The following is a 55,949-nucleotide window of genomic DNA, read 5'->3' on the forward strand; positions in this document are numbered from 1 at the left end:
GCCCCGTTGTGGCGGGGGTCCGCATTGGCCATGGGAATGCGGCCGCCGGCCGGATTGTCCTTCGTCGCGCTGCCGTAGGGATTCTGCCGCATGGCGATCGTCGAGGGGCCGATGCGGTAAGGCCTGTCGCCATAGAGCGCGCGCACCGAACGTGTGACGAAGCGCAACGCCTCGAAGGTCTGCATGACGGAAAGATCATCGGCCGCATGCACGATCGGATTGGTACAATGGCTGATATAGTCCAGCAATTCGCCCGGCACGCGCTTGCGGTTGAGCTCGGTAAAATAGCTCATCATGCCGCCGCCGAGCCGCACGCCCGGAAAGGCCGCCCGCGCCGCGGTATAGACCGCCTCCAGCGGCGGGCATTCCGGCCAGGTGCTGCCGGGCGGCGTCGATTGCCGGTCCACCGCGGGGCAGACGAACAGCGTGTCGAGTATCAGCCCAGACTTACCGATAAGTGCCGCAATGTCCGCCATCTCCTCATCGAGCGGCTGCTGGCACGGCACGGCGAGTTCCAGCGTCACCTTGAGGCCGGACCGCGCGGCGATCTCCGCATAACCGGTCAACGCGTCGATGCCATGGCCGGCGGCAGGATCGAAATGGGCGATCAGGTGCCGTACACCCACCATCTTCAGGACATCAAGCGCAGCCCGTTCCCCGGCAAGGCATTCCGGCCTGAGCCCGACGCCGATCTCGGGGAAGCGGAGCGGCGTCGGCGCCAGCCGCAGCGAGACGGCATCCGCGGCGCCGGCCACGGGCGCGGCGTCAGCGTCCGCCTCGATCGCGACGGAAATCCGCTGGCTGAACGGTTCGTTCTTCGGCACGCGATAGGGCCAGGGCAGTGCCAGCGGCCGCACATAGGTCTTGTAGGAGCCGTCGGTCCAGTTGCGCTGGTCCTCCATCTCGAAGACATCGCCGGAAAACTCCGTCGTCGCCGCAATGCCGGGCGCGACGCGATGGGTGATGGCGGCGATGTCCTTGAAGGGCTGCCAGGGCTCGATCCGGTCGGGCCACAAGGCCCGCTCGATGCTGCCGTCGCCATGGCGGATTTCGACCGGCTCGCCCGCAACGCCGACGACCGGATGCAGCACGACGAAGCCGGCACGGGCAGTCTCGAAATCAGCATCGCTGACGCAATCGGCGGAAAAGGTCACGCCCTCGGCGCTGCCGGCAATCGAGATGGCGCAGTCGAGATTGGCGCCGGACGGGGCCCTGAAGCGGGCATCGTAGCGAACGGAGAAGCCAGCCGCCGTCTCCTCCACCACGAGGTTGGCGATGGCGGCACCGCAGGTGCCCCAATCCTTGTCGCGCACGAGGAAGGCAATGGCGCGCAACACTTCATGGCCGCGAAACCGCAGGGTGCGCAGGTTGCCGTCCTGAAGCTCCACGCGCAGATCACCCGCCATGAGCGTCCGGCTTTCCGGCTCCTTCTCGCTTGTGCCGTAAAGCCGGAGCAGGTCCTCGCTCATCCGAGCAGGTCCCCGAGATCGACCGTCTCGCCGCGTTCGGCACTGAGATAGGCCGCCTCCACCAGCGCGAAGGTCTTGAGGTTGTCGCGGCCGGACGTGTCCGGCTCGCGGCCCGCAGCCAGCCGCTCGACCCAGTGTTTCTGGATCAGCGCCACGCTTTCCTGGATGTTGTGCCAGGGCCGCGAGGCCCAGGGCAGCAGGGTCGGCGCGACGCGGTTTTCGCGCGTGCCATCGGGCCCGTGGACCGCGAGCCTGTAGTCCTTGCCGAGCCGCAGCGTGCCCCTGCTGGCGTCGATCTCGACGAAAGTCTCCGGAAACGGCTCTTCCGGCAGCTTCGTCGCATAGCTGACATCGACGATCGAGGTGACACCGCTGTCATGGTCGAGCAGCATCGTCGCCACGTCCTCGCCGGCGATGTCGGGGTTGATGCGGCGTGTGCGGGCCGTCATGCGGCTGGCATCGCCGAAGAGGAAGCGGGCGATGTCGAGCGAATGGATGCCGAGATCTTCGATGATGAAGCGCTTGCCCCTGGCGAGATAGGGCTGGCCGGAGAAGACGTCGAAGCCTGAGCGGAAGGAGACGCGGCCCCAGAAAGGTTCGCCGATCGCGCCGCTGTCGAGCACCGCCTTGACGGCGAGGACCGGCGTCTGCCAGCGGAAGTTCTCATGGATCATCAAGGGTATGCCGGCCGCCTCGGCGGCGGCGACCATGGCCTTGGCATCCTCCAGCGTCGGCGCGAAGGGTTTCTGGCAGATCGCCGGAACCTTGTGCCGCGCGGCAAGTTCCACCAGCGCGCGATGGCTGCCAACGGTGGTGGCGATGTCGACGAAATCGAAGTCGCCATCGGCGAACATCGCCTCCGCGGACTGGTAGCGCCTGTCGACGGCGAATTCGTCGCCGACGATGCTGAGCCGCTCCGGATCACGGTCGCAGATCGCCACCATCTCCACCTCCGGCAGGTCCCGCCAGCCATGCATCTGGTTGACGGCGAAGAAGCCGCAGCCGATCAGCGCGCCCTTGAGCTTTCTCATGCTCAGCCCGCCTTCGCCATCTGCATCAGGGTGACGCGCTGCTGCAGCCGGCGCTGCGCCTGGTCGACCACGACGGCCACGATGATCACGAGCCCCTTGATCACCATCTGCCAGAAGGAACTGACCCCCATCATAACCAACCCGTCGGAAAGAATGCCGATCACGAAGGCGCCGATGATCGTCCCACCGATCGTGCCGCGCCCGCCCGACATGGATGTACCACCGAGAACGGCCGCCGCAATGGCGTTCAGCTCGAGATTGGTGCCGGTCGCCGGGTGCGAGGCCATCAGTTCCGAGGAGATGATGAGGCCGACGATCGCCGCGCAGAAGCCGGAGAACATGTAGACGAACATCTTCACGCGGTTGACGCGGATGCCGGACATGCGCGAGGCGCGCTCATTGCCGCCCACCGCGAAGATGTGCCGGCCAAGGGGAACGAAGCGGGCGAAATAGGCAGCGCCCAATGCGACGACGATCAGGATCCACACGGAAACAGGCAGGCCGAGGATAGAGCCGGAGCCGAGATAGGAGAAGCCCTGGTTGCCGAGGTCTTCGCGACCGGTGAGATTGGGCAGGGTCTGGCCATCGGAATAGAGCAGCGCCATGCCGCGCGCCACATAGAGCGTGCCGAGCGTGGCGATGAAGGGCGCGACGTTGAGGCGGGTGATGAGCAGGCCGTTGACCGCGCCGATCAGGATACCGACCGCCATCACGATGATCGCCACCTCGACCACGTTAAAATAGACCGTGTAGCCGAGCGGCAGCGCCACGCCGTACATGATGAGCCCACCGGCGATCATGCCGCAGAGGCCGACGATCGAGCCGACCGAAAGGTCGATGCCGCCGGTGATGATGACGAAGGTCATGCCGATGGCGAGGAAGGCGTTCTGCGTGGCGTGCTTCGACATCAGGATCATGTTCGCGGTCGACAGGAAATTCGGCGCGAAGATCGAAAAGAAGATGATCACCGCGAAGAGCGCGATGAAGGTCCTGAGCTTCATGATCGTGAGCAGGGCCGCGCCTGTCGAGAGATGGTTGCCGGCGGCGGCAGTGTGCGTTGCTGTCGTCATCACGCATGCATCCTTCTGGTTTTATGTCCCTCCGCGGAGGCCGAGACGATCATGTCCTCGGTGGCGTCCCTGCGGTCCACCACCGTCACGAGGCGGCCGTTGCTCATGACGGCAATGCGGTCGGAGAGCGCCATGACCTCCTCGAGGTCGGAGGTGGAGAAGAGGATCGCGAGCCCCTCGCCCGCCAGCCGCCGCATGGTGCGGAAGACATCCGCCTTGGCCCCGACATCGATGCCGCGGCTCGGCTCGTCCATCAAAAGCACCTTCGGCCCGGTCATCAGCGCCTTGCCGATGACGACCTTCTGCTGGTTTCCGCCGGACATGGAGGTAACGTCGAATTCCGGGTTCTTCGCCTTGATCGAAAGGCTGCGGATCGCCTCCAGGATTGCCGTTTTCTCCAGCTTCAGGTCGATATGGAATCCACCCTTCAGGAACTGGCCGAGGCTTGCCATGGACAGGTTGTCGGCGATCGACATGGACTGCACGAGGCCCTCGCGCTGGCGATCCTCCGGGATCAGCGCCAGGCCCTCGCGGATGCGCCGGGTCGTGTCGCGCCCCTTCAGCTCCTCGCCTTCGATGAAGATCTTTCCCGTATAGTGCTCATGCCGGCCCATGATGCATTCGAAGAGTTCCGAACGCCCTGCGCCCATCAGGCCGTAGATGCCGAGGATCTCGCCCTTGCGCACGCCGATCGAGACATGGTCGACTGCATAGCCGCCCTGCGCGCGCGGCAGGCAGATCTCTTCCGTGCGAAACACTTCCGCGCCGGGCTCGTGATCGACCTGTTTCGCGAAATCCTTGGCGTCCGAGCCGATCATCGAGCGCACGATCCAGCGTGTATCGATGTCCTTGACCATGGCATGGCCGGTGATCTGGCCGTCCTTCAGGACGGTGATATAGTCGCCGATGCGCATCAGCTCCTCCAGCCGGTGCGAGATATAGACGATGGCGACGCCGCGTGCCTTCAGGTCGGCGATGACGCGGAAGAGCACATCGACCTCCGCCGCGCTGAGCGCCGAGGTCGGTTCGTCCATGATGAGGATGCGCGTGTCGAGCGAGACGGCGCGCGCGATCTCGACGAGCTGCTGCTGGCCGATCGGCAGGTCTTCCGCCAGCGTATCGGCGGAAATGCCGGCTTCGAGACGGTTCAGGAATTCGTTGGCCTTCTCCACCTGTGCCTTGTGGTCGATGCCGCGAAGGCCTCTTGTGATCTCACGCGTCGCGAAGATGTTCTCGGCGACGGAGAGGTTGCCGAACAGGTTCAGTTCCTGGAAGACGATGCCGATGCCGTGGCGCACCGCGTCGGCGGGGCTGTTCAAATGGATGCGCTCGCCGTCCATCCAGATTTCGCCGAGCGTCGGCCGCTCCACGCCGGCGATGATGCGCATCATCGTCGACTTGCCCGCGCCGTTCTCGCCGACGAGCACGTTGACCGCGCCGCGCCGCAGCTTCAGGTCCGCCTTCTTCAGCGCCACGATGCCGGAATAGGCCTTGGTGATATCCTTGAGCTCCAGAATGACGTCGCCGTCGTCGATGCCACTCATCTCAGCCCCCGACGGTGATCGTGACGGGCACGAATTGCGGCAACTGGCCCTTGGCCGGCAGCGGATAGGCGCCGGTCGCCTTGATCGTCCTGCCCGTCAGATTTTCCCGCGGCAGCTTTTCCAAAAGCAGGCCGTTGACATGGGTGTTGAACGACTTGCCGTACTGCGCCCATTCGATCTGGTTCTTGAACTCGTTGAAATTCACGAACTTCAGGCTGTCGCGGATCGCCGTGCCGCGAATGGCCGGGCCGATCGAGACACGCACATCCGCTTGCCTGTCGCCATTAACATCCACGTCGACATAGGCCGCGCGCGACTTCGTCTCCTCGGCGACGATCACGCCGTCGATCCTGGCCGCAAAGGTCCAGGGCGCGTTGCCCTGCTTTTCCTTGTGGCCGTATTTTTCAGCCGCGGCATTCAGATCGCTCGCCGAAAGAGCGGAAACCTCGTGGAACGGGCCGGCGCGCTCCTCGATATAGGGCACGACCCTGGTGTCCCAGATATCGGCGACCAGCTTGTCCGGATTGAAGGCGCCGGCCGCCGCCTGCTTCCGCTCGTCCTCGGTCTTGACGAACTTGCAGCCGCCGAGCGCCAGCGCGCCGGCAAGCAGGACCGGAAAGGCAGCCTGAAACCTCAGCATTCGCATTCTCCGTCATGAACAGAAATGCGAGGCGGGACCGCACCCCGCCTCGCACCCTCGCGGGGAGGATTATTCCGAGAGCGCGAAGGTTTCGAGCTTGTCGGCGTTGTCCGCGGTGATGAGCACGCAGTCCATGAGCTGCTTTTCCTCGGCCGGCGCCTTGCCGGTCGTGATGTATTCATGCGCCTGGGTCACGGCGAGCTGGGCCTGGGCGTAGGCCGGCTGCATGACGGTGGCCTTGATGCCACCCGCCTTGATCGAGTCGCGCACGTCGTTCGAGCCGTCGAAGCCGACGACGATGACGTCCTTGCGGCCGGCAGCCTGGAGCGCCGCGATCGCGCCCATGGCCATGGTGTCGTTGCCGGCGATCACGCCCTGGATATCGGGGTTCGCCTGAAGGATCGTCTCCATCTTGGAATAGCCTTCGGTCTGGCTCCAGTTGGCCGACTGCTGGGCGACCATCTTCATGTCGGGATATTCGTCGATGACGTCGTGATAACCCTTGGAGCGGATGCCGGCATTGAGATCGGCTTCGCGGCCGAGCAGCTCGACATAGTTGCCCTTCTCGCCCATCAGCCTGACGAACTCTTCCGCGCCGAGCTGCGCGCCCTGGTAATTGTTCGAGACGATCTGCGAGACGGCGACGCCCGTGGCGTTGATCTCACGGTCGATAAGGAAGGAGGGAACGCCCGCGTCCTTCGCCTTCTGCACGGCGGCGATCGAGGCTTCCGAGCCGGCATTGTCGAGGATGATCGCCTTGGCGCCGCGGCCGATGGCGGTGTCGATGAGCTGCGACTGCTTGTTGGCGTCGTCGTCATGCACGAGGACCAGCGTCTCGTAACCGAGCTCCTTGGCCTTCGCCTCCGCGCCGACAGCTTCCGCCTTGAAGAACGGGTTGTCGTGGCTCGGCGTGATGATGGCGATGAGATCGGCGGCGAAGGACGGCATGGCGACGCCGGCGGCCATGACGGCGGCGAAACCGACGGTGATCAGTCTGCGGGTAATGTTCATGTTTTTCCTCCCGGTTAGGCACCGGTGTCTCCAGCGGCCATTCCTCCATTGAAAAGGGCCGCCCCGGTGCAAGTTGGTTCATCGGCGGGCGAACCCGCCGGGCATCAGGTGATGCGCCGGATGCTGGCCGCGATTTCCGCAGGCTCGAAGACGCGCTTCCAGTCGTCCTTCATCAGCACGGGCTTGCCGAACTCGATCGCCTTGTTGCAGGCGTCGGAGAAGACGCCGGGCGTTTCTTCGAAGATGACCGCGCCGAGCACGTTCATGTGGCCGAGCAGGAAGTCGCGGGCAGCCTCCTTGGCGACGCCGCGCCGGACGCACTCGTCCATCGCCTCGCGCATCACGACGAGCAGCGAGGCGCAGACCGTTTCTGAAAGGCCGGGCTCCAGCAGCGCCATCTGCTCGACGGTGACACGGTGCGAACGCATGACCGGTGCCCAGATGACCTTGGCGATCTCCTCGCCGAGCACATAGGTCTCTTCCGGTCCCTGCATCAGCGCGGACACGATGTGCTGCTTGGCGGCGATGCCGCCGAAGAAGTCGCGCTTGGCGGCCGGGTCCGTCTCGTCGTTGAAGATCGGCGGATGGCAGGGATGCGTGACGAAATAGGTGAGGTCCGCGCGCTCCGGCAGGTGGCCGGCGAAGGGCGCGGCCGCATCGAGCACGACGACCATCGTGCCCGGCTTCAGCTTGTCGACGATGCCGGCCGCGACCTTGCCGATCGCCGTATCGGGAACCGCGAGGATGACGACGTCGGCGCCTTCGAGGCCCTCATCGGCGGAAACGCAGGAAAGGCCGAGATCGTCGGCAAGCCGCGCCCGGCCGGCGTCGCTCACCTCGATGTGGCGGACATCGAAGCGCGAGCCCTTGAGATTCTTGGCAAGCCGATAGCCCATTTTGCCACCGGCACCGAACAGCGCGATCGATGTCATCGAAGACCTCCCTGAATGCGGCAGCCGGATTCCATGTCGCCCGGCCGAAATTTCCTCCGCCGGGCACCCGGCGCAGGCCTATATTTCCGAACTGGTATAACATGTCAATGACTATCTCTTAGAATATGTGATATCACGACGAACATAACACGGCATCACTTCGACGCGTACGTCGAACCGGCCAAGGCATACCATTGAAAATACAGAGACTTCACTGCCGGAACGACAAACGAAAAAAGCCGAACGCACGCGCCGTTCGGCTCAATGTCACAGCAGGAATGTTGATATCGCACCCCCTTAAAGGAAAGGACGCGCGATGAAACCCGTCAAAGCCGGCTGGCGATCGTCCTTGCGACCAGGGCCAGCGAGACGGCGCCGGCATCCGGATGGCCGATGCTGCGCTCGGCAAGCGGACGCGCCCGGCCGAGCCGCGGCGAGAGCGGCGCGGTGGCCTGGGCCGCCTCTTCGCAGGTGACGCTCGCCTTCCGCCAGGCGTCCTTCAGGGACAAGCCGTCCGCCCTCGCCGTTTCGAGCGCCGCGACGAAGGGTACGAAGGCATCGACGAGGGTCTTGTCGCCCGGTTTCGCCCCGCCAAGACGCATCACGTCATCGAGCGCCAGGCGCGCGCCCCGCACGATATCGGCCTCCAGCAAGGCCTTCTCGTCGGAGAAGGCGGAACTCCACGACCGCAGCAGCAGGCCCCAGATCGCACCGGAGGTTCCGCCGGCCCGATCCGCCCAGGCATCACCGGCGGCGGCCAGCGCCGTTTTCGCACCGGCACCGCGCGCCACGGCCTGATGCATGGCGTCCCGCGCGGCGGCCGCGCCGCGCCGCATGCCCTGGCCATGGTCTCCATCGCCGGCAAAGGCATCGATCCGGCCGAGTTCGGCCTCCACCTCCTCCAGCGCCGAAACCATGGCTTCGAGAATGCCGGCAAGGCAGCGGGCACTCTCGCGCGAGGCGCCGGAAGCCGGGCCGACAGCCGGCGTCTCGTCCCCGGCATCCTCGACGAACGCGGCGGGCTGCGTTTGAAAACCCTCGCCGCGTCGGAAGACCGGCGTATCGCAGGGCGCAAGCCAAAAGCGCTCCAGTTCCTCGTCGAGCCACATCACCGTCAGCGAGCAGCCCTGCATGTCGAGGCTGGTGATATATTCGCCGGCCTCGGGCGCGACAAGATCGACCCCGGCCGCCGCAAGCCGCCCCTCGACCGCGCCCCAGAGCACGAACAGTTCCTCATACTTGGTGGCGCCGAGGCCGTTGAGCAGCACGGCGGCGCGGCGCGCGCCGGCCGGACGCTCGGCGAGCACCGTATCCACCAGCAGCGTTGCAAGGTCGCCCGCCGGAACGATCTGCGTATCGCGGATGCCGGGCTCGCCATGGATGCCGAGGCCGAGCGCCATCATGCCCTTGGGCACAGAGAAGAGCGGCGCCGTCGCGCCTGGCAGCGTGCAGCCGCCGAAGGCGACGCCGAACGAGAAGGTGCGCGCATTGGCGAGCCGCGTCACGCGCTCGACCTCGTCGAGGGAAAGCCCCGCCTCGGCCGCCGCGCCCGCCACCTTGAAGACGAGGAAATCGCCGGCGATGCCGCGCCGTTGCAGGTGCCTATCCGCCGGCGCACTCGCCACGTCGTCCGTCACGGTGACGATGCGCACGTCGATGCCTTCCGCCCTCAGCCGCTCTGCCGCAACGCCGAAATTGAGCACATCGCCGGCATAATTGCCGAAGCCGAGCAGGATGCCGCCGCCAAAGTCCGCCTTGCGGCAAACCCGGGCGACCGCTGCCGTCGAGGGCGAGGCGAAGATCTCACCCGCCACGGCCGCGTCCGCCATGCCCGGCCCGACATAGCCGGCGAAGGCGGGATAATGTCCGGATCCACCGCCGACGATGACCGAAACCTTTCCGCGCGGCACCGCGGTGGCGCGCACCACACCACCCTTCACCAGCCGCACGTAACGTCCGTAGACCCGAGAGAAACCCGCCAGCGCCGCCGAGGCAAAGGTTTCGGGATCATCGACAATCTTCGTCATACCGGTCCTCCCCGCAGGCAATCACGCCGCGAAGATGCAATATTGGTCGAAGGGAGAAAAGAGCAAAGGGGTCAGGCGGAACGCTCGGCATCCGCCACGATGACGTTGATGCCCTTCGAGCGCATGCGCGAGAGATGCGAGATGGGGATATCCTCGTCGACGATCACGGCGTCGAATTCCTGCAGCCCGGCAAAGTGGTGCAGCGCACGCCGCTCGAACTTGGTGTGATCGGCCAGGAGCACACGCTTGGTGGAACTCTCGAACATGGCCCGTTTTGTCTCCACCGTCTCCGGCGACTGGTGATAGACCACGTCATCAACGATGGCCGAAAGCGACATGAAGACGGTATCAGCCCTCAGGCGCCGGATCTCGTTGGTGGTGATGTGCCCCATGAAGGCATTGCACCAATTGTAGAACTGGCCGCCGAGACAGATGAGGTTGACGTCGTTGACGTCCTTCAACTCGTTGATGAGCACGAGCGAATTGGTGATGACCGTCAGCGGAACCTTGGCCGGCAGGAAGGCGGTCATCTCGTGCACGGTGGTGGCGTCGTCGAGAAAGATGGCCTGTCCCGGCTCGACGAAGCGCATGGCGGCGCGGGCGATCGCCTTCTTCTCCTTGGCCTGTTTCGTTGCCCGGTAGACGTCGGAGGATTCGATGAGGCTGGTCGGCGCGGCGGAAACGATGCCGCGAGTCTTGCGGAACAGGCCGCGGCTGACGAGTTCGTCGACATCGCGGTGCGCCGTCATCAGGCTGATGCCGAAGCGCTCGGTCAGGTCCTCGATGCGGATGGAGCCTTCGGCGATGACCGTCTCGGCGATCATCTGCCGGCGCACCAGCTGGCGCGCATGCCGGCTGTCGCTCGGCAGCTCTTCCGAAAGCAAATCCTTGACGTCGACTTTCTTGTTCACCGGAGACCCTGCCAATATTTCGAGGATAGCGTTTCGTATCTCGTATCGGGCGGCAAGGGAAATGCCAAGCTGACCCCGGGCCTCGCCGGGATGCGAAAGGAGAGCGCCCGCAGGGGCGCTCCCCGCGCCGATTACTCGCTCAGAACGAAGGGAGCGGTGTACTTGTCGACATTGTCCTTGGTGATCAGCAGGCAATCGAAGAGCTGCTTCTCGCTCGCCGCACCCGTGCTGCCGTTCTTGATCACGTTGTCCGCCTGCTTGACGGCCTCTTCGGAGAAGACGGCGACCGGCTGGAGAACCGTGTACTGCAACTCGCCCGCCTTGATGGCGGCGACCGCATCCGGCGAACCGTCGAAGCCGCCGACCTTGACCTGCTCCAGCTTGCCGGCCTCTTTCAGAGCCGCGATGGCACCGAGCGCCATTTCGTCATTGCCGCTGATGACGCCGATGATATCCGGATTCGCCTGCAGCATGGACTGCATCTTGGCGTGACCCTTGGTGCGGTCCCAGTCGGCGACTTCCTTGGCGGCCTTTTCGAGGTCCGGATACTGCGTCAGCACGGTCTCGTAGCCGTTCGAGCGCGTCGCGGCATTGTTGTCGGCCGGATTGCCGAAGAGCTCGGCATATTTACCCTTGTCGCCGACCGCCTCGACCCATTGCTGCGCACCGAGGGCCGCGCCCTGGGCGTTGTTCGAGACGAGCTGCGCCTTGGCAAGGCCTTCCTGGTTGATCTCGGCATTGACGAGGATGACCGGAATGCCCGCGGCGACGGCCTTCTTGACCGCGCCGACCGAACCGTCGGCATTGGCCGGATCGAGGATGATGGCGACCGACTTGTTGGTGATCGCGGTGTCGATCAGGTTGCTTTCGGTGTTGGTGTCCCCCTTGTGGGCGCCGACATTCGCGGTATAGCCGAGCTTTTCCGCCGTCGCCTTGGCGACTTCGCCTTCCGTGAACCAATAGGGGTTGGACGGATCGTTGACGATGATCGTCATCAGGCCTTCGGCGAAGGCGGAGCTGAAGAGCAACGGCACGACGGCGGTTGCTGCGAAGAGTACACGCATACCTTTTTTGAACATGGTCTCACTCCCTTTGTTGAGTCCGGTTGCGCCGATTTTCGGCAATACTTTCCGCTGCCGGGCGTTCGATGGTCCGCCTCTCCCGGCCGCAGTCAGTTCCTGTCAGTCGCCGCTTACCTTAGCGGCGACCGTATTTGATGCTGTTCAACAGAACGGCGGTGACGATCACGGCGCCGGTGAAGACCGTCTGCCAGTAGGCCGAGACGCCGATGATCACGAGGCCGTCCGACAGGAAGCCGATGACGAAGGCGCCGAGCATGGTGCCGATGACCGTGCCGCGCCCGCCCGTCAGCGCCGCCCCGCCGATAACCACGGCGGCGATCGCCGTCAGTTCGTAGGTCGTGCCCGCCGTCGGCCCGGCCGAGGTGAGCTGCGAGGAAAGCACCAGGCCCGCGACGGCCGCACAGACGCCGGAAAGCACATAGACGGTGATCTTGACCCGCTTGACCGGCACGCCCGAAAGCTCCGCCGCCCGCTCGTTGCCGCCGGAAGCATAGAGCCAGCGGCCGAAGGCCGTGCGCGTCAGGAGGATGTGGCAGATGATCGCGAAGACGAGCAGGACGAGGACGCCGATCGGCACGCCGGCAAGGCGATTGAAGCCGAGCCAGTCGAAACCGGTATTGCCGAGCTCCGGGCGGCCGCCGAGATTGTTGTAGGTGAGGCCGTTGGTCATCAGGAGCGCGATGCCGCGGGCGACATAGAGCACGCCGAGCGTCGCGACGAAGGCGGGCACGCGCAGATAGGCGATCAGCACGCCATTGACCGCCCCGACCACCGCGCCGAGCAGGCAGGTCAACACCACCACGACCCAGACCGAGGGATAGAGGATGACGCCGAGCTGCGGCAGAGTCACGCCCTGCATGAGAAAGCCCGCGACGACCCCGGCAAGCCCGAGCGTCGAGCCGACCGAGAGATCGATGCCGCCATTGAGGATGACGAGCAGCATGCCGATGGCGAGCAGGCCGAAGATCGCCACATGCGAGGCCATGATGAGGAAGTTGCTGACCGTGAAATAGTTCGGCGACATCAGCGAGAAGACGACGACGATGGCGATCAGCGCGAAGAAGGCTCGGCCTTCGAACAGGAGCTCGACGAAGCCCTTCTTGCGCTTGCCGCTTCCGGCCGCTGCCTTTGTGTCGATTGCAGGTGTGACTGACATTGCTTCAGCGCTCCTAGTGCATTTCCAGCCGAAGCATCGCTTCGGCGTCGGAGAATGCGATAAAAACAACAACCCAGAGCAATTCCGGTGAACCGGGATCGCTCTAGTGGGCATGCACGGCTTCGCCGGAGGCGGCCATGATCTGTTCCTTGGTCACGTCGGGACCGAATTCCGCGGAGATGCGGCCGCGCCGCATGACGAGGATGCGGTGGGCGATGCTGAGGCATTCGCCGACCTCCGACGTTGTGTAGACGACGGCGAGACCCTGTTTCGCCCGCTCGGCGAGCAGCTTGAAGACCTCGGCCTTGGCGCCGATGTCGATGCCGCGGCTCGGCTCGTCGAGCAGGATGACGTCGGGATCGGTCGCCAGCATCTTGCCGATGACCACCTTCTGTTGGTTGCCGCCGGAGAGCGAGCCGATCGCCGCCCCGCCGCCATCGGTCTTGATGTGCACCTTGCGGATGGCGTTGCCGACGAGGCCCGCCTCGCGGGCGGTGGAGGTGAAAAGCCCGCGCGTAAAGGCGCCGAGGCTGGCGAGCGACAGGTTGCGGCCGACCGTCATGGTCTGCACCAGGCCGTCGCGCTGCCGGTCTTCCGGCACGAGCACGAGGCCATCGCGGATGCACTGCGAGATGGACTGCCCGGTGACGTCGCGGCCCTTCAGCACCACCCTGCCGGCCGACGCCTTGAGGCGGCCCGCGACCGTTTCGAGCAGTTCCGTGCGGCCCGCGCCCATCAGGCCATAGATGCAGACGATCTCGCCCGCCCGCACAGCAAGCGAAAGCCCGTCGACGACCGCATAGCCGGCACCGCCCGGATCGGGCACCGTCAGCCCTTCGATGGAGAGCGCGACATCGCCCTTCTCGTAGCCGGCCGGCGGGGCGCCGAGATCGAAATTGTCGCCGACCATGTGGCGGACGATCCATTCGAGGTCGATGTCCTTGCGCTCGGCATAGGCCGTCATCGCGCCGTCGCGCAGCACCACCGCATGGTTGGTGATCTGCAGGGCCTCTTCGAGATGGTGCGAGATATAGACGATGGAGACGCCGCGATTGGTAAGGTCCCGAATGACCTTGAACAGCACCTCGACTTCGGAGGCGCTGAGCGCCGAGGTCGGCTCGTCCATGATGAGGATGCGCGAATTGACCGAAAGAGCCCGCGCGATCTCGACGATCTGCTGCTGGCCGAGGCGCAGGTCCTCGACCGGGGTAAGAGGATCGATATCCTCTTCGAGTTCAGCCATCAGGAGCCGCGTCTGGCGCTCTTCTTCCGAAAAATCCACGCCCGTCGCCGTCATGATCTCGCGGCCCATGAAGATGTTATCGCGGACGTTCATGTTCGGCGCGAGGCTCAGCTCCTGATGGATGATGGAGATGCCGCGGTCGCGTGCTTGGGAGGATGACGCGAAAACGATCGGATCTCCATCGAGAAGGATTTCGCCGGACGTCGGCTGCACCACGCCGGAGAGGATTTTCATCAGCGTCGACTTGCCGGCACCGTTCTCGCCGAACAGCGTCGTCACCTGGCCGCGGTGAATGTCGAAATTGACGCCCTTGAGGGCATGGATGTTGCCATAGGCCTTCGCCACGTTGCGCGCGGCGAGCACGACCTCATCCTTTCGGCCGGGATCAAGCGCGCTCATTGGACGTCGAGCCTCACGGGCGTGACGATCCAGCTCTTCGGATTGACCAGCTTGAAGACACCGATCACCGAGACGGTCTTGCCGGTGAGCGCCGCCGGATCGATGCCGGTGAGCACGACTTTCTTGACCTCGTTGTTGATGGCGGAACCCGCGTCCTGGTATTCGATCTGGTTCTTGAACTGGCCGAACTCGATCTGGCCGGTCGCATCGCGCAGGTCCGTGCCGTTCAGCGCCGGCCCGGTCTGCACGCGCAGGGTCAGCTCGGCCGGCAGGCCCTCGACGGCGACAACATTGTAGTTCGCCTTGCGTTCGCCGACGGTGCCGGTGAACTTGACCGGGATCACCGGCCCGACCGAGGTCGCAACGCCGTATTTCTCGCCGGCCGCCTTCCTGTCGGCGGCGATCGCCTGCGCCAGTTCGACCGCATCAACGGCGCGCGTCTCGACGCTCTGCTTGATCAGCGGGAACTGTTCGGCGCCGAAAGCCTCGGCCGAGAATCTTTGCACCTGAACGTCGTTTTCCGAGCCGATGCGCACGATCTTCGTGTCGAAGATCATGGCGCCGACCAGCACCGCGGCGGCGGCGACACCGATCCAACGGACGTTTCGCGCGGGCTGGGGCGATTTCGATTGCGTGGCGTCAGTCATGTCGATGGGCCTTGCGATTGAACGAAGGAAGTTTTTAGCGGGCGCTCCGGCACGGCGCCGATGGCGCACGCGCGTCTGCATATGCGCTGCGGCCATCAGGCTGCGCTCTCTTCCGAGAAAAAAGGGTCATGACATCCTCCCATGGCCGGCGCCCGCCAGTCTCCTCACCGGCTTCGCGCTGCAGTGCACACATTTTCGCAGTTGCGGTATAAATGTGTTATATGTCGCAATGTATATGTTAAATTAACACAACCTGTCAATCGGCCTTTTTGCTCGCTGCATCTCCTTCCGCCACGCCCACACTCAAGAAATCACCCCTGCAAGAGAGGACAGAACGGAGGAAGCGCTACTGCCGGGCGGTCTCCGACACAAACAGGCAGGCAATATTGATAGTCAATCAAACCATTGATTAAGCTGAGAATAAATTGAAGAGCAAGCATTAACTCCGTGGCGGCGACCGCATGCCGACGCCATGGCAGCAGCAGACGAGCTACAAAAGCCGCCCGCCGCCAGTAAACATGCTTATTGCTTATAATATCTGAAAAAAAATTCGATGTTCGAAAAATTTTACGAGACACATGATAACTTTGTGGTATGTTTCATGGCGACATTCGGGAGGTTCGTGGTAAATTCCGTACGGACGGGCAGGTCCTGATCCGAAAACCACGCATTAAGGCCGAAGAGACTATCGGGAGGATCGAATGCTCTGTTTCGGGTCAGGCGAAGCGGCACGGGCTGTCGCGGGATCCGCGGGTGCATGCCATGGTTGAAGCGGCTGACCTGATCATCGGCATCGACGCCGGCACCTCCGTGATGAAGGCCGTCGCCTTCACGCTTGCGGGCCGCCAGATCGCCAGCGCTTCCGTGCGCAACACCTACAGGACCGGCGAAGACGGTGCCGTCACCCAGTCGCTCGACCAGACCTGGCTCGACTGCACGCGCGCCCTGCGCGGCCTGGCCGAAAAGGTCGAAGGCCTCGCCAAGCGCACCGCCGCCATCGCCGTCACCGGCCAGGGCGACGGCACCTGGCTTGTCGGCGCGGAAAACCGGCCGGCCGGCGACGCGTGGCTCTGGCTCGACGCCCGCGCCGCACCGACCGTCGAGCGGCTGGCCGCTGCGGACGCCGACCGCGCACGCTTTTCGGCGACAGGCACCGGCCTCAACACCTGCCAGCAGGGCACGCAGCTTGCCCATATGGACCAGTATTTCCCGGAGCTGCTCGCCGAAGCCGAAACGGCCATGCACTGCAAGGACTGGCTCTACCTCAACCTCACCGGCATCCGCGCCACCGACCCGTCCGAGGTGAGCTTCACCTTCGGCAATTTCCGCACCCGCCGCTATGACGATGACGTGCTCGCCGCCCTCGGCCTCACCCATCGCCGCAGCCTGCTGCCGGAGGTCATCGAGGGCACGCAGACCGTACATCCGCTGACGGCCGAAGCGGCCGCCGCCTCCGGCCTCGTGGCCGGCACGCCCGTCTGCCTCGGTTATGTCGACATGGTCATGACGGCGCTCGGAGCGGGCGTGCGCAGCGAAGGCCGCAACGCCGCCTGCTCCGCCATCGGTTCGACCGGCGTGCATCTGCTGGCAAAGCCCGTCGGCGACGTGGTGCTCAACGCCGAGCGCACCGGCTATGTCATCACCCTGCCGATCCCCGGCATCGTCACCCAGGTCCAGACCAACATGGGCGCGACGATCAATCTCGACTGGCTGCTGCAACTCGGCGCGGACCTGCTCGGCGAATTCGGCATTCCCGTCGGCCTTGACGAGATGATCACCCGGATCGACCCCTGGTTTGCCGAAAGCAGGCCCGGCAACATCCTCTATCACCCCTATATTTCCGAGGCCGGCGAGCGCGGCCCCTTCGTCAACGCCCGGGCGCGCGCCAATTTCACCGGCCTTGCCAGCCGCCATCGCTACCCGGATCTCGTGCGCGCCGTCGTCGAGGGCCTCGGCATGGCGACGCGCGATTGTTACGCCGCCATGGGCGCCCTGCCGCCGGAACTGCGCATCAGCGGCGGCGCAGCACGCTCCGTGGCGCTGCGCGGCACGCTCGCCGCGGCGCTGGGCGCGCCGGTGCGGGTCAGCAGCCGGGAGGAGGCCGGCGCCGCCGGCGCTTCGATGATGGCCGCCGTCGCCATCGGAGCCTACCGCACCATGGACGATTGCATCGCCGACTGGGTGACGCCCGAGCTTGGCACGGCCGAACCGCCGGCGCCGCAAGGCACCGAACGCATGACGCGCCTCTTCGCCGCCTATTCGGATGTGCGCCGGGGCATCGCTCCCGCCTGGGACATCCTGGCTGCGCATTGAGGAAAACGATCGCGCCTTCCCGCGGGGCGCCGAAGGAGACTGAGATGAACGAACCCGAGCATATCGACCTCTTCGTGATCGGCGGCGGCATCAACGGCGCCGGCATCGCCCGTGACGCGGCCGGCCGCGGGCTGAAGGTCGTGCTCTGCGAAAAGGGCGATCTCGCCGAGGGCACCTCCTCGCGCTCCGGCAAGCTGGTACACGGGGGTCTGCGCTATCTCGAATATTACGAATTCCGCCTGGTGCGCGAGGCGCTGATCGAGCGCGAGGTGCTGCTCAACGCCGCCCCGCACATCATCTGGCCCATGCGTTTCGTGCTGCCGCACAGTCCCGAGGATCGCCCCGCCTGGCTCGTGCGTCTCGGCCTCTTCCTCTACGACCATCTCGGCGGCCGCAAGAAACTGCCGGGCACGCGCACGCTGGACCTGAGACGCGACCCCGAAGGCACGCCGATCCTCGACCAGTATACGCGCGGCTTCGAATATTCCGACTGCTGGGTGGACGACGCCCGGCTCGTCACGCTCAACGCCGTCGGCGCGGCGGAAAAGGGCGCCGTGGTGCTGACCCGCTCGCCCGCGATTTCGGCCCGCCGCGAAAACGGCGCCTGGACCGTGACGACGAAGAACAGCCTGACCGGCGAGACCCGCACCTTCCGCGCAAGATGCGTGGTCAACTGCGCCGGCCCCTGGGTCTCCGACGTCATCAACCGCGTCGCCGGCTCCAACTCCACGCGCAACGTGCGCCTCGTCAAGGGCAGCCACATCATCGTTCCGAAATTCTGGGCCGGCGCGAACGCCTATCTCGTGCAGAACCACGACAAGCGCGTCATCTTCATCAATCCCTATGAGGGCGACAAGGCGCTGATCGGCACCACCGACATCGCCTATGAGGGCCGCGCCGAGGATGTTTCGGCCGACGAGAGCGAAATCGACTACCTGCTCAAGGCGGTGAACCGCTATTTCAAGGAAAAGCTGCGCCGACAGGATGTGCTGCATAGCTTTTCCGGCGTGCGCCCGCTGTTCGACGACGGCAAGGGCAATCCCTCCGCCGTCACCCGCGACTACGTCTTCGATCTCGACGAGACGGGCGGCGCGCCGCTGCTCAACGTCTTCGGCGGCAAGATCACCACCTTCCGCGAGCTTGCCGAGCGCGGCATGCAGCGCCTCAGGCCCATCTTCCCGAACATGGGCGACGACTGGACGGAAAAGGCCCCGCTACCGGGCGGCGACATGCCGAACGCCGATTACGAGACCTTCGCCAACACCCTCCGCGACACCTATCCCTGGATGCCGCGCAAGCTGGTGCACCACTACGGCCGCCTCTACGGCACGCGCACGAAAAACGTCGTCGCCGGCGCAAGCAATCTGGACAGCCTCGGCCGGCATTTCGGCGGGCAGTTCTATGAGGCCGAGGCCCGCTATCTCGTCGCCAGCGAATGGGCCGAGACGGCGGAAGACATCCTCTATCGCCGCACCAAGCACTACCTGCACCTGACCGAGGCCGAGCGCGCGGCCTTCGCCGACTGGTTCGACACCGCCCGCCTCGCCGCCGCCTGAGGACCGTTATGCCGCTGACGCTCTCGCTCAACACCAATCCGCTGGTCAACCGCTTCGCCGATCCCCACGACCTGATCGACACGGTCGCGCGAAAACTGCGCCTGCGCGACCTCCAGCTCACCCATGAATTCATCAATCCGAGCTGGAGCGCCGCGACGATCCGCCGGCTGACGCGGCAGATGGACAAGGCGCTCCAGCGCACCGGCGTGCGCGTCACCTCGGGCATGACCGGCCCCTACGGCCGCCTCAACCATTTCGGCCATCCGGATGCGGAGGTGCGGCGCTATTATGTCGACTGGTTCAAGACCTTTGCCGATATCATCGGCGATCTCGGCGGCGCCGCCGTCGGCACCCAGTTCGCCATCTTCACCTACCGGGATTTCGACGATCCGGCTCGCCGCGCGGAGCTGATCGACATCGCCATCGACTGCTGGGCCGAGGTCGCCGAGCATGCCAGGGATGCGGGCCTTTCCTATGTCTTCTGGGAACCGATGAGCGTCGGTCGCGAATTCGGTGAGACGATCGAGGCCTGCCTGTCGCTGCAGGACCGGCTCACCGCGGCAAATATGGCGATCCCCATGTGGATGATGGCCGATATCGACCACGGCGACGTCACCTCTGACAATCCGGACGACTTCGACCCCTACGCCTGGGCGCGCGCGGTGCCGAAGGTGTCCCCGATCATCCACATCAAGCAGAGCCTGATGGATAAGGGCGGCCACCGGCCCTTCACCGCCGAATTCAACGCCAGGGGCCGCATCCAGCCGGAGCCACTGTTGCAGGCCTTCGCCGAGGGCGGCGCCGTCGACAACGAGATCTGCCTCGAACTTTCCTTCAAGGAGCGCGAGCCGAACGACCGCGAGGTCATTCCGCAGATCGCAGAAAGCATCGCCTTCTGGGCCCCTCACATCGATACCGGTGCGTCGGACCTGAAGCTGGGCTGACCATCCCGAGGCCGCTTGCTAAGACTGGGCCTGAAGACCGCTTCCGGTTGAAAGCAGGACAGGACATCGCCGATGACCGACATTGAAGACTCCCTCGCCGTCCGCGCCGCCTGGCTGCACTATGTCGGCGGGTTCACCCAGTCCGCCGTGGCGAAAAGGCTCGGCATTCCCTCGGTGAAGGCACATCGGCTGATCGCCCGCGCCGTCGCCGAGGGCGTGGTGAAGGTCAGCATCGACGGCGAGATCGCCGAATGCGTCCAGCTCGAGCTCGATCTTTCCACCCGCTACGGGCTCGACTATTGCGAGGTCGCACCCGATGTCGACGACGATCCGCTGGCCCTGACGACGCTCGGCCATATCGGCGCGGATTTTCTTCGGCGCGAAATCGAACGCGGCGAAGCCGCCGTCATCGGCTTCGGCCACGGCCGCACGCTCTCGGCGGCCGTGCATCATCTGCCGCGGATCAGCGCCAGCGGCACGCGCTTCGTTTCGCTGCTCGGCGGCCTCACCCGCAACTACGCCGCCAACCCCTACGACGTCATGCATCGCCTGGCGGCCAAGACGGGCACCCAGGCCTATGTGATGCCGGTGCCGTTCTTCGCCAACACCGAGGAGGACCGCGAAGTGCTGCTCTCGCAGCGCGGCGTCAGCGAGGTGTTCAACCTCGCCCGCAGCGCCGATCTCAAGGTCGTCGGCATCGGCACCGTCGACAACCAGGCCCACCTCGTCACCTCGGGCATGTTGCAGCCCGACGAACTGGAGGAGATCGTCGCGCTCGGCGGCGTCGGCGAACTGCTCGGCCATTTCTTCGACGCCAAGGGTCGCATCCTCGAAACCGCCGTGACCGCCCGGACCCTTGCCGCCTCGTTCTCGGAAGCGGGCGGGGACCGGATCGTCGCGATTGCCGGCGGGCCGGTGAAGACCGAGGCCATCCGCGCCGTGCTGCACAGCCACACCCTTCACGGGCTCATCACGGACGAGCGGACGGCGCGGCAGCTTCTGCAGAGCTCGACATAGAAAAATCACAAAATAACATATTTTATGTTACATTATGCGCGAAAGAATGTTATAGGCCTGACCGCAGCGTGAGATGGAGAACGCCGTGAAACGGGAAGAGCGCAGGCAGGAGATCATCAATCTTCTGGTCGAAAGCCGGGCCGTCGAACTCGACGACGTCGCGGCACGCTTCGGCGTCTCCAAGATGACCATCCACCGCGACCTCGACGATTTGGAACGGGCAGGTGTGCTTCGGAAAGTGCGCGGCGGTGCGACGATCGATGCCGGCACCCAGTTCGAAAGCGATTTCCGCTTCCGCGAACTGCAGGAGGCCGACGTCAAGCGGGCGCTGGCCGAGGCCGCCGCGGAACTGGTCGAGCCGGGCATGACGGTGATGATCAACGACGGCTCGATGGCGTCGGTGCTCGGCGACGTTCTGTGCGCGAAGAAGCCGATCACCCTCATCACCAACAACGCCGCCATCCTGGAACGCGCCAAGGGCATGTCCGGCGTGACGCTGATCGGCCTCGGCGGCGTCTTCTCTGCAAAGTTCAACGCCTATTTCGGCATCGTGACGGAAGAGGCGCTGTCGCGGCTGCGCGCCGACATCGCCTTCGTCTCGGCCCCGGCCGCCTCGGGGCGCCTCTCCTATCACATGGACGAGGCCGTGGTGCGGGCCAAGCGGGCGATGATGGCGGCGAGCCGGCAGAAATGCCTGCTGATCAACAGCCGCCGCTTCGGCCACACGGCGCTGCACGTGCTCGCCGACCTTGCCGAATTCGACACGGTCATTTCAGACAAATCCCTGCCGCACGACACCGCCGCGGAACTTGGCGGCCGGACGACGGTCAGGATCGCAAAGGAGACGACGTGATGAGCCGCACATTCTGGGTCGGCACGAGCTGGAAGATGAACAAGACGCTGACGGAGGCAACGGTTTTCGCCGAGGGGCTGAAAGCCGCCGATAGCGGCCGCGAACCCCGCATCCAGCGTTTCGTCATCCCGCCCTTCACCGCCGTGCGCGAGGTCAAGGCGCTCCTTGCCGGCACCTCGGTGAAGGTCGGCGCGCAGAACATGCACTGGGCGGACGAAGGCGCCTGGACCGGCGAGATTTCGCCGGTGATGCTGAAGGACTGTAATCTCGATCTCGTCGAGCTCGGCCATTCCGAGCGCCGCGAACATTTCGGCGAAACGGACGAGACGGTCGGCCTGAAGACCGAAGCCGCCGTGCGCCACGGCCTCGTGCCGCTGATCTGCATCGGTGAAACGCTCGCCGACCGCGAAGGCGGCCATGCGACCGAGGTTCTCGCCCAGCAGGTGCGCGGCGCGCTCTCACGGCTCGACACCACGCAGAAGCAGGCGGACATCCTGCTCGCCTACGAACCCGTCTGGGCGATCGGTGAAAAGGGCATCCCGGCAAGCGCGGACTATGCGGATGCCCGCCATGCCGAGATCGCCGAGGTCGCGGAAAAAGTCCTCGGCCGCCGCATTCCCTGCCTCTACGGCGGCTCGGTCAACCCTGAGAACTGCGAGGAACTGATCGCCTGCCCCAATATCGACGGGCTCTTCATCGGCCGCTCAGCCTGGAAGGTTGAAGGCTATCTCGACATCCTGGCGCGCTGCGCCGCCACCATCTGAAAGGAGACTTCCCATGAAACTCGCAATTGCCGGTGACAGCGCGGGCGAAGGCCTCGCCAAGATTCTCGCCGATCACCTGAAGGACCGCCATGAAGTGCACGAGATCTCGCGCACCGATGCCGGCCCGGACGCTTTTTACGCCAACCTCTCCGACCGCGTCGCCTCCGCCGTCATCGCCGGTGACTACGACCGCGCGATCCTCGTCTGCGGCACCGGCATCGGCGTCTGCATCTCGGCCAACAAGGTGCCCGGCATCCGCGCCGCGCTGACGCACGACACCTATTCGGCCGAGCGCGCCGCGCTGTCCAACAACGCCCAGATCATCACCATGGGCGCGCGCGTCATCGGCTCGGAACTGGCAAAGTCCATCGCCGATGCCTTCCTCGCCCAGACCTTCGACGAGAACGGCCGCTCGGCCGGCAATGTCCAGGCGATCAACGAGGTCGACGCCAAGTACAACGCCGGCAAGTAAGCCGAGCGCGAAAGCGGAATGCGGCCCGGCCGCGTTCCGCTCTTTTGTAGGAAAGAGCTAACCGAGCGCCGCCCGGAGCTTGCTCGGCGGCGGCGGGGCGTAACCGCCGAGGCGGGATGTACGCAGGTTGAGGCCGGCCATGGCCTCGGCCAGCCTGACCGCGCAGGTGACGCCGTCGAGCACCGGCATACCGTGCTCGCCGGCAAGGTCGTTCGCAAGGCTCGCCATGCCGGCGCAGCCGAGCACGATCGCCTCCGCTCGGTCCTCGCTAACGGCGAGGCCGATTTCGGCGCTGATCTTCTGGCGCGCATTGGAGCCCGGCTGCTCCAGTTCCAGCACCGCCACCTCCGAGGAACGCACGCGGGCGCAGCGAGCCGAAAGGCCGTAGCGCGAGAGATTGTGCTCAAGCGCCGGCACCGAACGGGCGAGCGTCGTGACCACCGAGAACTTGTTCGAGATCATCGAGGCGAAGTGATAGGCCGCCTCGCCGATGCCGATGACGGGCTTGTCGGTGAGGCAGCGCGCCGCATCGAGCCCGGTATCGTCGAAACAGGCGATGACGACGGCATCGCAATCCGGATTGTCCTTGATGACGCCGAGCAGGCCGGCAAGGCTCATCGCCTCGTCGAAATAGCCTTCGATCGAGACCGGCCCCTTCACCGGGTTGACGGCGACGATCTCGGTTCCGGCAGAGGCGGCGCCGCGCGCCGCCTTGCCGATATGGTCCGTCATCGATGCTGTGGTGTTGGGGTTGATGACGAGGATTTTCATGTCAGAGTTCGCCTCCGAGATAGGCAGCCTTGATGCGGTCGTCGTTCATCAGGTCCCTGGAATTGCCCGACAGCGCGATCGACCCGGTGGAAAGCGCATAGGCGCGGTTGGAGATGGACAGCGCCATGCGGCTGTTCTGCTCGACGAGGAGGATGGAGACCTTCTCGTCGCGGCTGATGGCGACGATGGCGCGGGCGATGTCCTGCACCAGCTTCGGCGCGATGCCGAGCGACGGCTCGTCCAGCAGCAGCAGTTTCGGGCGGGCCATCAGCGCGCGGCCGATCACCATCATCTGCTGCTCGCCGCCCGACATGGTGTTCGCCTGCTGATGGTAGCGTTCGCGCAGGCGCGGGAAACGCGTCAGCACGTTCTCCAGCGTCTGCTCGATCTCCGCCTTGTCGGTGCGGGTGAAAGCCCCCATCAGGAGGTTGTCCTTCACCGACATCAGCGGAAAGGCGCGGCGGCCCTCGGGCACCATGGAGATGCCCTTGCGCACCACCTCGGACGCGGGGGTGCCGTCGAGGCGCTGGCCCTGGTAGAAGATCTGGCCGGACTTGACCGGCCGGAGCCCCGTGATCGCCCGAAGGATCGAGGATTTTCCCGCCCCGTTCGCGCCGATCAGCGCAACGGTTTCGCCCTCGTCCACATCGATCGAGACGCCCTTCAGCGCATAGATGTGGTCGTAGTAGAGTTCGATATTCTCAACGCTCAATATCTTCGTCATGGCTTACATCCCGATCGCCGCATCTTCGGAGCCGAGATAGGCTTCGATCACCTTCTCGTTCTCGCGGATTTCCTGGGGGGTGCCCTCGGCCAGCTTCTGGCCGAAGTTGATGCACACGATGCGGTCGCTGATCTTCATCACAGCGGGCATGTCGTGCTCGACGAGGAGCACGGTGACGCCGCGCTCATCGCGGAGGCGCCGCACGAGGCCGACCATCTTCATCGTCTCGTCATGGTTCATGCCGGCGAAGGGTTCGTCGAGCAGGATAACCTTCGGATCGGTGGCAAGGCCGATGGCCATGCCGAGCGCGCGCAGATGCCCCTGCGGCAGGTTGGAGGCGAGCTCGTTGCGGATGGCCTGGAGGCCGAGAAAGTCGACGATGTCGTCCGCCGAGGCCGCGAACGCCGCCTCGTCGTCCTTCGCCTGTTTCGTGCCGAGGAAGAAGCCGAAGAGGCTCGCCTTCGAGCGCAGGTGATGGGAGACGATGATGTTCTCGCGCACCGTCATGGAGCGGAAGATCGTCGTTTCCTGGAAGGTGCGCACGACGCCCATGCGGGCCACCTTGTGCGGGGCGAGGCTGGAGATGCGCTCCCCGTTGAAGAGCACCTCCCCGCTGGTCGCCGGCACGAAGGAGGAGATCAGCTTGAACAGCGTCGATTTTCCCGCGCCGTTCGGGCCGATCACCGAGAGGATCTCGCCCTTGTTGACGTCGAAGGAGACGTCGTTGACCGCCGTCAGGCCGCCATAGCGCTTGGTGATGTTCTTGATCTGCAGGATGGTGCTCATGCGCGGCCCTCCTTCTTGTCGAGAAGGCTGAGAACCCCGTTCGGCAGGACGAGCATGAGCAGGATCATGACGCCGGAGTAGACGAGGAGCTGGTATTGCTTGGCGATCGACAGGAGGTCCCAGCCGAAATAGAGCAGCAGCGTGCCGAGCATCGGGCCGAAGACATAGCCGAGGCCGCCGAGGAAGCAGTAGAGCATGAAGTTCACGCTGTCGGCGACCACGAAGGAAGACGGATAGATCGACTGGGCGATGGAGGCGAACATGGCGCCCGCAATGCCGCCGAAGAACGAGGAGATCGCATAGGCGAGCACCCTGAGATAGGCGGTGTTGACGCCGATCGAGGCCGAAAGCTCCTCGTTCTGCTGGAGGCTGCGGCACAGATGCCCGAGCCGCGAGTTCACGATGCGCCACAGCACCAGATAGGTGACGACCATCAGCACGACGGCCATCATGTAAAAGCCGATGCGCGGATTGGAGAGCGAGCCGAAGGCCGGGATGATCGTCAGGCCGAAGAGGGAAAGCTCGCCCGGCAGCGGGATCGAGGTGATGCCCTTGGCACCGTTGGTGACCGGCAAGGCGAGCGCGGAAAGGCGCGCGACCTCCGTCAGCACCAGCGTCACCATGGCGAAGTAGACGCCGCGAAGACGCAGGATCGGCAGGCCGATCACCACCGAGATGGCGGCGCAGAAGAGGCCGGCCAGCGGCAGCGTCAGCCAGAAGGAGACGCCGGCTTGCGTGACCAGTATGGCCGACACATAGCCGCCCACAAGCGCATAGGCGCCCTGGCCGATATTGATGCGGCCGATATAGAAGGTGAGCCAGACGCCGGCCGCCCCGACGGAAAGCAGCGCGACCGAGGTCAGCGTATAGAAGAAATCGACGCGACCGGTGGCGCCGATGAACAGCGGCACGAGCACGAAGACGGCGAGAAGGAAGACGGCGAAGCCGAGCAGTTTTTTCGTGTCCATGATCTCAACCCCACGGCTTGCCCATCAGCCCCTGCGGGCGGACGGCCAGGAACACCATCAGCGAGGCGAAGATCACGAGATAGGTGATGTCGCCATAGGCCGAGAGCACGGTGAGACCGACGCTCTCCATCATGCCGAGGATGAAACCGCCGGCGATCGCCCCGGAAATCACGCCCGCGCCGCCGATCATGATCATCAGGAAGGCCTTGATCGAGGTCGGGCCGCCCATGCCGAGATTGACGCCGGTGATGGTGACGAGCAGGCCGCCGACGAGGCCGGCCAGCATCGCGCCGAGCGCAAAGCCGATCATCGAATAGCGGGCGACGTTCACGCCCATCAGCTGGGCGGCCATCTTGTCCTGCGCGAGCGCCCGCATGGCGCGCCCGGTCTTGGAGTAGTTCATGAAGGCGATGAAGGCCACGATGAGCAGGATGGCGAGCACGCCGATCAGGATGCGGTCATAGGGCATGATGATGCGCATGTCCCAGTTGAAGACGCCGTTGACGATCTTCGGCACGCCGCGCTGCTTTTCCCCGAAGAACAAGAGGATGACGGCATCGAGGAAGAAGGCGACGCCCGCGGCGAGCAGCATGGTCGATTCATCGCGCTTGGAGCGACGGACGACCGGCGCGAAGAGGAATTTCTCGATCGCCGCGCCCATGACCGCAAGGACGATCGCCGAGGCGAAGAGGCCGACGATGAACGGCAGGCCGAGCTGGACGACGACGGTATAGGTGACGAAGCCGCCGAAGACGTACATCTGCCCGTGGGCGAAGTTCAAGACGTTCATCAGCGAGAAGATCAGCGTCAGCCCGAGGGCGATCAACGCATATTGCGCCCCGAGGTAGAGACCATTGGCGATTATCTGTTCCATCGTGAGCCTCCAATGGAAGAAGGTTCAGGCAAAGAGAGACCCAGCCCGACGACTTGGCGCCGTCCGGGTCCCCATCTTGAAAGTGCCTAGGCTCCGATCAGTCGACCTGGCCGACGAACAGCGTCTCGAACTTGCCGCCCTTGTACTCGTTCACGACGAGCGGCACGGAGACCTGGCGCTTCTGGCCGAAGGAGGTCATGCCGACATATTTCAGCTTGGCGTCGCCCTTCATGAAGGGGTTGGCGGCCTCGAACGTGTCCATGGTCTTCTTGTACTCCTCGACATTGTCGATCGCCGCCGGGTTCGCCTTCAGCGTCTCGATGATATATTCGAGCGCATAGACCTTGGTGTTGGACTCGTCGTTGTATTCGCCGAACATCTTCGTGTAGCGCTCGACGAATTCGTTCATCGCGTCGCTGGCAAGCTCCGGCGTCGATGCGCCGCCGACCGAGATGAAGCCCTCGGCAAGCTCGCCCGCCCCTTCGGCAAGCACGGTCGCATCCTGCGCCGTTTCCGTGGAGATGAGGCCGGTATAGCCGAGTTCGCGCGCCGAGCGGATGAGCTGCGGCGCATTGGCCGGCGAGACGCCCGAAAGCACGAGCAGATCGGGCGAGGCCTGGATGACCGGCAGCAGCACCGGCGTGAAGTCGGTGGTGTCCACCTGGTAGGTCACGTTTCCGGAAACCACCTCGAGGCCGAGCGCCTGCGCCGCCGCAATGCCGGATTCACGCTGGCTGAGCGGGTCGGATTCGTTGGCCGCGACGAAGGCGACCTTCTTCACACCCTTGTTTTCCATGAGATATTTGTAGATGGCCGGACCCGACTGGTAGTTCGCCACCATGCCGAGGATCGCGTTGGATGCCGGCGGCGTGTAGAGCTCCTTCGGGAAGGCGTAGGGGAAATACATGATGCCGTTCTGCTCGGCGACCGGGCGGACCGCGGCCGCGCCGTCATCGACGTTCGGGCCGACGACATAGTGCACGCCGTCCTGCGCCATCTTCTCCATGCCGGCGATGGCGCGCTTGGGGTCCTTCTGGTCGTCGAAGGGTACGATCTCGATATTGTAGGTCTTGTCGCCGATCGTCACGCCGCCGAGCTCGTTCAGCCAGGCCGCGCGCGCCTCCATCGAGCGCTGGTTGGAAATGCCCCAGGCCGCTGCGGGGCCGGAGGTGACGCCGACGAAGCCGATCTTCAGCGTGGCGTTCTGCGCATAGGCCATCAGCGGCAACGACAGCATGGTCGCTGCGGCAAGAGCGGAAACTTTCAGGAATGTGCGCTTGTGCATGATTGTTCTTCCTCTGGGCCATTGATCTGTTTTTGATAGGCGCATGGGCCGCAAGGTGCGGCTCCAATCGGCCTTGGCAGAGGCATTGAGCGCATTGTTAACGATCTTGTCAAGTGGTTGTGAACAAAACATGCTAAGCCGTGTCGACGAAATCGGCGCTTGTTGGTCAACCAAATCAGCCTTATTTAGAGGCTGTGCAACAGACTGCGCATGTCAGGGTGAGTTCGGTGGTTGATGTAGGCAGGGAAAATCTGATGGAAGCGGAGGAGGTCGACGAGAGCGATATCGTCGATCGCATTTTCGAAGCGGTCATCGAACAGAGATTGCCGCCGGGCACGAAGCTTTCCGAATCGGCGCTATGCGAAGCCTTCGGCGTCGGGCGCATGCGCATTCGCCGCAGCCTGCTGCTGCTGGCAAGCCGCGAGGTCGTGGAGCTGCATGCCAATCGCGGCGCCTTCGTCGCCTCGCCGACGCCCGAGCAGGCCCGCGAAGTCTTCGAGGCCCGCCTCGCACTGGAGCCGAATATCGCCCGCCTCGCCGTCCAGCGTGCGAGCGAGGCGGACATCGCGGCGCTGACCCGCCATCTGGAAATGGAATATGTGGCGCACAAGGAGCGGCACCGCCATGACGCGATCCGCCTGTCCGGCCAGTTCCACACCTTGCTGGCGCAGATCGCCGGCAATGCCATCCTCATCCGCACGATGAAGGAACTGGTGACCCGCACCTCGCTGATCATCGGCCTTTTCGGCGCGCCCGGCGTCAGCAATTGTCGTGACGACGACCACGCCGCCATCGTCGGCGCCTTCCACACGCGGGATGCGGAAAAGGCGGCCTGGATGATGACGCTGCACCTCCGCCACATCCAGGACCATCTGGAAGCCGGCGCCAAGACCTCCGACAGCGTCGATCTCATGGCCCTGTTCGGCAAGGCCTGACCCAGAGCAGGTTCTCCAAGGAAGAACACGTCGGCCGCAAGCCCGTTCGTCGGCTCGACATGCTTTCCAACCGCAAGCGGCCGGTCGTCAGAAGTGTTCGGCAACCCATGGCGGCGGGCCGGCGAAGATGCGGTCGGCAAGGGCAACGGCTTCGGCCGTGCCATCGGCATGGCCGGCCCTTTGCAGGAAACTGGCCGGACGGAAACCGGAGAACAGGCTGGGGAACTGGGCCTGCTCGATTGTCAGGACCGGCCCTCCATCGCCATCGGCCGTGCAATGCGCTGTGCCATCGCGAAGGGCGAGATGCAGGACCTGCCGTTCCGCCCCCTCTATCGCCAGCGTCAACTCACCGTCATCGCAGGCATAGCCGCGCGCCGCCAGCGCGGCCGCCGGCTCCAGCACACGCAGCAGAAACTCCTCCTGGTGGACCAGCGACCAGCCCTTGTCCGGCATGGCGAAGATGAGGGCATCCTGCGGGGCGCCGTGCCAGCGCACCTTGCGATAGACCGTCGAGAAGGTGCCGATGAATTTCAGGATCTGCCGGGCCGCCGCGCCATTCAGCGCGGCCCAGTCGCGAACATCAAGGACGTTCTCGTCCGACGTGTCGATCACCAGGTAAGCTGCATCCTCGTCGAAGACGAAGACCGAGGGGATGCTCGCCGTCTCGTCGAGGCGGGCATTCCAGTGGGCATCGTGGCGGTCCAGCAGGCCGGACTGCGGGCGGCAGGCACGCCGGTAGATGGGCTCGAGCACGGCGCGCGCCTCGCCAAGCGATACACGGCGGCAGCGGATGTCCTGCCGGATCTTGTAGAATTCCGACGTCTCGGCCTCGTAGATCATCTCGTGACCCGCAAGGTTGAAGCCGGAGCGGCGATAGACCGGGCGCGTCGAGGCGAAAAGGCTGGCGAGCAGCGCCCCGCCCTTGCGGGCGTCCTCGCAGGAGAGATCCAGGATGCCGGCGGCAAGGCCGCTGCCGCGAAACTCCGGCTGGATGGCGACATGGGCGATGTTGGCCGCAGGAACCACCCGGCCGCCGAACCAGTGGCCGCAGGAAATGACAGCCCAGACCGCGGCCGGCTGCCCGTCGCTCTCCAGGACACGGAAACAATCGAGGCCCGTCATCTCGACATAGCGGCGGGTGCGTGCCTCGTCGAAGGCGAAGGCGAGGCGATAGGCGTCGATGATGAACGGCAGGTCTGCCGCTGCGGCCTTGCGAACCACCATGGTCGGTTTCTCCTTCTGTCGGCGACCGGTCTTAGCGACCCGCGTCCGAAAATGCGATACGGGCCATATCCGCGACCCCGAGGATGCCGGCCCGAACGCCGAGTTCGGCGCGGCAGACCGGCACCGGCGCAACGGGGCCGAGCGGCGGCATCAGCGCACGCACCCGGTCGATGAACCCTTCCGCAAGGCCGATGCCGCCGCCGAGAACGATGCGCGGCGGATCGAGCGCCAACTGGATGTTGCGGCACAGGCGCGCGACGCGCTGCGCGGAGGCCGCAACGATATCCATCGCCCACGCTTCCCCCATCGCGGCGCTGGCGAAAACCTGCCGCGCATCCGCCGCCTGTCCGTGACGCCGGGCTTCGGCCGCCATCCAGCGCCCGGAGACGCGATCCTCAAGAAAGGCGCCATCCTCGCCCTCGGTCGTCAGCCCGAAATGCCCGGCGAGCCCCTCCCGCAGACGGCCGTTCAGCACGATGCCGCCGCCGATGCCGGTGGAAATGGTCAGGAAGACGAGATCCTCTCCCTGCCCCGCCCCGAGTGCATGTTCGCCCCAGGCGGCGGCCTGCGCATCGTTGACGGCGATGGCCGGGCGGGAAAACAGCGCCTCGACCCGGGAAACGAGTGGATAATCCGGCGGGATGCCGAGGGTCGCCGGGTTCATCGCCGACCACCGGCCATCCCGCACGAAGCCGGTGACGGCAAGGCCGATGCCGGAAAACCGCCCGCGCCAGGGCTCTGCCGCGACAAGGGCCGCCTCCAGCCAGCGATCCGGTCCATCCTCCCGCCTGGTGGGAACCGTCACCTCGCCCACCACGCCGGATGCACGAACGAGCGCGACCAGCGTCTTGGTGCCGCCGATATCGACCGCGAGGATTGCCTTGTCGTCCGTCATGCTCATCTTTCCGGCTTCACCCGAAGCCGTTGCGCATTTGTGCTGAAACCGCCCTAGCCAATCAGCCGCCCGGCGGCCGCGTCGAAGACCGAAACCTTTTCCGCCGCAATCGTGACCGGCACGACGGACCCCTGGGCGACGCTCCCGGTCTCCATGCGGGCGACCAGCGAATGACCGTGCAGCGACAGCGTCACATTGTCCTCCGGCCCGGTGGATTCCACCATCTCGACGCGCGCCTCGATGGCCGGCTGCCCCTCGCGCGCAAGGCGGATCTGTTCCGGCCGGATGCCGAGCAGGACGTCGCCCTTCGCCACGGTTCCTTCCGGCAGGGCAAGCGGCAGCGACCAGCCCTTCCGGTCGTCGAAGGCCGGCCTGCCATTCGCAAGCACCAGGTCGCCAGGCACGAAATGCATGGCGGGCGAGCCGACGAACTTCGCCACGAAGAGATTGGCGGGACGGTGATAGATCTCGTAGGGACTGCCGATCTGCTGCACCTCGCCCTTGTTCATCACGACGATCTTCGTGGCCAGCGTCATAGCCTCGATCTGGTCATGGGTGACGTAGATCATCGTCTTGCGGATGCGCTCGTGCAACTGCTTGATCTCCGCCCGCGTCTCGACGCGCAGGGTGGCGTCGAGATTGGAGAGCGGCTCGTCGAACAGGAAGATTTTCGGCGCGCGGACCAGCGCCCGGCCGATTGCGACGCGCTGGCGCTGGCCGCCGGAGAGCTCGCGCGGTTTCCGCTCCAGGAGCGGTTCGATCTGCAGGAGTCGCGCCACCTCGGCGACCTTCGTCTCCTTTTCCGCCGCGCTGGCGCTGCGCATGCGCAGCGGAAAGGCGATGTTCTGCCGTACCGTCATGTTCGGATAGAGCGCATAGGACTGGAACACCATGGCGATGTCCCGCTCGCGCGTCGGCACCGCCGTCACATCGCGGCCCTCGATCTCGATCAAGCCGCCGTCGATCGGGTGTAGGCCGGCGATCGCGTGCAGGAGGGTCGATTTTCCGCAGCCCGAAGGGCCGAGCAGCACGACGAAATCGCCCTCCTGCACCTCGATGTCGATGCCCTTCAGCACGCTGACGCTGCCATAGGATTTGCGAATGCTCTTCAGCAGCAGGGATCGCTTCATTGTGTCTGTTCCCGTCATCGTTCTATCCCTTGATGCTGCCGAGCGACATGCCGCGCACCACCTTGCCCTGGACCAGCATGCCGAGCACCAGCATCGGCAGCATGACCAATGCCGCCGCCGCCGTCAGCGGCCCCCATTGCACGCCCTGGAAGGTAAGGAACGAGGTGATGCTGACCGGCAGGGTCTGCGTATCGCGCCCCGTCAGGACAAGCGCGATGAAGAACTCGTTCCAGGTGAAGAGCACGCACAGGATGAAGGTGGCGACGATGCCGCCGAGCGCCACCGGCAGGAATATCTCGCGGAAGATGGTGAATTCGCGCGCGCCGTCGACCTTCGCCGCATCCCTCAGTTCCCGCGGAATATCCTCGAAGAAGGTGATGAGCAACGAGATTGCGAAGGGGATGTTGACGAAGGCATAGACGCCGATGACGATCCAGTGATTGTTGAGCAGCTTCATCTGCGCCGCCAGGAAATAGGTCGGGATGATGAAGATCAGCGGCGGCGCGATGCGAAGGCTCAGGATGAACTTCTCGTTCTGCCGCTTGGTCGGCTCGTCCTGCGCCACCAGCCCATAGGCGACCAGCGCGCCGACGCCGACCGAGATCACGCTCGCCGAAAGCGAAATGACGACGCTGTTGAAGAAGGCACGGATGAAGACGCCGTTGTTCAGCACCTTGGCGTAGTTCTCGAAGGTCGGCGCGAACAGCCAGACCGGCGGCATGGCGAAGGCGTCGCGCTGGGTCTTCAGCGAAGTCGCGATCACCCAGTAGAGCGGAAACAGCACGCAGAGAAGAAGAACGGCGAGCGCAACCCAGAGCACGATCCGGCGCATCAGGTCTCTCCTTGCTTGGGCGCCTTGAAGGCGAGGTTGTAGAGCAGGAGCAGCGCGACATTGGTGAGGATGGTCAGCACCAGGGCGATGGTCAGCGAATAGGAGATGTCGAAATTGGTAAAGGCGGAGATGTAGCCGTAGAGGTTGAGCGTCTCCGTCGACAGCGCCGGCCCGCCGCGGGTCATGATGTAGAAGATGTCGAAGGCTTTCACCGCATCGATGGCACGGATGAGCGCGACGACCATGAGCGCCCGCTTCAGCGCCGGCAGGGTGATGAACCAGAGCACCTGCCATTCCCGCGCGCCATCGACGCGGGCGGCGTTCTGCGGGTCGCCCGGCAGGGATTCGAGCGAGGCCATGGTGAGCAGCACCACGAAGGGCGTCCATTGCCAGATATCGGCCATCAGCAGCGAGAAGAGCGCGACATTCGGATTGCCGAGCCAGTCGACCGGGCCAAAGCCGATGGTGGAGAGCAGGTAGTTCATCATGCCGTTGGAAGGATCGAGCAGGAAGCGCCAGGTGAGGCCCACCACGACGGGCGTCATGACGATCGGCACCAGCAGGATGCCGCGCACGATGCGCTTGCCCAGGAATTCGCGATCCACCAGAAGCGAGATCGCAAGACCCAGCGCCACTTCGATGACCGTCGCCGCAACGGTGAACAGCACCGTGCGCCCGAGCGCATTGATGGCGCGGCCGTCGAACAGCAGCCGGACATAGTTGTCGAAGCCGATGAAGCTCTCCTGCCCCGGGCGAAGCAGGCTGATATTGTGCAGCGTCAGCCACAGCACATAGACGGTCAGGATGACCGAGACCGAGCCGAACAGAAGGACGATCGGACGGTAGAAATAGGTGGTCGCATCCTTCATGGCGCCGCTCCCCGCAAGGCCGGCCATGCCCGGCGAACCGGGCATGGCGCTTGTTCTCAACGGCTGAGCGCGGCGTCGTTCGCCGCATTGGCCTCGGCGAGCGCATCCTTGGCCGATGCCGTGCCGGCCAGCACCTTCGAGACGGCGATGCCGGCATTGTTGATGACCTCGTTGGCGGCCTCGACGGTCGGCAGGTATTGCGGGTTGCCGGCGTTGATGGAGGCGAGCATGGCGTCCTTGAAGGCGCCGTAGCGCTTGGCGAACTCCTCCGAATTCAGCGCGGCGAGCGAGGTCACGCCGGAATTCGGCGCAAGGGCGAAGGACTTGATCTGCTGTTCCTTGGCTGTCGCCCAGGAGGCGAAGATCCAGGCCGCCTCCTTGTTCTGCGAGGCCTCGGAAATGTAGAGGCTGTGCACGGCGAGCGAGGAGGAGCCGCCCTTCAGCGTGTCGGTCTCGACCGGCACCGGCACATAGCCGACCTTGCCGACGACGGACGAGATGGACGGATCCTCGTTGAACGCACCGTTGACGGTGGCGTCCATCGTCATGCCGGCCTTGCCCTGCTGGAAGAGCACGCGGTTCTCCTCCCAGCCGAAATTGGCGACGCCGACCGGTCCATAGTCGCGCAGCACGCCGGCAAAGGCGTCGAGCGAGGCGGCGGCCTCGTCCGTGCCGAGCGCCGACTTGCCGTCCGCCGTGATAAACTCGCCGCCATAGCCCCACAGCCAGCCTGCCCAGACATAGACGTTCTGGATGCCCTGCGCGCCGCGCATGGTGATGCCGGCGACCGCGCCGTTCGACTTTTCCTTGATCGTCTTCGCGGCCGCCGTCACCTCGCCAAAGCTCTTGGGAGGAGCGATGCCGTATTCTTCGAAGAGGTCCTTCCGGTACATCAGGAAGGTGCTTTCGCCATAGACCGGCAGGCCGTAGAGCTTGCCGTCGACGATGTTGGTGTTGAGATAGCCCGGCACGAAGTCCGCCTTGTCGTAGTCCGCGGGGAACTTGCCCGCGAGCTCGTCGAGCGGCGCGATATAGCCGGCCTTCAGGAAACCCGGAATGTAGATGATATTGTTCTGGACCACGTCGTAGCGGCCGGAGCCGGAGGAAAATTCCAGCAGCATCTTTGCCGTGATGTCGGATTCCGGCACCACTTCGAGTTCGACCTCGATGCCGGTCGCCGCGGTGAATTCCGGCAGCAACGCCTGGATGCCGTCCGTCGTCGGATGGCCTTCCATCAGCACGGCGAGACGGGTTCCCTTGTAGGGCTGGTCCGCATCCTGCGCGAAGGCCGATGCGGCCACGGACGAGGACAGTGCAAGCGCAAATGCAATGAAGTTACGTCTTTTCATGTCGTTCCCCTTTTGAATGTCGCTCGTCAACGAGCCGTCAGTCGCACTTCGCAGCGCCGAGACGCGCTGTATCTCCCTGAATTTCTGTCGCGTTCAGAACCGCTGCACCTCGCCGGTATCGGCCGAGCGCACGAGCGCCTGCGTCAACTCCAGCGACAGGAGCGCCTCCTCACCGGTCGCGACCTGGCATTCGGCGCCGCCGATCCATTCGAGCACGCTGGAGAGCTGGAGCCGGAGATCCCCGCCGACCCTGCCGCCGATCTCCGGCCAGTGCTGGGTGTCGATCTCGCGCGAGGCCTGGTTGTCGGCGAAGTAGAGGCCGCTGTCGCCGCACTGCACCTCGAAGGAGCCTTCCGTACCGATCATTTCGAGGCGTGCGTCGATCATGTGGCGGGCGCCCGCCGGCAGCGACCAGGCGCTTTCGAATGTCACCACCGTGCCGCCGGAGAAGCGCACGACGCCGGCGATCGTGTCCTGCGTGCCCATTTCGCCGAGCAGGATCTCGGTCTGCTGCGCATAGGCGGTGACCGGCGTCTGGCCCCTAAGCATCCAGAGCACCATGTCGACATCGTGCACCGTGACGTGCATGGCGAGCGGCAGGGTGCCGGCATACCGCTTCGGTCCTTCCGTACGGGCACTGTTGCGCCTTGCATAGACATGGATCGGCGTGCCGATCCTGCCGGTCTCGATCAGCTCGCGCGCCTTGTAGTAGCGCGGATCGAAACGCAGGAGGTAACCGACGCCGAGCTTCACATTCGCCGCCTTGCAGGCGTCAACGATCCGCCGGCCATCCTCCAGCGTCGAGGCGATCGGCTTCTCGATGAAGAGGTTGACGCCCTTTGCGGCGATCGCCAGCGCGGGCTCGAGGTGCAGGTGATCCGGCGTGCAGATGCTGACGAGGTCGAGCGTCTCGGCCGAAAGCAGCTCCTCATGCGAGCCATAGACGCGGACGCCGCCGCCGAGCCCGTCGGCCACAGCCTGCGCCCGGGCGCGGTCGCGGTCGACGATGGCCACCAGCTCCGCCCGCGGATCGCTGGCGAAGATCGAGGCATGCATCGAGCCCATGAACCCGGCGCCGATGACGGCCACTTTTGCTGTCTTGATCATGTCATCCTCCAAAATATCGGGGCCGTCAGCCGGCAAGCGCGTCAGCAAAGCGCCGGGTGATCTCGTCGGGCCGGGTGATTGCCGAGCCGACGACGACGAAGGCCGCGCCGAGCGTGAGCGCGCGCCGCGCCTGCTCCGGCTCCCAGATGCGCCCTTCGGCGACGAAGGCGATACCGGCCTGCGCAAGGTCGCCCATCAGCGCGAAATCCGGGGCGGCCGTGCCTGCGGTATAGGGCGTGTAGCCGGAAAGCGTGGTGCCGACGAAATCCGCACCGGCGGCAATGGCCTGCCGGGCCTCCGCGAGCGTGCTGACATCGGCCATGCTGGCCTTCCCCAGCCGCGTAATCTCCGACACGATATCGGCAACCGGCACGGGGCGCGGCCGGTCGGTGGCATCGAAGGCGATGACATCGGCACCCGCGGCCGCAAGGCTGCGCACGTCTTCCAGCGAGGGCGTGATGTAGACGTCCGAGCCCGGCTGGGCGATCTTCGTGATGCCGATGATCGGCAGGTCGATGGCGCCGCGAACGGCCTGCACGTTGCGCACGCCCTCGATCCTCACGCCCGCCGCGCCGCCGAGAGCCGCCGCCCGGGCGAGTGCAACGATATGCTCCGTGGCATGGAGCGGGCTCGTTTCCGCCGCCTGGCAGGACACGACGAGCCGGCCCCGCATTGTTTCCATGATGTCCATGAACACCGCATCTCCCTGAATGGAAGGGACGTTACGGTCTTTGATGGAAATCGTCAATAATTTTCTTCATCTGAAGATTATCTTCAAAACTTATCTTCAGATGTTGCGGTCACTGACGCTCTCCGCCGTGTCCTTGATCGTCTCCAGCCGTGCCGGATCGAGCTTGGTGATGGTGCTGGCGATGGCATCGACGATCAGGAGCTGGCTGATCTTCGACTGGAAGGCTCCCCCGGTCAGCGGCGTTTCCGGCGAGGAGGCGAGCAGCACGAAATCGCAGATCGCTGCGAGCGGGCTCTTCGTCCGGTTGGTGATGCCGACGATGCGCGCGCCCCGCGCATGGGCATTCTCCGCCACGCGCAGCGTGTCGATGGTCGAGCCGGAGGTGGAGACGAGGATATAGAGGTCGGCCGCCGCCGCTGTCGCCGAGGCCATGGTGGCAAGATGCGAATCCCGGGCGATATGGGCGGAAATGCCGAGCCGGGCGAGCTTGTATTCGAGATATTGCGCCGTGATGGCGGAGGCCGCCACGCCGAAGATCTCGACATGGCGGGCGGACAGCAGCAACGACGACACGTCCGCAATGACCTTGCGGTCGAGCAGGCGCTGCGTCTCGTCGAGCGCGATGCGCGCCGTGTCGACGAGTTCCTGCACGACATCCCCAGGCGTCGCCGTGGAGACGGGCTGCTGCAAGGTCGCAAGTTCATGCGCCAGGGCCAGTTTGAAGTTCTGGAAGCCGGGGTAACCGAGCTCGCGGCAGAAGCGGATGACGCTCGCCTCGGAGGACTGTGCCTCTTCGGCAAGCTCCGTTATGCTCTTGAAGAGAACGGATTGCGGATCGGCAAGCACGAAGGCGGCGACCCGCTCCAGGGCGCGGGTCATCGTTGGCGCATGCGAGCGGATTCGCGCGATCAGCGGCGGTTGAGGATGTACGTCCACCTGGTTTCCTTGCTGGATCTAAGCTTTCGGGTCGCCTGATTCATAGGCGACGGAGGGCCGAAAGAAAACAGTCCGCCGCCGGAGCCGCACGCATGCGGCAGGCAGGCACGCCGGGATCAGCTCCGCTCGATATCCCGCCGGAGCACGATGGAGGTCGTCAGATCCTCGACATTGTCCATGGTCGAGACCTCGTTGCGCAATTCGTTGAGCGCATTGATCGAGCCGACCTCCACCTCCACAACGAGATCGAGCTGGCCGCTGACCGAGGAGACCTTGCGCACCGCGGAAAAGCCGGCGAGGCGGTCGAGCACGCCGATCGAGGGCGTGCGCTTGAGGGTGACGAGCAGGAAGGCCTGGATCTGCCCGTCGTCGAGCTGGCCGATATCCGCCCGGTAGCCGCGGATGATGCCGGCCTTTTCCAGCCGGCTGACACGCTCGGTGGTGGCGCTGCGCGAAAGACCGATCCGTCCCGCCAGCGACTTCATCGGAATGCGCGCTTCGCGTGAGAGGATGCTGAGGATCGTGCGATCGATGGCGTCCGTATCCTGCATGGCCCCTCCTAACAACACGCCGACAAGATGACGGTTATTATAAACAGAGTGCCGGCACAACCGGCATAATGCCGGATGCGCCGCCGCGCCGTCCATGCAACTCTTCCGGCAGGAACGAGGATGACCATGAACGACATGCTGAAGACGACCCCGGATTTCTCCATCGACGCCGCCGCCGCGCTGCTTGCCGAGCATTACGGCCTTTCCGGCACGCTTTCGCCGCTGGCCAGCGAACGGGACCAGAATTTCAAGGTGGAGACGGCGGAGGGGACCTTCATCCTGAAGATCGTCAACGCCGCGGAGCCGGAGGTCGAGAGCGATTTCCAGACGGCGCTGCTCGCCCATCTCGGCGCCCATGCCGGCGACCTGCCGGTGCCGCATATCCGCCCGGCGCTGTCCGGCGCAAGCCTTGCCTCAACCACCGGGCCGCATGGCGTGCGCCATCGCATCCGGCTGGTCAGTTGGGTCGAAGGCAGGCCGCTCGCCGAGACGGAACGCAGCGATGCCGCGCTCCACGCCCTCGGCCGCATGCTCGGCCGTTTCGATGCGGCGCTGAAGGGCTTCATGCATCCGGGCGCCCTGCGCGATCTCGACTGGGACATCCGCCATGCCGGCCGCTCCGCCGGGCGCCTGCAGCATGTCGCCGCCGCCGAGGACCGGGCGCTGCTCGAACGCTTCCTCACGCGTTTCGCCGCCATCGCCCCGCGCCTTGCGATGCTGCGCGCCGCGGTGATCCACAACGACGCCAACGACTGGAACGTGCTCGTCGACAATGGCGATGCCGACCGGATCTCCGGCCTGATCGATTTCGGCGATGCGCTGCATGCGCCCGTCATCGCCGAGGTCGCCATCGCCGCCGCCTATGCCGGCCTCGACCATGCCGACCCGATCGGCGCGGCCGCCGCCATTGCCAGTGGTTTTCATGCCGAATATCCGCTGCAGGAAGAGGAGGTCGATCTCCTCTACGACCTCATCGCCATCCGCCTCGTCACGTCCGTGACGATCTCCGCCTCGCGCCGCAGCCACACGCAGGACAACCCGTATCTCGCCATCAGCGAGCGCCCGGCCTGGACGCTGCTGCGCAAGCTCGACCGCATGAACCCGCGTTTCGCCACCGCCATCCTGCGTAAGGCCTGCGGCTTCGAGGCCACGCCGGGCGCTCGCGCCGTCGCCGGCTGGATCGCGAGGAACCGCAAGGCGCTCGCCCCCCTGCTGGAGCGCCCGGCCGCGACCTATCCGGCAGCCCTTGTGCCCTATGGCGACCCGGCCCACCCGATGACCGTCACGTCCGCCGCCGGGCAGCCGGACGCGGCGCAGGCGATCTGGGAGGCCCATTGCCGCGGAAACGGCATCGAACTCGGCGTCGGTCCCTTCGGCGAGGAGCGCACCGTCTATGCCGGCGAGATGTTCGTCTCGCGCTTCATCGAGAAGACGCGCCGTACCCGCCATCTCGGCCTCGATCTCTTCATGGCCGCCGGCACGAAGGTCTTCACGCCGCTGCCGGCGACCGTCGTCAGCGTCGAGATCGAGAAGGAGCCGCTCGGCTACGGCTGCCTGATCGCACTGCGCCACGAACCGGAAGGCTGCCCGCCCTTCGTCAGCCTCTGGGGCCATCTCGCCCATGAGGCGACGGGCCGCCTGAAGGCCGGCGAACGGCTGGAAGCCGGCGCGCTCGTCGGCGAGATGGGCCTACCCACGGAAAACGGCGGCTGGGCGCCGCATCTCCATCTCCAGCTCTCCACCGACACCAATCTCTCCGCCACCGAGATCCTCGGCGTCGGCGAGGCCCGCTATCTCGACGTCTGGGCGGAGCTTTTCCCCGATGCCAGCACCTTTGCCGGCATCGCCGGGGAGTTCTACGAACGCCACGGCCGCTCGCATGAGGAGATCGTCAAGCTCAGGCGCGAGCTGCTCCTGCCGAACCTTTCCATCTCCTACGACAAGCCGATCAAGTTCGTGCGCGGCGAAGGCGTCTTCCTGATCGACGACAGCGGCCGGGCCTATCTCGACTGCTTCAACAATGTCTGCCACATCGGCCATGCCCATCCGGTCGTGGTGGAGGCGATGGCGAAGCAGGCGGAAACGCTCAACACCAACACCCGCTACCTGCACGACAACATCGTCGCCTATGCCGAGCGCCTGACGGCGACGCTGCCGAAGGAACTGACCGTCGCCGGCTTCGTCAACAGCGGATCGGAAGCCAACGGCCTGGCGCTCAGGCTGATGCGGGCGCATACCGGCCGCGAGAACGCCATCACGCTCGACTGGTCCTATCACGGCACGACGCAGGAATTGATCGACATCAGCCCCTACAAGTTCCGCCGCAAGGGCGGCAAGGGACCGAAGCCCCATGTCCATGTCGCGGCCGTTCCGGACAGCTATCGCGCGCCCGACGACTGGCCGGTCGAGGAGCACGGCAAGCGCTTTGCCGAAAGCGTCGCGGAGCTGATCGCCGGCATGCAGGCCAGGGGCGAAGGCCCCGGCTTCTTCATCGCCGAATCCATTCCGAGCGTCGCCGGCCAGGTCTTCCTGCCCGAAGGCTACCTCAAGGAGGTCTACCGGCTGGTGCGCGCGGCGGGCGGCGTGTGCATCGCCGACGAGGTTCAGGTCGGCTTCGGCCGCGTCGGCAGCCATTGGTGGGCCTTCGAGACGCAGGGCGTCGTGCCCGATATCGTCACCATGGGCAAGCCGATCGGCGATGGCCATCCCATGGCCGCGGTAGTGACGACCCGCGCGGTGACCGACAGCTTCAACAACGGCATGGAATATTTCAACACCTTCGGCGGAAACCCGGTTTCCTGCGCCGTCGGCCTTGCCGTGCTCGATGTCATCGAAGGTGAAGACCTGCGCGGCAATGCGCTGGTCATCGGCAATTATCTGATGGATGCCTTCCGCGCCATGCAGGCGCGATACGATGTGATCGGCGACGTGCGCGGCCTCGGCCTCTTCCTCGGCATCGAGCTCGTCACCGACCGCAGGACGAAGGCGCCCGCCACCGAGTTCGCCCGCGCCGTTTCCAACGGTGCCCGCCGCCGCGGCGTGCTGATGGGAACGGAAGGGCCGCATGACAACGTCCTGAAGATGCGCCCGCCGATGATCTTCTCGAAGCGGGACGCCGACCACCTGATCGCCGTGCTCGAGGAAACCTTCGCCGACGTCACGCGGACCCTGGGCTAGGAGAAGAGCGCCCGCAAGTGGCGCTTATTCGCGCGCGCCCTCGGCGAGCGCCGAAAGTCCTGCCATGTCGCGGATCAGCAGTTTCTGCCGCCCGCCCTCGACGAGGCCGCGTGCCTCCCAGGCACTGAGAATGCGCGAGACAGTGTGCAGCGTCGTGCCGGTCATCTCGGCGATATCCTGCCGCGAGATCGGGAAGTCGATGCGGATACCGGCCTCTTCCTTCCGCCCGGCCTGCTGGGACAGGCGAAGCACGGCATGCGCCACCCGGCGCTCCACCTCCTGCGTGGACATCTCGCGGATACGGGTATGGGCCTCTTCCAGCCGCTGGCCGATCGTCTGCATGGCCGTGACGGCAAGGCGAGGGTTCTGCTCGACGAAATGCGGCCAGAGATCCGTCGGCCAGCCGAGGATGACGCTTTCCGTCGCCGCCCGCGCGGTGCCCGGATAGTCCGTGCGCTGCAGCGCCTTGGCAAAGCCGAAGAGGTCGCCGGGATGCACGACGCGAACGATGATCTGCTGGCCGTCTTCCGTCACCTGCGTCACCTTCAGCCGGCCATGCAGCAGGAGGAAGAAGCTCGACGCCTGCTGGCCCTGTTCGAAGACGGCGTCGCCCTGTGCCACGCGGCGCGCCGTCGCATGGGTCAGCAGCCTGTCGAGGTCCTCGTCGCTCATCCTGTCGAACAGGGCAAGCGAGCGGACGACGGTCCGGTCGATCTTCACAGCCAAATCCCTCTCGCGTGAAAGCTACCGGCTTCTATCACGCCATGCCGCCACCTGAAAGTTTGAACATCCCCGTCAGAAAGAAAACCCCTTTTCCTTCAAGGCAACGAGCAGGGGCGCATACCAGCGCGTGTCCTTGACGAGGCGGAAGCCGACATTGTCCGGCGGCACGCCGACGGCACAGCCGCCGCCCTTCGGGTTGCGCACGAACGAGCTCATCGCCGCCCGATGCTTGCCGCTGGCAATGTAGATGCCGCACGACGACACGTCGTTCATCACCCGGCCCGCCTTGTCGAGATTGACGCGCCGGTGGCAGGTCGCGGTCCATTCCCAGACATTGCCGGCGAAATCGGCAAGGCCGAACTCGTTTTCGCCGAAGCGGCCGAGCGGCTGGGGAACGGGATCGCGCGAGGCCTTGCGCGCCGCCTCGCGGCGATAGTCCGCAAGCCAGCGCTCGGCCGGATTGGTGCTATTGATGTCGACGCCGAGCGCATCGTCGGGAAAGCGCGTACCGGCGGCGAAGGCGAGATCCTCGTCGCTCGGCAGGGTCCAGATCTCGCCGGTGCGGGCGCTCAGCCAGCCGGCATAGGCCGTCGCATCGTCATAGCTGACGCCCGTCGCCGGCGCCGTGGCCGCTTCCGCCGGCACGAAGCCGGGCTCGGCCGGCGCGCAGGCGCCGTCTGCGACGCAGCGCCGGTAGTCGGCCGCGCTCACCTGGTATTTCATGATGGTGAGCGGGCGCCGCATGGTGACTGTCTTGACCGGCCCGTCCACGGCAAAGCCGTTGCGGAAGAATTCGCCGCTCTCGCGGTATTCGAAGCGGCGCGGCGCGATCTCCACCGTCATCGGCTCGTCCAGCACGGGACCGGCAGGCGTAGCGCCGATAAGGTCCGTCTTCACCGCGATGCCGCCGGCAAGCGCGGCGAGGAGCAGCGCGGGAAGGGCGAGCGATGTCCAGGTAATCGCGGGTTTCGAAGTCAGTGCAGCCATGACGGCCTCCTTGCGCATCGCCCGGACGATCGTTCGGCGTCCGGGACGGGCGCCGCTTTCGGACCGGGCCGCCGGCGGCGGCCCGCATTGGCACGCCCGCCCTCACGAACGGGCATGCCGGCAGCACAGGGCGTCAGGCGCCGCTCGGCGGCGTGACCGAGGTCATCAGATCGTCGTTCCACTCGCCGGTGACCGTGAAGTGCGCGGCGGCGCCCAGTTCGAAGGCCTCGATCAGGTTGTGGTTTACATAGGCGTAGATGCCGGGCTGCTCGAAGGTGTAGAAGGCAGCGCCCGCCGTACCGCCCGGTATGAACCAGGTCTCCTGGTCGACGTCCGGCACGTTGCGGAACTTGCCGGTCGCCCAGACATAGTCGCCATGCCCGCCGATCAGGTGCGGCCTGGTATCGCGGTTGGCCTGCGAGTGCACGATCAGCACCTTCTCGCCCACCTTGGCCTGCAGGGCATTGTCGCCGGTCAGCGCCCCGACGGCGCCGTTAAAGACGATGTGGCTCGGGGTCAGCGTGCGCATGACTTCGAGCGTATCGGCATACGATTCGCCGACGCTCTCATACTTCTTGTAATTTCCTTCGGCATCGCGCGGCACGTAGAAGTCCTGCTCGCCGACATAGTAGACCCGGTCATAGGTCAGCTCCTTGCCGTGCCCGTCCGTCAGGCCCTCGCGCGGCAGAACCATGATGGCGCCGTTCATGCCCGAGGTGACGTGCCAGGGCACCATTCCGGGAGGTGCGCAGTGGTAGACGAAGACGCCGGCCTTGGTGGCCTTGAAGCGCAGCACCGTGCGTTCACCGGGGTTGACCACGGTCAGCGCGCCGCCGCCGAGCGCACCCGTTGCCGAGTGGAAGTCGATATTGTGCTGCAATTCGTTGGTGTCGGGATTGATCAGCGTCAGCTCGACATAGTCGTTCTGGTGCACGACCATCAGAGGCCCTGGAACCGAGCCGTTGAAGGTCATCGCATGGACCTCGGTGCCCTTGTCGTCGAGGATCATCTTCTTTTCCTCGATCGTCATGGTGAATTCGTAGACTTTCGGTCCGCCTTCGGCCTTCTGGGTGTGGGCGTGAACGAAGGGCGGCTTGACCAGCTCGACCTTCACGCGTTCCAGCTTGGCGATGTCGGCCGCCGTTGCGGCTGCATTTGTCTCGATGGCGCCGCCTTCCGCTCGCGCCATCGACGCCGCAATGATCGGCGTCAGGACGCCGGCAAAGGCGGCTCCGCCCAGGATTGTGCGGCGTGTCATCTGAAACTGCTCGGTCATTGTTTCTCTCCTTTTGAAAGGACGGAGCGGTGTATCGCCCGGTCCTCTCTGTTCTAGGAGCATTCGCGCCGGCCTCTTTGTGATGGGACAAACAGGTCTTTCCGGCCGCTGCGGCATTTTGGCAGATGCTGATTTGCTCTTTGCCATCTCGCAAAGAAAGAGCCCCGCGGGTGCCCTAGAAAGAGCTGACAAATGCGAAGGAGCAGATCCAAATGAGCGCAAGCCAACCCGCAACGCGCATCAGCCGCGCCGTTCCCCGCGGCCTTTCCCGCACCGGCCCGGTGTTGTTTTCCTATGGCTTCCGGCCGTTCTTCCTCGGCGCCGGCCTGTGGGCGGTCGCCGCCATGACATTGTGGATCGCAGCGATCACCGGGCATATCGAGCTTGGGGGCGATTACGGCGCGCCCAACTGGCACGCCCATGAGATGCTGTTCGGCTTCGCCTCCGCCGTGCTCGCCGGTTTCCTGCTGACGGCGGTGCCGAACTGGACCGGGCGCCTGCCCGTCTCCGGCTGGCCGCTCTTCGCGCTGTTTGCACTCTGGTGCGCCGGACGTATCGCACTGCTCGTGCCAGACACGATCGGCGTGACCGCGGCGGCCGTCATCGACGGGCTCTTCCTGCCGGCGCTGCTTGCCATCTGCACGCGCGAGGTCGTGGCGGGGCGCAAGTGGAAGGACCTGAAGGTACTCGGCGGCCTCCTCGCCTTGTCGGTTGCCAACGGCATCTTCCATGTGGCGGCCATCGACGGCGAACACGACCACATGGCGATCCGCCTTGCCGTCGCCGCCTATGTCGTGCTGGTGATGATCGTCGGCGGCCGCATCCTGCCGAGCTTCACCCGCAACTGGCTCAACAAGTCCGGCCGCACGGATTTTCCCGTGCCCTACAACCGCTTCGACATGGTCGCCATCCTTGCCGGCGTCGGCGCGCTCACCGCCTGGACGCTCGCGCGCGAGCACCCCGGCACCGCCGGCCTCGGCCTGGCCGCCGCCCTCCTGCACTGCATCCGCCTCCACCGCTGGCGTGGCTGGACGACGCGGCCGGAAAAGCTGCTCGTCGTCCTCCACGTCGCCTATGCCTTCGTGCCGCTCGGCCTCGCGTCCATCGCCCTCAGCGCGCTCGGTTTTCTGGAGGAGCGCTCCGTGCTGCATCTTCTCTCGGTCGGCGCCATCGCCTGCATGATGCTGGCCGTCATGACACGGGCGAGCCTCGGCCATACCGGCCGCCCATTGCAGGCCTCGCGCCTCACCGTCACCGCCTATGCCGCACTGATCCTCTGCGCGCTCATCCGCCCGCTCGGCGAGGTCTTTCCCGAGGCGAGTCACCTCGTCTACGCCGCTTCCGGGCTTCTCTGGATCGCGGCCTTCGGGCTCTTCTGCCTGGAATATGCGCCGATCCTCGCGCGCAAGCGCCGCGCACCGCTCTGAACGCGAAACGGCCCGGAAGCAGTTCCGGGCCGTTTTCTGCCTAGCCTTCCACCGCCATCATCTCCGGCGTCCAGGGCGGCTCGTAGGTCAGCCGCACCTCGGCATATTCGACGCCCGGCACATACCAGACGCAGTTGCTCACGGCATCCTTGAGGTAGTCGCTCGCCGGGCAGCCCCGCGTCGTCGTCGTCATGGCGATGCGCGCGATGCCGCCCTCCTCCACCGCGATCTCGTAGATCAGGCCGAGATCGACGATGTTGCGGCCGATCTCCGGGTCGATGATCATGCGCAGGGCATTGCGGATGGCCTCGGTCAGCGCAGCCTTCTCGTCCTCGTCCATCGGATCACGCCTTTGCCCGGCCGGTCCGCACGAGGATGCGGTAGGCCGAACCCGTCTCGTCGAAATTGCCGGCCCACTGGTGGCCGCGCTTCGTCAGTTCGGGGAACAGGAACAGCGGCTCGCGGGAAAGAACCGCGAAGAGGACCTCGCCCGGCCCGAGCGTCTCGGCCGCCGCAAGGATGCGGACCATCGGCTCGGGCGGATCGAGGTCGCTGAGATCGAGATGAAGCGAGGGATCCGGCCAGGTCTCAGGGCGATCCGCATTGTCGGAGGTTTCGACGGGTGCCACCACCTGCTGCGGCGTGAAGAGGACCTCCCAGTCGCCGCCCTCGATCTCATGGGCCTCATGGTCGAAGCCGCGGCTCGCCATGACGCGGAACAGCGGCTGGGGGCGAAAGGTGGCGAAGAGCCGGAGCCCCTGCCCGGGGCCGAGCGACTGCACCGCCTCCATGATCGCCTGGAACGGCTCGCCGCCGCTTTCCAGGATCGGCCGCACGTCGAGGGTCTTGGGGGCGATGGCGTTTGAGACGTCAGACATCGGTTATCTCCTTGAAACAAATGTAGGCAGGAAGAGATGGGGGCGCACCATGCCGGCCGGCGCCCGCAGCGCTTTCGGCACGATGCAAAGCCGGCGCGCGCGGATGAGTTCTCCTATCAACCCCAGCGTCGCGGCCAGCTGCACGAGGACCGCCACGCGAAAAACGCCGGAAGCCTCCGCGAAAAGCGCGAGCGTGGCCGCCGCCACCGCGCCGTAATAGAACCAGAACAGGACACGCCCGCGTCCTTCATCAACCAGATCCTGCACGCGCGGCACCGGCGCGCGGCCGAGCACCGGCCCATAGGCCTCCAACCATGTCAGGAAGGCGACGATCTTGTAAAGCTGGGCAAGCCCCAGCCCCGTCAGCCAGCCGAAGACGAAAAGGTAGACGACCGCCGCAAGCCCCTCGCCCGCACGGACGCCAGGCAGGTTGAGCAGGGCGACGGACAATAGAAGTGCGCCAAAGGCAGCGAACGTCGCCCGGATGTTCAGCTCCGCCTGCTTGCGCTTGCGCGCCCGGTAGAGATGCACGACGTCGCCGCCATAGAGCAGCACCGCGGCAAGCGTCAGAAGGAGGGCGGCGGCAAAGAGCGCCGTCACACCGGAGGCGGCGAGAAGGACGACCGGAATGCAGGCGGCGACAAGACCGATGGCAAGGCTTGCCGCCCACCAGACTATGCGGCTCGTCGGCCGCTCCGCCTCGGGCGCCAGCAGGAACATGGCGAGCAGCCGGTAGCTGACACCGAGCGCGGTGACGCTCAGCCAGCCGCCAAGGCCCAGCGCCGCATGCAAATCCACGCCGTCGGCGACGAGCCGGACAAGCAACAGGTTGTCACTGGTGCCGGAAAGGGCAAGCGTGAAAACGAAACCGGCAAGGGCCGCGCCGACGAGCGCCGACAGCCCGACGGCGACGAAGCGCGCCGGTAGCGGCAGGGGCCGCGCCGCAAGAAGCGTGGCGGCGAGGATGGCGGCGAGGAGGACGAAACCGGCCAGCAGCAATCCGCCCCCGAGGGGCAGGAGCGCGAGTGGCAGGTCGATGGCGCCGGACAGCGCCACGAAGCCGCCGACCAGCGCGCCGAGCCCGGCAACGATGAGCAGCAAGGCAGGCGCCGCGAACCGCCCGCCGACCAGCGGACGGGCGATCAGCACCGGCACGAACTGCAGGAGCGCGCCCGCCATCAGGAGGCTCAGCCAGCCGATCGCAAGGATATGGACGAGCACCAGGGTTTCCGGCGCGCTGACGGCGACGGCCGGATAGCCGTAGCCCGCCAGCATCAGGCCCTGTCCTGCGACGAGCATCAGACAGGCCAGGGCGAAATAGGACATGGTCCAGCGGGAGAGCGTCGCGCCCTGCATAAGGTTTCCCCTTCGCCGTGTGCCGTCTGCCGCCTAGTGGTCCGAGCCGCAGCAGCAATCGCAGCCGCGGTCCTCGATCCGGTCGATCTCGACGCGCCAGACCTCCGGTCCCTGTTCGAGATAGTCCCAGCCGAACTGGCCCGGGAAATTCGTCTCGAGCTGGTAGTGCAATGGCCGCGGATCGTGGTCGCTGGTGATCAGCATCGATTTACCGGGAAGCAGCGCGCCGAGCATGCCGAAAATGCGCGGATGACGCTCGCGCGGGGCAATGGTGCGGACATCAATGGAAGGCTTGGCCTGGTCGTCTGACATGGTTTTCTGTTCCGTCCCGGCCGCTCCGATCCCGTTCCGGAAGGCACGGCCCGACCGACCGGAACCAGCCGACGCTAACCCCGCGACCTGCCCGCCACTTTGACGTTGCGCAAACAATTCCGGAAATGCGCGGCCGCGACGTCCCACTGCTTGGCTTTTCGCAAAGAAGCACTCCGGCCCGGCCCCTAGGCTCCTCCCATTCATCCACCCGGACAAAGGAATGCGCCATGCAACAGGCCCTGATCGAAAAATACGGCGAGGCACGGCTGCCGCGCTATACGAGCTATCCGACGGCGCCGGGCTTTTCGCCGACCGTCGGCACCGGCACCTATGGCGACTGGCTTGCCGCCATCCGACCCGGCACCGATACCTCGCTCTACCTGCACATCCCCTTCTGCCGCTCCATGTGCTGGTACTGCGGCTGTCACACGACAATCACCCAGCGCGACGAGCCGATCCTCGACTATATCGACATGCTCCGAAAAGAGATCGACCTCGTCTCCAGAACGGTCGCCGGCCGGCCGACCATCCGCCATGTGCATTTCGGCGGCGGCACGCCCACCATCATGCAGCCGGAGGAGTTCCGCGACCTGATCGGCCTCCTGCGCGCCCGCTTCGCCTTTGCCGGCGGCGCGGAAATCGCCGTCGAGGTCGACCCGCGCACCCTCTCCGCCGAGATGGCGGTCGCGCTCGGCGCAGCGGGCGTCACCCGTGCGAGCCTCGGCGTGCAGAGCTTCGACCCCGTCGTGCAGAAGGCGATCAACCGCATCCAGAGCGAAGCGCAGACGGCCGAGGCCGCCAAGCGGCTGCGCAAGGCCGGGATCAGCGGCATCAATTTCGACCTCATCTACGGCCTGCCGCACCAGACGGTCGCCTCCTGCATCGCGACCGCGCAGGCAGCGATCCGCATGCGGCCGGAGCGTTTCGCCGTCTTCGGCTATGCCCACATCCCCTCCTTCAAGAAGCACCAGCGGCTGATCGACGAGCGCGCGCTGCCCGATGCCGCCATGCGCAGCGCGCAGGCCGAGGCGATCGCCGAAACGCTTGCCGCCGCCGGTTATGTGCGCATCGGCCTCGACCATTATGCCCTGCCGGAAGACGGCCTCGCCCTTGCCGCCCGGCAAGGCCGGCTGCGCCGCAACTTCCAGGGCTATACGACGGATGCCTGCACCACGCTGATCGGCTTCGGCGCCTCGTCGATCGGCCGCACGGCAGAAGGCTACGTGCAGAACGAGGTGCCGCCCGGCCTCTATGCCCAGCGCATCGCCTCCGGCCGCCTCGCCACCGCCAAGGGTTACCGGCTGACGGCGGAGGACCGGCTGCGCGCCGAGATCATCGAACGGCTGATGTGCGATTTCCGCGTCGACGTGACGGGCATCGCCGCGCGGCACGGTTTCGATGCGGCCCCGCTTCTTAACGGCAATGCCCGGCTGGCGGCGCTTGCGGAGGATGGCGCGATCGACATCCGCGACGGCACCGTCACGGTGCGGCAGGATCACCGCTTCATCATCCGCGCGGTCGCCGCCGCCTTCGACGCCTATATCGACCAGTCGGCCCGCACGCACAGCAAGGCAGCTTGAGACAAAAAGGGCCCGGCATGGTGCGGCATGCCGGGCCCTTCCTCGCAGGTCTCGCGCCTCTATCCGACAAGACCGCGATAGATCGCCGGCAGCGCCGCAGGCAGCCGAGCGATATTGCTGACGATGGCATAGCCGTTGCGGCCGAAGATGGCCGGCACATAGGCCTGCGCCTCCCGGTCGACCGTCACCCCGAACACACTGACGCCGGTGCGCCGCGCCTCGTTCACCGCCCGGCGGCTGTCCTCCAGAGCGAAGCGGCCCTCGTAGTGGTCGACGTCGTTCGGCTTGCCGTCGGTGAGCAGCAGGAGGAGCTTTCGCCGGTTCGGCTGCTCGCGCAGCCTTGCCGCCGCATGGCGGATCGCCGGGCCGATGCGGGTGTAGAAGCCCGGCTTCAGCGCCGCGATGCGCGCCTCCACGGCATGGTTCATCGTCTCGCCGAAATCCTTGACCGTCTCGACCCGCACCCAGGAGCGGCGGCGCGAGGTGAAGGTGAGGATCGAGTGGCTGTCGCCGCAGGCCGCAAGTCCATGCGCCAGCACCAGCAGCGCCTCCTTCTCCACATCGAGCACCCGGCGGTTGTCGAACCAGGCGTCCGTCGAAAGCGAGACGTCGACCAGAATGGTGACGGCAAGGTCGTGCGCTTGCGGCCGGCTCATCAGGTGGATACGGTCGCTGCCCTGCCCGCCGGCGGCAAGGTCGCTGCGGGCGCGCACCACGGCATCGAGGTCCAGCTCCGCCCCGTCGAGCTGCGCGCGCAGCATCTCGTGGCGCGGCCGCAGCACCTCGAACTGCCGGCGTACGCGGCGGATCAGGCTCTTCGTGTCGGCATCGGCCTCGGGCACGGCGGCCATATCCGGTGCCGGAGAAGCAAGCACCCGGCAATGGTCAGGCAGGTAGGTGCCGGTGCGGAAATCCCATTCGGGATAGGTGTGCTCGCCGGTCAGGCGCGTACGGTCGAGCGCTTCCGGCGGCAGGTCGAGATCGAAATGGAAGCGGGCGGACGGGCGGCCCTTGCGCTCGCCGAGCGTCATGTCGTCCAGTTCGTCGGCGGCGCTCGAATCGTGGTCGTCGCTGTCGTCGCCGGGGCGGTCGACATTGACCATCTCCGCCATGGCGAGGATCTTTTCGAAGCGGTTGAGAATGAAGGGGCTGCGCTCGTTCTTGCGGTTCTCGGCCTTTTCGCGCAGCGCGACATGGCGGCTGGTCTCCGGGGTCTCGGGCGTGCCGCCCGCCGCCGGCTGGTCCTCCTCGCCGCGCCCCTCGCCTTCCTCGCGCAGGAGCGCATCTGGCCACAGCGGCACCGGCAGCATCGGCAGATAGCCGGCCGGCGCCCGGTGCGGGAAGATGACCGGCAGCGTCTCGTCCGCAAGGCCGGCGCCCTTCCTCAGGAGGCTGAGGATGCGGTTCTCCACATGCCGCTCGACGGAGGGAAGCGGCCGGCTGCGGCGCGCCGAAAGCGTGGCGGCCGAAAGCCGCCGGTAGCGCCGCGCAAGACCCGGAAAGGCCGAAAGCACCGCCGTCACCGTCGCCTCCGCCCGCTGGAGAATGGCGAGGTCTCGCTGGAGCGGATCGCTCTCCGTGACCGGATCGAGCGGCATCACCGCCATCGTCGCCGCGAGCCAGACATAGAGGTCCCGGTTGAGGCCGCGATCGGCGAAGAGGTCGATCGCGGCGGGCAGCATCAGGGTCGCATGGTCACGGCCGGGCTGCACCAGCTTCTCCTCGCCGAGCCCCATGCGCTGACGCAGCCGGAGACGATGCGCCGAGGTGCGCCCGCGCGCCGGCGCGATCTGCACCGCGCCCTCGCCGCCGAAGCCGCGGAAGCAGACGGCGAGCACCGGCCGGACATCCTCCAGCCGCACGGCGTGCTCCGGATGGCGCGGCCAGGTGCCGGTATTGCCGACGAGCCGGTGCCAGGCCCGGCCGACCGTTTCCTCAAGCTCCAGGAAATCCAGCATGGCGGTTCCTCAGCGGATCATCGCGTCGGCGATTTCGAGAAGGGCGGCCCGGACATCCGGTTCGTCGGTCAGCGGCTCGATCATCGCCGCCCGCACCGCCTCGCGCATGGTCATGCCGCTGTCGATGAGGCAGGCGCAGTAGACGAGGAGGCGGGTGGAGACACCCTCTTCCAGGTCGTGCCCCTTGAGCGCCCTCAACCGGTGTGCCAGCGCGACGAGCGGCGCGACCTGCGCCTCGTCCAGCCCGCTTTCCGTGGCGACGACGGCGATTTCCTGGGGCTTCGGCAGGAAATCGAACTCGATGGCGACGAAGCGCTGGCGGGTGGAGGGCTTCAACGCTTTCAGGAGGTTCTGGTAACCGGGATTGTAGGAGACGACGAGCATGAAGCCGGATGGCGCTTCCAGCACCTCGCCGGTGCGCTCCAGCGGCAGGATACGCCGGTCGTCGGTGAGCGGATGCAGCACGACGGCAACGTCCTTGCGCGCCTCGACGATCTCGTCGAGATAACACACGCCGCCCTGGCGCACCGCGCGGGTCAGGGGACCGTCCACCCAGACCGTATCACCGCCCTTCAGGAGGTAACGGCCGGTGAGGTCGGCGGCCGAAAGATCGTCATGGCAGGAGACGGTGGAGAGCGGCAGGCCGAGCCTTGCCGCCATGTGGCTGACGAAACGGGTCTTGCCGCAGCCGGTCGGCCCCTTCAGGAGCAGCGGAAGCTGGCGCGTCCAGGCCGTCTCGAACAGGGCGCATTCGTTCCCGGAGGGGCTGTAGGCCGGGATATCCGGAACGGGACGGGGCGTATCCTTGAGGAGGACGTTCATTCTGATCTCCAAGAAACTGTCGAAAGAAGGTGCCGGCCCCGCGGGATGACGGGGCCGGCCAGCGCTCACTCGGCCGGCTGGACCATCCGGGTGAGGCTGTCGCTACGCTCCCGGCCGGGCACGAGCACCGCCCAGATGAACATCAGCGCCGAGACGAACACGACGGCGCCCGAGCCGAGGCGGACCCAGTAGAACAGCGCGAGCTGGTCCTGGACGTCCATGAAGCCTTCGCCGAGCACGCGCTGCAGGTGGACCTGCACGACGCCGGCGAAGGTGAGCGCGAAGGTCATGACAGACATGGCCGTGCACATGATCCAGAAGCTGGCGATGGAGAGCCACTGGTTGAACGGCGCGCGGCCGCGGATTTCCGGGATCGCATAGGCCATCATGGCAAGGTTCAGCATCACATAGGCGCCGAAGAAGGCGAGGTGCCCGTGCGCGGCGGTGACCTGCGTGCCGTGGGTATAGTAGTTGACCGACGACAGCGTGTGCAGGAAGCCCCAGACGCCCGCGCCGAAGAAGGCCATGACCGAGCAGCCGATCGACCACAGCAGCGCCGCCTTGTTCGGATGGTTGCGGCCGGCCTTCCAGGTCATGACGAAGGTGAAGATGACCATGGTGAAGAAGGGCGCCACTTCCAGCGTCGAGAACAGCGAGCCGATCCACTGCCAGTAGCCCGGCGCACCGATCCAGTAATAGTGGTGGCCCGTGCCGAGGATGCCCGAGAAGAGCGCGAGGCCGACGATGACATAGAGCCACTTTTCCACGACCTCGCGGTCGATGCCGTTGAGCTTGATCATCAGGAAGGCGAGCACCGAGGCCATGATCAGCTCCCAGACGCCCTCGACCCACAGGTGGATGACGTACCACCAGTACATCTTGTCGAGCGCCAGGTTGACCGGGTTGTAGAAGGCGAAGAGGAAGAAGAGCGCGAGGCCCCACAGGCCGAAGAGCAGGATGTTGATGACCGTGGTCTTGCGGCCCTTCAGCGCGGTCATGGTGATGTTGAAGAGGAACATCAGGACGACGACGACGATGCCGACCTTGGCGATGAAGGTCTGCTCGAGGAATTCGCGGCCCTCATGGATGCGGAACATGTAGCCGACGACCGTCAGGCCCGCCGCCACGAAGAACATCCAGAACTGCAGGACGGCGAGTTTAGGACTGTAAAGCTCCGTCTCGGTCTCCTCCGGGATCATGTAGTAGGTGGCGCCCATGAAGCCCATGAGCAGCCAGACGACGAGCGCATTGGTGTGGATCATGCGCACGATGTTGAAGGGCAGCAGCTCGGAGAGCACGTTCGGCAGCACGTAGATCGTGCCGGCGAGGACGCCGAAAGCCACCTGGGCGAGGAACAGGCCGAGCGCGCCGTAGAAATACAGCATGGCGACCTTTTGCGTTTGATATTTCATCTCTTGTCTCCTGAACGCCGGGAGCAATTCCAGTAAAAGTGCGACGCGGTTTTGCGTGAGAACGGAAAGGCTTCAGCCGGCATCGTTCGGCGGCCAGTTCTGGGTGTTGATCCTGCTCGTCCATTCGAGGAAATCGGCGAGATCGTTGAGTTCCTGTTCGGTGAGGTTGAACTGCGGCATCTGCCGCCGGCCCTCCGCTCCGCTCGGCTGCGCCGCCATCCAGGCCTTGAAGGCCTCGCGCGCGCCTTCCGGATCGTCGGCCCCGCCATAGCGCTTCCACACATTGCCGAGCTCGGGCGCGAAATAGGCGCCTTCGCCCAGCAGCGTGTGGCAGTTGATACAGGCGTTCTTCTCCCAGACATGCTTGCCGCGCGCGACGCTGTCGGTCAGCGTCGTCTCGTCGGTGGCGGTCGTGCGCATGTAGTAATGGGAATGGGCGGTCAGCCCGACGAAGATCGTGAAGAAGAAGATGGACCCGCCATAGAAGACGTTGCGGGCCCCGGTCTTGGTAAGGCGCTCTGCCATCCCATGGTCCTTTCCCTTGCCGGAAACTCCATGGCTCCGGCGAAAAACCCCCGCCGACTTTCTGCCGGCGATCCCCTCGCCGGCACTGCGGGACGTCCTTGTTCTAGCGGGAGGGAAAAAGCCTTCTTTGCGCATTGGCAAAGAGCGGGGCGGTTCGTCAGCCGATGAGCGCGACGAGGACCGAGCGGGCGAGCGCCAGCGACAGGAGCAGCGCTGGCCAGGCAAGCAGGGCCGGCCGCAGCGCGCTGCGGCTCGCGCGCAATTCCATGAAATCGAGGATGACGAAACGACCCTTGGCATAGGCCATGATCAGCACCGCGGTGATCGGCACCAGCAGCCCGCCGCTGAGCCCGCCGACGAGGGCGCCGCCGACGGCGAGCGTCAGCAGCATGGCAAGGATGGCGATGAACTGTTCGTGGGCCTGTCGGGTCATGGCGGTCTCAGGTAAGGTAGACGATCGGGAACATCACGAGCCAGACGAGGTCGATCGCATGCCAGAGCGTCGCGA

53 protein-coding genes (2 of these 53 running past the window's edge) are annotated in these 55,949 nt (G+C 65.5%); 11 read left to right on the top strand and 42 right to left on the bottom strand.

All coding sequences use genetic code 11. The annotated features are described in order from the left end of the window. The 13 genes from apnL to WMC41_RS17985 all read right to left on the bottom strand — a co-directional run. Positions 1-1,469 carry the 5' portion of a D-apionate lactonase gene (gene apnL, locus WMC41_RS17925; RefSeq protein WP_432345334.1) on the bottom strand. It extends 397 nt beyond the left edge of the window, so only the first 1,469 of its 1,866 coding nucleotides appear in the window; it begins with the start codon at positions 1,467-1,469; its stop codon lies off the left edge, out of view. Continuing rightward, positions 1,466-2,500 carry a Gfo/Idh/MocA family protein gene (locus WMC41_RS17930; protein ID WP_432345336.1) on the bottom strand — a complete coding sequence of 345 codons (1,035 nt, stop codon included), beginning with the start codon at positions 2,498-2,500 and terminating at the stop codon, positions 1,466-1,468. Before WMC41_RS17930 ends, apnL begins: the two co-directional genes overlap by 4 nt. A 2-nt stretch (positions 2,501-2,502) precedes the next feature. Beyond that, positions 2,503-3,570 (bottom strand): ABC transporter permease, encoded by a 1,068-nt coding sequence (locus tag WMC41_RS17935; protein ID WP_244769842.1) that lies wholly within the window; start codon positions 3,568-3,570, stop codon positions 2,503-2,505. Next, positions 3,570-5,114 (bottom strand): sugar ABC transporter ATP-binding protein, encoded by a 1,545-nt coding sequence (locus WMC41_RS17940; protein WP_432345340.1) that lies wholly within the window; start codon positions 5,112-5,114, stop codon positions 3,570-3,572. Before WMC41_RS17940 ends, WMC41_RS17935 begins: the two co-directional genes overlap by 1 nt. Before the next feature lies 1 nt (position 5,115). Continuing rightward, a complete protein-coding gene (locus WMC41_RS17945) occupies positions 5,116-5,754 on the bottom strand; it encodes a DUF2291 family protein (RefSeq protein WP_432345342.1) in 639 nt (212 codons plus the stop codon). Positions 5,755-5,823: 69 nt separating this feature from the next. Continuing rightward, a complete protein-coding gene (locus WMC41_RS17950) occupies positions 5,824-6,765 on the bottom strand; it encodes a D-ribose ABC transporter substrate-binding protein (protein WP_244769839.1) in 942 nt (313 codons plus the stop codon). Positions 6,766-6,869: 104 nt separating this feature from the next. Further along, on the bottom strand, positions 6,870-7,697 hold the full coding sequence (locus WMC41_RS17955; RefSeq protein ID WP_432345345.1) for a phosphogluconate dehydrogenase C-terminal domain-containing protein: 828 nt from the start codon (positions 7,695-7,697) through the stop codon (positions 6,870-6,872). Between the two features lie 326 nt (positions 7,698-8,023). Beyond that, positions 8,024-9,724, bottom strand: a complete 1,701-nt coding sequence (locus tag WMC41_RS17960) for a dihydroxyacetone kinase family protein (protein WP_432345347.1) — start codon at positions 9,722-9,724, stop codon at positions 8,024-8,026. 71 nt (positions 9,725-9,795) lie between these two features. Continuing rightward, positions 9,796-10,650: a DeoR/GlpR family DNA-binding transcription regulator gene (locus WMC41_RS17965; protein WP_398432045.1), complete on the bottom strand. Its 855-nt coding sequence runs from the start codon at positions 10,648-10,650 to the stop codon at positions 9,796-9,798. A 116-nt stretch (positions 10,651-10,766) separates the two neighbouring features. Continuing rightward, positions 10,767-11,714 (bottom strand): D-ribose ABC transporter substrate-binding protein, encoded by a 948-nt coding sequence (locus tag WMC41_RS17970; protein WP_244769835.1) that lies wholly within the window; start codon positions 11,712-11,714, stop codon positions 10,767-10,769. Between the two features lie 118 nt (positions 11,715-11,832). Continuing rightward, positions 11,833-12,873: an ABC transporter permease gene (locus WMC41_RS17975; protein ID WP_244769834.1), complete on the bottom strand. Its 1,041-nt coding sequence runs from the start codon at positions 12,871-12,873 to the stop codon at positions 11,833-11,835. Positions 12,874-12,976: 103 nt separating this feature from the next. Further along, the gene (locus WMC41_RS17980; protein ID WP_432345351.1) at positions 12,977-14,515 is read right to left on the bottom strand and encodes a sugar ABC transporter ATP-binding protein; all 1,539 of its coding nucleotides are present in this window, start codon (positions 14,513-14,515) and stop codon (positions 12,977-12,979) included. Continuing rightward, positions 14,512-15,162, bottom strand: a complete 651-nt coding sequence (locus WMC41_RS17985) for a DUF2291 family protein (RefSeq protein WP_288079648.1) — start codon at positions 15,160-15,162, stop codon at positions 14,512-14,514. Before WMC41_RS17985 ends, WMC41_RS17980 begins: the two co-directional genes overlap by 4 nt. Before the next feature lie 762 nt (positions 15,163-15,924). Here WMC41_RS17985 and WMC41_RS17990 point away from each other — a divergent pair. From WMC41_RS17990 to WMC41_RS18020, 7 genes are all read left to right on the top strand, one after another. Further along, positions 15,925-17,475, top strand: a complete 1,551-nt coding sequence (locus WMC41_RS17990) for an FGGY-family carbohydrate kinase (protein ID WP_432345353.1) — start codon at positions 15,925-15,927, stop codon at positions 17,473-17,475. 44 nt (positions 17,476-17,519) lie between these two features. Then, entirely contained in the window at positions 17,520-19,031 is a 1,512-nt protein-coding gene (locus WMC41_RS17995; protein ID WP_432345355.1) for a glycerol-3-phosphate dehydrogenase, read from the top strand. Between the two features lie 8 nt (positions 19,032-19,039). Then, the gene (locus tag WMC41_RS18000) at positions 19,040-19,975 is read left to right on the top strand and encodes a TIM barrel protein (protein ID WP_432345357.1); all 936 of its coding nucleotides are present in this window, start codon (positions 19,040-19,042) and stop codon (positions 19,973-19,975) included. Positions 19,976-20,047: 72 nt separating this feature from the next. Beyond that, positions 20,048-20,992 (top strand): sugar-binding transcriptional regulator, encoded by a 945-nt coding sequence (locus WMC41_RS18005; RefSeq protein ID WP_244769828.1) that lies wholly within the window; start codon positions 20,048-20,050, stop codon positions 20,990-20,992. A gap of 85 nt (positions 20,993-21,077) precedes the next feature. Further along, positions 21,078-21,845 carry a DeoR/GlpR family DNA-binding transcription regulator gene (locus WMC41_RS18010; RefSeq protein WP_432345360.1) on the top strand — a complete coding sequence of 256 codons (768 nt, stop codon included), beginning with the start codon at positions 21,078-21,080 and terminating at the stop codon, positions 21,843-21,845. Continuing rightward, a complete protein-coding gene (locus tag WMC41_RS18015) occupies positions 21,845-22,609 on the top strand; it encodes a triose-phosphate isomerase (RefSeq protein WP_432345363.1) in 765 nt (254 codons plus the stop codon). The genes WMC41_RS18010 and WMC41_RS18015 overlap by 1 nt, the downstream gene beginning before the upstream one ends. Before the next feature lie 13 nt (positions 22,610-22,622). Continuing rightward, positions 22,623-23,081 carry an RpiB/LacA/LacB family sugar-phosphate isomerase gene (locus WMC41_RS18020; RefSeq protein ID WP_244769825.1) on the top strand — a complete coding sequence of 153 codons (459 nt, stop codon included), beginning with the start codon at positions 22,623-22,625 and terminating at the stop codon, positions 23,079-23,081. A 57-nt stretch (positions 23,082-23,138) separates the two neighbouring features. Here WMC41_RS18020 and WMC41_RS18025 read toward each other — a convergent pair whose 3' ends face one another. From WMC41_RS18025 to WMC41_RS18050, 6 genes are all read right to left on the bottom strand, one after another. Then, positions 23,139-23,852, bottom strand: coding sequence for an aspartate/glutamate racemase family protein (locus tag WMC41_RS18025; RefSeq protein ID WP_432345366.1), 714 nt, complete (start codon positions 23,850-23,852; stop codon positions 23,139-23,141). A 1-nt stretch (position 23,853) separates the two neighbouring features. Next, positions 23,854-24,576 carry an ABC transporter ATP-binding protein gene (locus tag WMC41_RS18030; RefSeq protein ID WP_432345367.1) on the bottom strand — a complete coding sequence of 241 codons (723 nt, stop codon included), beginning with the start codon at positions 24,574-24,576 and terminating at the stop codon, positions 23,854-23,856. Positions 24,577-24,579: 3 nt separating this feature from the next. Next, a complete protein-coding gene (locus WMC41_RS18035) occupies positions 24,580-25,362 on the bottom strand; it encodes an ABC transporter ATP-binding protein (protein ID WP_272806712.1) in 783 nt (260 codons plus the stop codon). Next, positions 25,359-26,330 (bottom strand): branched-chain amino acid ABC transporter permease, encoded by a 972-nt coding sequence (locus tag WMC41_RS18040; RefSeq protein ID WP_272806713.1) that lies wholly within the window; start codon positions 26,328-26,330, stop codon positions 25,359-25,361. Before WMC41_RS18040 ends, WMC41_RS18035 begins: the two co-directional genes overlap by 4 nt. 4 nt (positions 26,331-26,334) lie before the next feature. Next, the gene (locus WMC41_RS18045; protein WP_244769820.1) at positions 26,335-27,204 is read right to left on the bottom strand and encodes a branched-chain amino acid ABC transporter permease; all 870 of its coding nucleotides are present in this window, start codon (positions 27,202-27,204) and stop codon (positions 26,335-26,337) included. A 97-nt stretch (positions 27,205-27,301) separates the two neighbouring features. Next, complete coding sequence (locus tag WMC41_RS18050; protein WP_432345372.1) at positions 27,302-28,489, bottom strand: ABC transporter substrate-binding protein; 1,188 nt, start codon at positions 28,487-28,489, stop codon at positions 27,302-27,304. 254 nt (positions 28,490-28,743) lie between these two features. On the opposite strand from WMC41_RS18050, the gene WMC41_RS18055 reads away from it, so the two are divergent. Beyond that, the gene (locus WMC41_RS18055) at positions 28,744-29,424 is read left to right on the top strand and encodes a GntR family transcriptional regulator (protein WP_432345374.1); all 681 of its coding nucleotides are present in this window, start codon (positions 28,744-28,746) and stop codon (positions 29,422-29,424) included. Between the two features lie 87 nt (positions 29,425-29,511). Here WMC41_RS18055 and WMC41_RS18060 read toward each other — a convergent pair whose 3' ends face one another. From WMC41_RS18060 to WMC41_RS18105, 10 genes are all read right to left on the bottom strand, one after another. After that, a complete protein-coding gene (locus WMC41_RS18060) occupies positions 29,512-30,648 on the bottom strand; it encodes a GNAT family N-acetyltransferase (RefSeq protein ID WP_432345376.1) in 1,137 nt (378 codons plus the stop codon). 31 nt (positions 30,649-30,679) lie between these two features. Further along, entirely contained in the window at positions 30,680-31,543 is an 864-nt protein-coding gene (locus WMC41_RS18065) for an ROK family protein (protein WP_432345378.1), read from the bottom strand. A 53-nt stretch (positions 31,544-31,596) separates the two neighbouring features. Continuing rightward, positions 31,597-32,691: an ABC transporter ATP-binding protein gene (locus WMC41_RS18070; protein ID WP_432345381.1), complete on the bottom strand. Its 1,095-nt coding sequence runs from the start codon at positions 32,689-32,691 to the stop codon at positions 31,597-31,599. 4 nt (positions 32,692-32,695) lie between these two features. Continuing rightward, positions 32,696-33,505, bottom strand: coding sequence for a carbohydrate ABC transporter permease (locus tag WMC41_RS18075; protein WP_244769814.1), 810 nt, complete (start codon positions 33,503-33,505; stop codon positions 32,696-32,698). Further along, entirely contained in the window at positions 33,505-34,419 is a 915-nt protein-coding gene (locus WMC41_RS18080) for a carbohydrate ABC transporter permease (protein WP_432345383.1), read from the bottom strand. Before WMC41_RS18080 ends, WMC41_RS18075 begins: the two co-directional genes overlap by 1 nt. An 11-nt stretch (positions 34,420-34,430) precedes the next feature. Beyond that, positions 34,431-35,723: an ABC transporter substrate-binding protein gene (locus WMC41_RS18085; RefSeq protein WP_432345385.1), complete on the bottom strand. Its 1,293-nt coding sequence runs from the start codon at positions 35,721-35,723 to the stop codon at positions 34,431-34,433. A gap of 93 nt (positions 35,724-35,816) precedes the next feature. After that, positions 35,817-36,830 (bottom strand): Gfo/Idh/MocA family protein, encoded by a 1,014-nt coding sequence (locus WMC41_RS18090; protein WP_432345387.1) that lies wholly within the window; start codon positions 36,828-36,830, stop codon positions 35,817-35,819. A 25-nt stretch (positions 36,831-36,855) separates the two neighbouring features. Continuing rightward, positions 36,856-37,521 carry an N-acetylmannosamine-6-phosphate 2-epimerase gene (locus tag WMC41_RS18095; RefSeq protein ID WP_432345389.1) on the bottom strand — a complete coding sequence of 222 codons (666 nt, stop codon included), beginning with the start codon at positions 37,519-37,521 and terminating at the stop codon, positions 36,856-36,858. A 96-nt stretch (positions 37,522-37,617) separates the two neighbouring features. Further along, the gene (locus WMC41_RS18100) at positions 37,618-38,457 is read right to left on the bottom strand and encodes a MurR/RpiR family transcriptional regulator (RefSeq protein ID WP_432345392.1); all 840 of its coding nucleotides are present in this window, start codon (positions 38,455-38,457) and stop codon (positions 37,618-37,620) included. Between the two features lie 116 nt (positions 38,458-38,573). Next, a complete protein-coding gene (locus WMC41_RS18105) occupies positions 38,574-39,008 on the bottom strand; it encodes an Lrp/AsnC family transcriptional regulator (protein ID WP_064331380.1) in 435 nt (144 codons plus the stop codon). A gap of 126 nt (positions 39,009-39,134) precedes the next feature. On the opposite strand from WMC41_RS18105, the gene WMC41_RS18110 reads away from it, so the two are divergent. Then, positions 39,135-42,185 (top strand): aminotransferase class III-fold pyridoxal phosphate-dependent enzyme, encoded by a 3,051-nt coding sequence (locus WMC41_RS18110; RefSeq protein WP_432348372.1) that lies wholly within the window; start codon positions 39,135-39,137, stop codon positions 42,183-42,185. Between the two features lie 24 nt (positions 42,186-42,209). Here WMC41_RS18110 and WMC41_RS18115 read toward each other — a convergent pair whose 3' ends face one another. From WMC41_RS18115 to nirK, 3 genes are all read right to left on the bottom strand, one after another. Then, positions 42,210-42,905, bottom strand: a complete 696-nt coding sequence (locus tag WMC41_RS18115) for a Crp/Fnr family transcriptional regulator (RefSeq protein ID WP_244769886.1) — start codon at positions 42,903-42,905, stop codon at positions 42,210-42,212. Positions 42,906-42,980: 75 nt separating this feature from the next. Further along, positions 42,981-43,895 (bottom strand): SUMF1/EgtB/PvdO family nonheme iron enzyme, encoded by a 915-nt coding sequence (locus tag WMC41_RS18120; protein ID WP_432345395.1) that lies wholly within the window; start codon positions 43,893-43,895, stop codon positions 42,981-42,983. Between the two features lie 133 nt (positions 43,896-44,028). Then, positions 44,029-45,171: a copper-containing nitrite reductase gene (gene nirK / locus WMC41_RS18125; protein WP_272806724.1), complete on the bottom strand. Its 1,143-nt coding sequence runs from the start codon at positions 45,169-45,171 to the stop codon at positions 44,029-44,031. Positions 45,172-45,383: 212 nt separating this feature from the next. Here nirK and WMC41_RS18130 point away from each other — a divergent pair, with 212 nt between their 5' ends. After that, positions 45,384-46,598, top strand: a complete 1,215-nt coding sequence (locus tag WMC41_RS18130) for an NnrS family protein (protein WP_432345397.1) — start codon at positions 45,384-45,386, stop codon at positions 46,596-46,598. Between the two features lie 40 nt (positions 46,599-46,638). Here the strand turns inward: WMC41_RS18130 and WMC41_RS18135 are convergent, their stop codons facing one another. From WMC41_RS18135 to WMC41_RS18150, 4 genes are read right to left on the bottom strand one after another with little or no spacing between them, the layout of a single operon-like run. Next, positions 46,639-46,938 (bottom strand): metal-sulfur cluster assembly factor, encoded by a 300-nt coding sequence (locus WMC41_RS18135; RefSeq protein WP_244769805.1) that lies wholly within the window; start codon positions 46,936-46,938, stop codon positions 46,639-46,641. A gap of 4 nt (positions 46,939-46,942) precedes the next feature. Next, entirely contained in the window at positions 46,943-47,476 is a 534-nt protein-coding gene (locus WMC41_RS18140) for a DUF2249 domain-containing protein (protein ID WP_272806727.1), read from the bottom strand. Between the two features lie 3 nt (positions 47,477-47,479). Then, entirely contained in the window at positions 47,480-48,832 is a 1,353-nt protein-coding gene (locus tag WMC41_RS18145) for a hypothetical protein (RefSeq protein ID WP_432345401.1), read from the bottom strand. 33 nt (positions 48,833-48,865) lie between these two features. Then, complete coding sequence (locus WMC41_RS18150) at positions 48,866-49,144, bottom strand: DUF2249 domain-containing protein (RefSeq protein ID WP_064331388.1); 279 nt, start codon at positions 49,142-49,144, stop codon at positions 48,866-48,868. 227 nt (positions 49,145-49,371) lie between these two features. On the opposite strand from WMC41_RS18150, the gene hemN reads away from it, so the two are divergent. Beyond that, positions 49,372-50,724: an oxygen-independent coproporphyrinogen III oxidase gene (gene hemN, locus WMC41_RS18155; protein ID WP_432345403.1), complete on the top strand. Its 1,353-nt coding sequence runs from the start codon at positions 49,372-49,374 to the stop codon at positions 50,722-50,724. A gap of 59 nt (positions 50,725-50,783) precedes the next feature. Here the strand turns inward: hemN and WMC41_RS18160 are convergent, their stop codons facing one another. From WMC41_RS18160 to WMC41_RS18185, 6 genes are all read right to left on the bottom strand, one after another. Then, positions 50,784-52,682, bottom strand: a complete 1,899-nt coding sequence (locus WMC41_RS18160; protein ID WP_432345405.1) for a nitric oxide reductase activation protein NorD — start codon at positions 52,680-52,682, stop codon at positions 50,784-50,786. Between the two features lie 9 nt (positions 52,683-52,691). Then, the gene (locus tag WMC41_RS18165) at positions 52,692-53,504 is read right to left on the bottom strand and encodes a CbbQ/NirQ/NorQ/GpvN family protein (protein ID WP_272806732.1); all 813 of its coding nucleotides are present in this window, start codon (positions 53,502-53,504) and stop codon (positions 52,692-52,694) included. A gap of 65 nt (positions 53,505-53,569) precedes the next feature. Continuing rightward, entirely contained in the window at positions 53,570-54,916 is a 1,347-nt protein-coding gene (locus tag WMC41_RS18170) for a cbb3-type cytochrome c oxidase subunit I (protein ID WP_432345407.1), read from the bottom strand. Positions 54,917-54,988: 72 nt separating this feature from the next. After that, positions 54,989-55,441 carry a c-type cytochrome gene (locus WMC41_RS18175; protein WP_244769797.1) on the bottom strand — a complete coding sequence of 151 codons (453 nt, stop codon included), beginning with the start codon at positions 55,439-55,441 and terminating at the stop codon, positions 54,989-54,991. Between the two features lie 157 nt (positions 55,442-55,598). Continuing rightward, a complete protein-coding gene (locus WMC41_RS18180) occupies positions 55,599-55,874 on the bottom strand; it encodes a cytochrome C oxidase subunit IV family protein (RefSeq protein ID WP_432345412.1) in 276 nt (91 codons plus the stop codon). Between the two features lie 7 nt (positions 55,875-55,881). After that, on the bottom strand, positions 55,882-55,949 hold the final stretch of the coding sequence (locus WMC41_RS18185; RefSeq protein WP_432348374.1) for a cytochrome c oxidase subunit 3. It continues 484 nt past the right edge of the window; 68 of the gene's 552 nt are visible here — the last part of the coding sequence; its start codon lies beyond the right edge, outside the window; it ends in the stop codon at positions 55,882-55,884.

It is taken from the genome of Shinella yambaruensis (assembly GCF_050859155.1).
GTDB classification, from domain to species: Bacteria; Pseudomonadota; Alphaproteobacteria; order Rhizobiales; family Rhizobiaceae; genus Shinella; species Shinella yambaruensis.

What these genes read in the sequence shown, in the direction of transcription:
- WMC41_RS17930 (WP_432345336.1), bottom strand. Translation starts at nt 2,500, where the DNA reads ATGAGAAAGCTCAAGGGCGCGCTGATCGGCTGCGGCTTCTTCGCCGTC.
- WMC41_RS17935 (WP_244769842.1), bottom strand. Translation starts at nt 3,570, where the DNA reads ATGACGACAGCAACGCACACTGCCGCCGCCGGCAACCATCTCTCGACA.
- WMC41_RS17940 (WP_432345340.1), bottom strand. Translation starts at nt 5,114, where the DNA reads ATGAGTGGCATCGACGACGGCGACGTCATTCTGGAGCTCAAGGATATC.
- WMC41_RS17945 (WP_432345342.1), bottom strand. Translation starts at nt 5,754, where the DNA reads ATGCTGAGGTTTCAGGCTGCCTTTCCGGTCCTGCTTGCCGGCGCGCTG.
- WMC41_RS17950 (WP_244769839.1), bottom strand. Translation starts at nt 6,765, where the DNA reads ATGAACATTACCCGCAGACTGATCACCGTCGGTTTCGCCGCCGTCATG.
- WMC41_RS17955 (WP_432345345.1), bottom strand. Translation starts at nt 7,697, where the DNA reads ATGACATCGATCGCGCTGTTCGGTGCCGGTGGCAAAATGGGCTATCGG.
- WMC41_RS17960 (WP_432345347.1), bottom strand. Translation starts at nt 9,724, where the DNA reads ATGACGAAGATTGTCGATGATCCCGAAACCTTTGCCTCGGCGGCGCTG.
- WMC41_RS17970 (WP_244769835.1), bottom strand. Translation starts at nt 11,714, where the DNA reads ATGTTCAAAAAAGGTATGCGTGTACTCTTCGCAGCAACCGCCGTCGTG.
- WMC41_RS17975 (WP_244769834.1), bottom strand. Translation starts at nt 12,873, where the DNA reads ATGTCAGTCACACCTGCAATCGACACAAAGGCAGCGGCCGGAAGCGGC.
- WMC41_RS17980 (WP_432345351.1), bottom strand. Translation starts at nt 14,515, where the DNA reads ATGAGCGCGCTTGATCCCGGCCGAAAGGATGAGGTCGTGCTCGCCGCG.
- WMC41_RS17985 (WP_288079648.1), bottom strand. Translation starts at nt 15,162, where the DNA reads ATGACTGACGCCACGCAATCGAAATCGCCCCAGCCCGCGCGAAACGTC.
- WMC41_RS17990 (WP_432345353.1), top strand. Translation starts at nt 15,925, where the DNA reads ATGGTTGAAGCGGCTGACCTGATCATCGGCATCGACGCCGGCACCTCC.
- WMC41_RS17995 (WP_432345355.1), top strand. Translation starts at nt 17,520, where the DNA reads ATGAACGAACCCGAGCATATCGACCTCTTCGTGATCGGCGGCGGCATC.
- WMC41_RS18000 (WP_432345357.1), top strand. Translation starts at nt 19,040, where the DNA reads ATGCCGCTGACGCTCTCGCTCAACACCAATCCGCTGGTCAACCGCTTC.
- WMC41_RS18005 (WP_244769828.1), top strand. Translation starts at nt 20,048, where the DNA reads ATGACCGACATTGAAGACTCCCTCGCCGTCCGCGCCGCCTGGCTGCAC.
- WMC41_RS18015 (WP_432345363.1), top strand. Translation starts at nt 21,845, where the DNA reads ATGAGCCGCACATTCTGGGTCGGCACGAGCTGGAAGATGAACAAGACG.
- WMC41_RS18020 (WP_244769825.1), top strand. Translation starts at nt 22,623, where the DNA reads ATGAAACTCGCAATTGCCGGTGACAGCGCGGGCGAAGGCCTCGCCAAG.
- WMC41_RS18025 (WP_432345366.1), bottom strand. Translation starts at nt 23,852, where the DNA reads ATGAAAATCCTCGTCATCAACCCCAACACCACAGCATCGATGACGGAC.
- WMC41_RS18030 (WP_432345367.1), bottom strand. Translation starts at nt 24,576, where the DNA reads ATGACGAAGATATTGAGCGTTGAGAATATCGAACTCTACTACGACCAC.
- WMC41_RS18035 (WP_272806712.1), bottom strand. Translation starts at nt 25,362, where the DNA reads ATGAGCACCATCCTGCAGATCAAGAACATCACCAAGCGCTATGGCGGC.
- WMC41_RS18040 (WP_272806713.1), bottom strand. Translation starts at nt 26,330, where the DNA reads ATGGACACGAAAAAACTGCTCGGCTTCGCCGTCTTCCTTCTCGCCGTC.
- WMC41_RS18045 (WP_244769820.1), bottom strand. Translation starts at nt 27,204, where the DNA reads ATGGAACAGATAATCGCCAATGGTCTCTACCTCGGGGCGCAATATGCG.
- WMC41_RS18050 (WP_432345372.1), bottom strand. Translation starts at nt 28,489, where the DNA reads ATGCACAAGCGCACATTCCTGAAAGTTTCCGCTCTTGCCGCAGCGACC.
- WMC41_RS18055 (WP_432345374.1), top strand. Translation starts at nt 28,744, where the DNA reads ATGGAAGCGGAGGAGGTCGACGAGAGCGATATCGTCGATCGCATTTTC.
- WMC41_RS18060 (WP_432345376.1), bottom strand. Translation starts at nt 30,648, where the DNA reads ATGGTGGTTCGCAAGGCCGCAGCGGCAGACCTGCCGTTCATCATCGAC.
- WMC41_RS18065 (WP_432345378.1), bottom strand. Translation starts at nt 31,543, where the DNA reads ATGACGGACGACAAGGCAATCCTCGCGGTCGATATCGGCGGCACCAAG.
- WMC41_RS18070 (WP_432345381.1), bottom strand. Translation starts at nt 32,691, where the DNA reads ATGACGGGAACAGACACAATGAAGCGATCCCTGCTGCTGAAGAGCATT.
- WMC41_RS18075 (WP_244769814.1), bottom strand. Translation starts at nt 33,505, where the DNA reads ATGCGCCGGATCGTGCTCTGGGTTGCGCTCGCCGTTCTTCTTCTCTGC.
- WMC41_RS18080 (WP_432345383.1), bottom strand. Translation starts at nt 34,419, where the DNA reads ATGCCCGGTTCGCCGGGCATGGCCGGCCTTGCGGGGAGCGGCGCCATG.
- WMC41_RS18085 (WP_432345385.1), bottom strand. Translation starts at nt 35,723, where the DNA reads ATGAAAAGACGTAACTTCATTGCATTTGCGCTTGCACTGTCCTCGTCC.
- WMC41_RS18090 (WP_432345387.1), bottom strand. Translation starts at nt 36,830, where the DNA reads ATGATCAAGACAGCAAAAGTGGCCGTCATCGGCGCCGGGTTCATGGGC.
- WMC41_RS18095 (WP_432345389.1), bottom strand. Translation starts at nt 37,521, where the DNA reads ATGGACATCATGGAAACAATGCGGGGCCGGCTCGTCGTGTCCTGCCAG.
- WMC41_RS18105 (WP_064331380.1), bottom strand. Translation starts at nt 39,008, where the DNA reads ATGCAGGATACGGACGCCATCGATCGCACGATCCTCAGCATCCTCTCA.
- WMC41_RS18110 (WP_432348372.1), top strand. Translation starts at nt 39,135, where the DNA reads ATGAACGACATGCTGAAGACGACCCCGGATTTCTCCATCGACGCCGCC.
- WMC41_RS18120 (WP_432345395.1), bottom strand. Translation starts at nt 43,895, where the DNA reads ATGGCTGCACTGACTTCGAAACCCGCGATTACCTGGACATCGCTCGCC.
- nirK (WP_272806724.1), bottom strand. Translation starts at nt 45,171, where the DNA reads ATGACCGAGCAGTTTCAGATGACACGCCGCACAATCCTGGGCGGAGCC.
- WMC41_RS18130 (WP_432345397.1), top strand. Translation starts at nt 45,384, where the DNA reads ATGAGCGCAAGCCAACCCGCAACGCGCATCAGCCGCGCCGTTCCCCGC.
- WMC41_RS18135 (WP_244769805.1), bottom strand. Translation starts at nt 46,938, where the DNA reads ATGGACGAGGACGAGAAGGCTGCGCTGACCGAGGCCATCCGCAATGCC.
- WMC41_RS18140 (WP_272806727.1), bottom strand. Translation starts at nt 47,476, where the DNA reads ATGTCTGACGTCTCAAACGCCATCGCCCCCAAGACCCTCGACGTGCGG.
- WMC41_RS18145 (WP_432345401.1), bottom strand. Translation starts at nt 48,832, where the DNA reads ATGCAGGGCGCGACGCTCTCCCGCTGGACCATGTCCTATTTCGCCCTG.
- WMC41_RS18150 (WP_064331388.1), bottom strand. Translation starts at nt 49,144, where the DNA reads ATGTCAGACGACCAGGCCAAGCCTTCCATTGATGTCCGCACCATTGCC.
- hemN (WP_432345403.1), top strand. Translation starts at nt 49,372, where the DNA reads ATGCAACAGGCCCTGATCGAAAAATACGGCGAGGCACGGCTGCCGCGC.
- WMC41_RS18160 (WP_432345405.1), bottom strand. Translation starts at nt 52,682, where the DNA reads ATGCTGGATTTCCTGGAGCTTGAGGAAACGGTCGGCCGGGCCTGGCAC.
- WMC41_RS18165 (WP_272806732.1), bottom strand. Translation starts at nt 53,504, where the DNA reads ATGAACGTCCTCCTCAAGGATACGCCCCGTCCCGTTCCGGATATCCCG.
- WMC41_RS18170 (WP_432345407.1), bottom strand. Translation starts at nt 54,916, where the DNA reads ATGAAATATCAAACGCAAAAGGTCGCCATGCTGTATTTCTACGGCGCG.
- WMC41_RS18175 (WP_244769797.1), bottom strand. Translation starts at nt 55,441, where the DNA reads ATGGCAGAGCGCCTTACCAAGACCGGGGCCCGCAACGTCTTCTATGGC.
- WMC41_RS18180 (WP_432345412.1), bottom strand. Translation starts at nt 55,874, where the DNA reads ATGACCCGACAGGCCCACGAACAGTTCATCGCCATCCTTGCCATGCTG.